A 55,587-nucleotide genomic window follows, 5' to 3' on the forward strand; every position below is an offset into this window, starting at 1 on the left:
CGCGCGGGCCGGGCGCGGTGGACGAGGACGACGACCGCGTGCACGGCCGCGGCTTCGGGCTGCCGCTCTGCCGCGAGGTCGCGGCGCGGCGCGGCGGCGAGGTGTGGCTGGCGGACGCCGGTGGCGAGTCCTCCGGGGCGGTGCTCTGCGCGCGGCTGCCGGGCGCGGTGCTGCCGCCGGAGGACGAGCTGCGCGACGAGTCGCGGCTCGAGGAGGAGGACCGATGACCCCGGATCAGCAGGAGCGCACCGTGCTCGTCGTCGACGACGACTTCCGGGTGGCGCAGCTGCACGCCGATCTGGTCGACACCCGGCAGGGCCTGCGGGCGCTGCCGCCGGTGCACACCGCCCGGGCGGCGCGGGCGGCGGTGCTCGAGCACGCGCCGGACCTGCTGTTGCTCGACGTGCACCTGCCGGACCAGAGCGGGATCGCGCTGCTGCGCGAGCTGGAGACGGACGCGTTCGTGGTGAGCGCGGCCTCCGACGGGGCGACGGTGCGGAGGGCCCTGCACGCGGGGGCCCTCGGCTACCTGATCAAGCCGTTCGACGCGCGGCTGCTCGGCGAGCGCCTCGACGCCTACGTGCGCTTCCGCAACGTGCTGCGCGAGGACCGGGTCGCCGGCCAGGAGTCGGTGGAGCGGGCGCTGCGCATCCTGCACTCGGGCGATGCGGCGGCGGCCCAGCCGTCCCGCTCCGCGACGGAGCAGCTGGTGCTGGCGCGCCTGTCCGAGTCGGGCGCGGAGCTCTCGGCGCTCGACGTCGCGGAGCGCGCCGGCATCTCCCGCGCGACCGCTCAGCGCTACCTCTCGGGCCTCGCCGGCCGCGGCCTGGTGGAGATGACCCTCAGCTACGGGACGACGGGCCGCCCCGAGCACCGGTACCGAGCGAAGTAGCCGCACGACGAAGGCCGGGACGCACGATCCGGGGGATTCCTCCCCGGATCGTGCGTCCCAGCCTCGGTTGTGCAGGTCAGTGCCCGGCTTCGACGTCCGCTCCGGCCTCGGCGGCCACGCGCTTGCGCTCCGCGGCCTCGGCGGCCATGCGGCGGCCCTTCGGGCTGACCAGCGAGGCGATGACCGTGACGGCCAGGACTCCGATGATCACGGTGAGCGAGAGGCCGGTGCCGATCTCGAAGACCTCGACGTGCTCGCCGCCGTTGATGAACGGCAGGTTGTTCTCGTGCAGCGCGTGCAGGATCAGCTTCACGCCGATGAAGGCGAGGATCGCGGCGAGGCCGTAGCTGAGGTAGACGAGGCGGTCGAGCAGGCCGTCGATCAGGAAGTAGAGCTGGCGCAGGCCCAGCAGCGAGAACGCCGTGGCGGTGAAGACCAGGAAGACGTCGCTGGTGAGGCCGAAGATCGCGGGGACGCTGTCGAGGGCGAACAGGATGTCCGTGCCGCCGATCGCCGCCATCACCAGGATCATCGGCGTGAGGACCTTCTTGCCGTCGATGTGGGTGTAGAACTTGTCGCCGTCGTACTGGTCGCTCGTCTTGAAGACGCGCTTGGCGAGGCGGACCATCACGTTGTCGCCGGCGTGCTCGTCGCCGGGCTTCACCAGGTTGAACGCCGTCAGCAGCAGGATCAGGCCGAAGAGGTAGAAGATCCAGGCGAAGGAGTTGATCAGCGCGGCGCCGAGGAAGATGAAGCCGGTGCGGGCGATCAGCGCGAAGACGATGCCGAAGAGCAGCACCTTCTGCTGGTCGGCGCGGGGCACCTTGAAGCTCGCCATGATGATGAGGAAGACGAAGAGGTTGTCGACCGACAGCGCCTTCTCCGTGATGTAGCCGGCGAAGTACTCGGAGCCCGGGGTCGGTCCGCCGAAGACGAGGACGCCGACGCCGAAGAGCACGGCGATGCCGACGTAGAGGGCCGACCAGAGTGCCGACTCCTTGAGGGTCGGCTCGTGCGCCTTGCGCACGTGGAAGAAGAAGTCGAAGAGCAGGAGCAGGACGATGAAGACGATCGTCAGGGTCCAGATCAGGGGCGACACGGTCATGTGGGGGCTGGCCTCGCTCGAGATGGGGGATGGGGACGGACGTGGGGGCTCCGCACGGCGGTAGAACGCTAGCGATCGGGCGGGCGGGCGGGACCGTTGTCCGACGGATCGTGAGTATCTTCTCAGTTCCTCCGCTCGTCTTCGCGCTCAGCGGCCGGAGGGCCACACTGGTCCCATGCCCGGCACCGCGGTCGACAGGACCTTCCAGGACGCCTACGGCGTGACGATCCACTGGCGCTGGTGGTCGCACCCGCGCCCGAGGGCGATCGTGCAGATCGCGCACGGCGTCGGCGAGCACTCCGGCCGCTACGTCGAGCTCGCCGAGGCGCTGGTCGCCGCGGGCTACGCCGTCGCCGCCGACGACCACCGCGGGCACGGGCGGACCGGCCTCGAGCAGCACGGCGGCGACGTCGCCGAGCTCGGCCGGCTCGGGCCGGGCGGTCTGCGCGCGGCGGAGGAGGCGATCAACCGGCTCACCCGCGAGCTCGCCGGGGAGAACTGCGGCGTCCCGATCGTCCTGCTCGGCCACTCCTGGGGCTCGCTGATGGCGCAGCGGATCGTCGACCACCGCTCCGCCGACTACGCGGCCCTGATCCTCAGCGGCACGGCCTACCGGCTGCCCGGCTACATGAATGCCGGCGATCTGTCCCGCCGGCACCGGGTGCCCGGCGGGCTCGGGCTCGAGTGGCTCTCGCGCGACCCGGCGGTCTGGCAGCTCTTCCACGACGACCCGCTGACCTTCACCACTCCGCTCGCGAAGCGGATCGGGCTGCGCGAGACGCTCCGGCTGATCGGCCGGCCCGCGCGGCGGCCCGAGCATCCCCTGCCGCTGCTGCTCGTGGTCGGCGCCGACGACACGCTCGGCGGCGAGCGCTCGGTGCGGGCGCTGGCGCAGGCCTACCGGCGCCGCGCGGGCTACAGAGACGTCAGCGTGCGGGTGTACCCGGAGGCGCGGCACGAGCTGTTCCAGGAGCTCAACCGCGTCGAGGTCACGGCCGACCTGGTCGGCTGGCTCGACGAGCGGTTCCCGGCGGCAGGGGAGGACGTCGCTCCTCCGGCCTAGGCTGACGTCATGCATGGCGAGTACAAGGTCCCCGGTGGAAAGCTCGTGGTCGTCGACCTCGACGTCGTCGACGGGAGGTTCGCCGGCTTCCGGCTGGCGGGCGACTTCTTCCTCGAGCCCGACACGGCGCTCGACGACATCGACCGCGCGGTCGTGGGGCTCCCCGCCGAGAGCGACGCGAAGACGATCGCCGCCGCGATCCGGCAGGCGCTGCCGTCCGACGCGGTGCTGCTCGGCTTCACGCCCGAGGCCGTCGCGGTCGCGATCCGGCGCTCGCTGCAGAAGGCGACCAGCTGGCGCGACTACGACTGGCGCATCGTGCACGCGAAGGCGGTCTCGCCGTCGATGCACCTCGCGCTCGACGAGGTGCTCACCGCCGCCGTCGGCGAGGGGCGCCGCGAGCCGACCCTGCGGATCTGGGAGTGGGACCAGCCCGCCGTGGTGATCGGCAGCTTCCAGTCGCTGCGCAACGAGGTCGACCTCGAGAACGCGGAGAAGTTCGGCGTCGAGGTCGTCCGCCGCATCTCCGGCGGCGGCGCGATGTTCATGGAGGCGGGCAGCGTCGTCACCTACTCGCTCTACGTGCCCGGCGACCTGGTGCAGGGCCTCACCTTCGCCGACTCCTACGCCTTCCTCGACGAGTGGGCCGTCAGCGCGCTGCAGTCGCTCGGCATCGACGCGGTCTACCAGCCGCTCAACGACATCACCTCGCCCTCCGGCAAGATCGGCGGCGCGGCGCAGAAGCGGCTCGGCTCCGGCGCCGTCCTGCACCACGTGACGATGAGCTACGACATCGACGCCGAGAAGATGGTGCAGGTGCTGCGGATCGGACGCGAGAAGCTCTCCGACAAGGGCATCGCCTCCGCGGTCAAGCGCGTCGATCCGCTGCGCAGCCAGACCGGGCTCAGCCGCGCCGAGATCATCGAGCGGATGAAGGCGACGTTCGTCCAGCTGCACGGCGGGACCGCGGGCGACCTGACGGCCGAGGAGTACGCGGAGGCCGAGGAGCTCGTGACGTCGAAGTACTCGACGCCGGAGTGGCTGCGCCGGGTGCCGTGAGGCGGGGCGCCCTCCGGGGCGCGGGCTCCGCTCCGCTCAGCTCGCGAGGAGCTCCTGGTAGTCCGGGTGCTCGGCGATGAAGTCGGCGACGAAGGGGCAGAGCGGGACGACGTGCGCCCCGCGCTCGTGGGCGTCGTCCAGGGCCGCCTCGACCAGGCGGTCGCCGAGGCCCTCGTGCCGGTGCTCGGGCGCGATCTCGGTGTGCAGGAAGACCACGTCCGCCCCGCGGACCGCGTAGTCGGCGAGGCCGACGTTCTCGCCGTCGACCCACAGCGTGTACTGGGACCGGTCCTCGTCGTGGCGCACCTCGGAGATCATCGCGTCACTCTACGCCGGGGCCCGCGGCGGCCCGGGCACCCGCCCGCCGAGGCGTGTCGGAGGGGCCGGCGCCGTGTCGGAGGGGCCGCCGCCCCCGTGACACCATTGCGGAGTGCCCAGGACGATCCAGATCGCGGACGGCGTCCCGGAGACCCGGAGCGCGGTGATCCACGCCGAGAACCTCGAGGTCCTGCCGCTGCTCGCGGACGGGTCCTTCACCGTGGTGTACCTCGATCCGCCGTTCAACACCGGCCGCGCGCAGGTGCGGACGTCGACCACCTCCGTCCGCTCGGCGACCGGGACCATCTCCGGCTTCAAGGGCCGCAGCTACGAGCGCATCCGCGGCGACCTCCTCCGCTACGACGACCGCTTCGACGACTACTGGTCCTTCCTCGAGCCGCGCCTCGCCGAGGCCTGGCGCCTGCTCGCCGACGACGGCACCCTCTACCTGCACCTCGACTACCGCGAGGCGCACTACGCCAAGGTGCTGCTCGACGCCCTGTTCGGCCGCGAGTGCTTCCTCAACGAGATCATCTGGGCCTACGACTACGGCGCCAAGGCCACCAAGCGCTGGCCGACCAAGCACGACACGATCCTCGTCTACGTCAAGGACCCCCGCGGCTACCACTTCGACTCCGCCGCCGTGGACCGCGAGCCGTACATGGCGCCCGGCCTCGTCACCCCCGAGAAGGCCGAGCGCGGCAAGCGCCCCACCGACGTCTGGTGGCACACCATCGTCTCGCCCACCGGCCGGGAGAAGACCGGCTACCCCACCCAGAAGCCCGAGGGCGTGCTCCGTCGCATCGTCCAGGCCTCCAGCCGCGAGGGAGACGCCGTCCTCGACTTCTTCGCCGGCTCCGGCACCACCGGCGCCGTCGCCCACGCCCTCGGCCGCCGCTTCGTCCTCGTCGACGAGCACGCCGACGCCATCGCCGTCATGCGCCGCCGCTTCGCCGCCCACGACCCGGAGCCGCTGTACCTCTGAGGCCCGCCTCGCCACGTGGCACGGGCCCGAGCTCCCCCTCCCATAACTCAAAAGTTGCGGTAGTGGCGCGCGACTACCGCAACTTTCGAGGAGTGGGCGGCGGATCCGGCGCGGGAGGCTCCTCCACAGGGGAGTCGCGGGGGAGCGGGGCTGTGGAGAACCGGTGAGGGTGCGGAGGGCCGTGCACCATCGGGGGATGAGCGAAGCAGTCGGTCCCCTCGGAGCCTTCACCCGCGGTGCCGCGATCAAGGCCGGCTGGACGGAGGACCGGGTCCGGAGCCGCGCTCTCGCCCGCCCCTTCCACGGGGTGCGGACGCTCGTCGAGCCGAGGACACACCTCCAGCGGGCGCAGGCCTACGTGCCGAGGCTGCGTGCCGGGCAGTTCTACTCGCATCTCACCGCGGCTGTCGTCTTCGGGATCCCCCTGCCTGCTCGCGCCGCCGAGGACGATCCGGTGCACGTGTCCGTCTTCGACCCGGCTCGTCCGCCCCGGTGCCGCGGGGTGATCGGGCACGTGATCTCGGCGACCAGGGTGAGCGTGGTCGAGCGACTCGGGCTCCCCGTCACCGATGCCGCCTCGACCTGGCTGCTCCTCGGAGCGGAGCTGCCGCACAAGGAGCTGGTCACGGCGACCGACCACCTCCTGTTCGTCCCGCGGGCAGCCTCGGTCGATCGTCCTTTCGCGACGAAGGAGCAGCTCGCGCTCGCGCTCGACGCCTACCACGGGCGAGGGTCACGGGCACTTCGAGCGGCGCTGGCCGTCGCGTCGGACGCCGCCGCCTCGCGACCTGAGACCGATCTGCGTCTCGCCGTCGTCGAAGCAGGTCTCCCCGCGCCGCGGGCGAACGCCCCGATCAGGGCGGGCGGTCGCCTCATCGCGATCGGCGACCTCGTCTTCGAGGAGTGGAAGGTGCTGGCCGAGTACGACGGAGCTCATCACCGCACCGGAGACGCCCAGTTCGCCCGCGACCGGCAGCGCCTGCTCGACCTCCAGCTCGCGGGCTGGATCACCGTCCCCGTCCGCGCCGAGGGCCTGGCCCGCGGACGCGCGCGCACGATCGCCGAGATCCGCGCCGCCCTCCGCGCCCACGGCTGGGTCGGCTGACGCCGCGCCCACCCTCGAGAAGTTGCGGTAGTCACGCGTCGCCACTACCGCAACTACTGAGGAGTCGGGGAGGGCTCAGCCCTCCGTGCCGCACGCCCCGCACCGATTCGGCCGGTCGCGCTCCCGACTCGGTCACTCTCCAAAAGTTGCGGTAGTCGCACGCCACTACCGCAACTTTTGAGGAGTGGGAGAGGGGCCGCCTTCGCGCTCCCGGCTGGGGGTCGGCCGGACGCCGCTGCCGACGCGGCGACTCCTCGAAAGTTGCGGTACTCGCGTGCGACTACCGCAACTTTTGAGGAATGGGCGGGGAGGACGGGCGGGGAGGACGGGCGGGGAGGACGGGCGGGGAGGACGGGCGGGGGAGGACGGGCGGGGGAGGGCAGGCGGGGGCTCGCGGGGAGGGGAGGTGCGCCGGGCGCCGTCAGGAGCTGGCGCGGACGATCAGCTCGGTGGGCATCAGGGTGCGGTGCTCGACGTCGGCGCCCTCGATGCGGGCGGTCAGCAGCTCGGCCATGCGGGCGCCGAGCTCGACGGGGACCTGGCGGACGGTGCTGAGGGCGGGCACGGCGGAGCGGGCGAAGATGTCGTCGTCGAAGCCGACGACGGCGACGTCCTCGGGGACGCGCCGGCCGGCCTCGCGGAGCGCGGCGTAGGCGCCGACGGCCATCTGGTCGTTGGCGGCGAAGAGCCCGTCGATGGCAGGGTCGCGCTCGAGGAGGCGGCGCATCGCCTCCGTGCCGCTCTCGGGCGAGAAGTCGCCCCACTCGACGAGCGAGTCGTCGAGCCCCGCGTCGGTGAGGGCGCTGCGCCAGCCGATCAGGCGGTCGACGCCGGGGGGCATGTCGGCCGGGCCGGCGATGGTCGCGATGCGGCGGCGGCCGCCCGCGATCAGGTGCGCGGTCGCGACGGCGGCCCCGTCGGCGTTGTCGACGTCGACGAAGTAGGAGTCGCGCTCGTCCGGCGAGAGCGGCCGGCCGCCGAAGACGATCGGCAGCGAGTTCGACAGCGCGGCGTAGGAGTGGTCGCCGGAGTGGTGCGAGACGACCAGGGCGCCGTCGACGTTGCCGCCGAGGAGGTAGCGGCGGGTCTTCTCGCCGCTGGTCTCCGACGCGATCAGCATCGAGAGCGTGTAGTCGGTGTCGGCGAGGCGCATCGCGGCGCCCTGCACGATCGCGGCGAAGAACGGGTCGGCGAAGACGCGCGCGGTCGACTCCGGCACGATCAGCGCGATCGACTGCGTGCGGCGGGAGGCGAGCATCCGCGCGGCCCGGTTGGGCACGTAGTCGAGCTCGGCGATGGCCTTCTGCACGGCGGCGACGATCTCGGCGGCGACCTGCGGCGCGTTGTTGACGACCCGCGAGACCGTGGCGCGGGAGACGCCTGCCCGCGCGGCGACGGCCTCGAGCGTCGGCGAGCGCCCGCCTCCCCTGATCCCCTCGGACACGGTCTAGTCCAGCGCTTCGGCCGCGGCGCCGCCGATGAGGCGCGAGTAGACGAGTCCCGAGTCCTTGATCAGCCGCTCCTGGCTGGAGTAGTCGACGTGGACGATGCCGAAGCGCTTCTCGTAGCCCCAGGCCCACTCGTAGTTGTCGAGCAGCGACCAGACGAAGTAGCCGCGGACGTCGGCGCCCTGGTCGATCGCGTCGGCGACCTTCTCGACGTGGTCGAGCACGTACTGCGTGCGGTCGACGTCGTGCACGCGGCCGTCCTCGACGACGTCGTCGTACGCGGCGCCGTTCTCGGTGACGTAGAGCGCCGGCAGGTTCTCGTACTCCAGGCCCAGCCGGGTGAGCAGGTAGCGCAGCCCGTCGGGGTGCACCTCCCAGTCCATCGCGGTCCGGGGGAGGCCGCGCGAGGGGAAGGTGATCGACTCCGAGCCGACCCACGGCGAGCCGACCTCGCGCTCGGTCGCCTGGGCGAAGTCCTCCGCGCCGGCCGGCAGCGGGTGCCCGGAGACGTTGTCGTCGTGGTAGTGGTTCACGCCGAGGAAGTCGAGCGGCTGCGCGATCGTCGCCAGGTCGCCGTCCTGGATCAGCTCGTCCAGGCCCAGGCCAGCGACGTCCTCGAGCAGGTCCTCGGGGTATTCGCCGAGCAGCAGCGGGTCGAGGAAGATGCGGTTCTGCAGCGCGTCGAAGCGGCGGGCGGCGTCGAGGTCGACCTCGTCCTCCGGGTCGTCGGGGACGGCGTTGGAGAGGTTGAGCGTGATGCCGAGGTTCTGCGCGCCGAGCTCGCGCAGGGCCGAGACGGCGAGCCCGTGCGCGAGGTGGGTGTGGTGCACGGCGGCGAGAGCGGCCTGCTGCGAGATCACGCCGGGCGCGTGGATCCCGGCGCCGTAGGAGAGCAGGGTCGAGCAGAACGGCTCATTGAAGGTGGTCCAGTGCGCCACGCGGTCGCCGAGGCGCGCGTGCACGGCCTCCGCGTAGTCCCGGAAGCGCTCGGCGGTGTCGCGGTTCGTCCAGCCGCCCGTCTCCTCGAGGGCCTGCGGGAGGTCCCAGTGGTAGAGGGTCAGCCAGGGCAGGACGCCGGCGCCGAGCAGCTCGTCGACGAGGCGGGAGTAGAAGTCGAGTCCCTCGGTGTTGACGGCGCGGTCGCCGGGCTTCACCCGCGACCAGCTGACCGAGAAGCGGTAGGAGTCGAGGCCGAGGCGCTTCATCAGCTGCACGTCGGCGGGCATGCGGTGGTAGTGGTCCACGGCGACCTCGGGGGTGTCGCCGTTCGCGACGGCACCGGGGACGCGGGAGAAGGCGTCCCAGATGCTGTCCTCCTTGCCGCCCTCGTGGCCGGCGCCCTCGATCTGCGCGGCGGCGGTGGCGGAGCCCCAGAGGAATCCGGCGGGCCAGTCGCGCGCGGCGAGGCGCTCGGCCAGGGCGATCTGCTCCGGCAGGGTCGGCGAGGCGGGGGAGGGGGGAACGGTCACTGCGGACTCCTTCGGCGGCTGTCCCGTCATCCTACGACCATCCCGGTGGAGCGCTCTCTCACCGCGCTGGCGGGGTGGGCGGTGGGCAAGGCGGCATGGCGGGCGGAGGCACGGCTCCGGGAACGCCGACGGCCCGGCACGCCGAGGCGTCCGGGCCGTCGAGGGTCGCGGGGAGTCGACCGGGCGGAGCGCTCAGCCGCGCCGGTCGCCGTCCTCCGTGCGCCGGGGCGCCGTGGCGACGGAGTCGGTCCGCACGTCGGGCTCGATGCTCCCGGCGGCGAGATCGGCACCGGCGCGGGCGGCCATCTGCGGGTCGGTGCGGCGCAGCTCGGCCGCGGCGTCCTCGTTCGCGAGGTCGTGAGCCTCCTGCATGGCCGACTTCGCCCGCAGCGGCGGGGTCTTCAGGAACCAGGAGAGCACGAAGGCGAGCAGGACCACGCCGAGCGCGACCTGGAACACGGTCACCGTCGCGTCGTTGAAGCCGGTGAGGAACGGCGCCGAGAGCGCGTCGTTCGCCGTGTTCAGGAACGAGGTGTCGCCGTCGAGTGCGGAGCCGATCGCCGACGAGTCCTGCGACTGCAGCAGCTTCAGGATGCCGGCGTTGGCCGGGTCGGCCGCGATGGTCGGGTCCGAGGCGGCGGCCTGCAGGTTCGCAGCGATCGTCGGGTTCTTGAACGCCGCGGCGATCGTCTCCGGGATGCGGCTGAACAGCACCGAGAAGATGACCGCGGTGCCCAGCGTGCCGCCGATCTGGCGGAAGAACGTCGAGGCGCTGGTCGCGACGCCCATGTTCGCCGTGTCGACCGAGTTCTGCGAGGCGAGGGTCAGCGTCTGCATCATCTGGCCGAGGCCGAGGCCGAGCAGCAGCATGCCGCCCATCACGAAGATCACCGGCTTGTCGATCGAGACGAAGGACAGGTAGAAGAACGCCGCCGACATCAGGAAGGTGCCGAGGATGGGGAAGGCGCGGTAGCGGCCGGTGCGGGAGATGATCTGGCCCGAGACGATCGAGGCGATCATCAGGCCGAGGATCATCGGCAGCATCAGGAAGCCGGACTCGGTCGGCGTCGCGCCGTTGACGAGCTGCAGGTAGAGCGGGAGCGCCATCATCCCGCCGAACATGCCGAAGCCGACGAGCACGCCCAGGACGGTCGCCATCGAGAAGGTCGGCGAGCGGAAGAGCTTGAGCGGGATCAGCGCGTCGTCGCCCATCATCCGCTCCGCGGCGATGAAGCCGACGATGCCGAGCACGCCGACGACGTAGCAGACCCAGGCGATCGGCGAGCCCCAGCCCCACTCGCGGCCCTGCTCGGCGACGAGCAGGAGCGGCACGGCGGCGACGATGACGAGCGCGGCGCCCCACCAGTCGATCCGCACGGAGCGACGGGCGGCGGGCCTGGGCAGGTGCAGGAAGCGCACGACGATGAAGAGCGCGACGGCGCCGATCGGCAGGTTGATCAGGAAGACCCAGCGCCAGCCGGTGATGAAGAGGATCTCGGGGGTGCCGGCGAGGAGCCCGCCGATCAGCGGACCGACGACGCTCGAGATGCCGAAGACGGCGAGGAAGTAGCCCTGGTACTTGGCGCGCTCGCGCGGCGGGAGGATGTCGCCCATCACCGTGAGGGCGAGCGACATCAGTCCGCCGGCGCCGAGGCCCTGCACCGCGCGGAAGCCGGCGAGGCCGAGCATCGAGGTCGCGAAGCCGGCCAGGAGCGAGCCGATCAGGAACAGGACGATCGCGATCAGGTAGAGCGGGCGGCGGCCGAAGATGTCGGAGAGCTTGCCGTAGATCGGCGTCGCGATCGTCGAGACGATCAGGTACGCGGTGGTGACCCAGGCCTGCTGCGAGAGGCCGTCGAGGTCGTCGGCGATGGTGCGCATCGACGTGCCGACGATGGTCTGGTCGAGCGAGGACAGGAACATCCCCGCCATCAGGCCGAAGATCACGAAGAGGATCTGGCGGTGCGTCATGATCGCGCCCGACGGGGAGGCGGCGGTCGCGGGCGGGCGGGCGGAATCGGTCACGGGGGTCCCCTTGTCTGGCGGACGCCGCCAGGGCACGGCGGACCGCCGCAAACGTTGCGTGCTGCGCAAAGTTACACCGCGTGCGAGCTCACCGGCACTGCTTCCGGCGAGCCTGTGGAGGATCTCAGAGGGGACCGCCCGATCCGCGGTCCGATGTCGTCGATCAGGGTCCGGGAAGGCCGTCGATCAAGGATCCCAAGCGCCGGCGATCAGCTGTGCGCCGGTACCCCCGCCTCGGCCCAGCCGGCCTCGCGGAGCGCCGCCCGCGCCTCCGCTCGTGCCGAGTACGGCGTCCGCACGCCCTCGATGTCGCGGTAGTTCTGGTGCCCGGGTCCCGCCCAGAGGATCGAGTCGCCCTCGTGCGCCAGCGACACCGCGACGCGGATCGCCCGCTTGGGGTCGTCGACCTCGTGGATCTCGCCGTCGGGACGCGCCGCCCGAGCCGCCGCCAGCAGCGTGGCGCGGATCGACGCCGGATCCTCGAAGCGCGGGTGGTGGTCGGTGATCACCAGCACGTCGCTGCCCGAGACCGCCGCCTCGGCCATCGCGGGCCGCTTCAGGGCGTCGCGGTCGCCGTCGGCGCCGAAGACCATGATCACGCGGCCCGTGGTGACCTCGCGGACCGCCTCGAGCGTGCGGGCGAAGGCGTCGGCGCTGTGACCGAAGTCGACGTAGACGGTGGGGCCGCGCTCGCCCGAGACGCGCTCGGTGCGGCCGGGGAGCGAGACGTCGAGGCCGCCGTCGCGGTGCAGGGCGGCGCGGATCTCGCCGATCGGGCGGCCCGCCTCGATCAGCATCACGATCGCCAGGGCGGCGTTGGCCGCCATGTGCGAGCCGATGATCGGGACGGAGGTGGTGATCGCCCGGTTCTCCCGGTTCTCGACGCGGAAGTGGGTGCGGCCGAACTCCTGCTCGAGGATGCTCACCCGCCAGTCGGCGTCGACGTCGGGGAGCGAGGTGATCGTGGTGACGGGCACGCCCGCCTCCGCCACGACCCGCTGCCCGGCGGGCGAGTCGAGCGAGACGACCGCGCGGCGGGAGCGGTCGGGCTGGAACAGCTGCACCTTCTGGGCGAAGTAGGTGTCCATGTCGCCGTAGTCGTCGAGGTGGTCGTGGCTCAGGTTCGTGAACGCCGCGACGTCGAAGACGACGCCGTCGACGCGGTGCCGGGTGAGGGCCTGCGCGCTGACCTCGATCGCCGCGGCGCCGACGCCCTCCTCCTGCATCCGGGCGATGAGAGCGTGCAGCTCGGTGGCCTCGGGAGTGGTCAGCCCGCTCGTCACCGAGGTGTCGCCGATGTGGCGCTCGGCTGTGGAGCTGAGGCCGGGCACGACGCCGAGCTGGCGCAGCATCCCCTCGAGCATGTGCACCGTCGAGGTCTTGCCGTTGGTGCCGGTGACGCCGAGGAGCAGGGGGGCGCGCTCGGTGGTCGCGTAGACGACGGCGGCGACGGCGCCGAGGCGGGCCCGCGGGTCGTCGACGACCAGCACGGGCAGACCGGTGGCGCGTGAGGCGGACTCGCCGGCCGGATCGGTGAGGACGCCGACGGCGCCGCGCTCGGCGGCCTCGGCGACGAAGTCGGAGCCGTGGCGGTGGACGCCGGCGAGAGCGACGAAGAGGTCGCCCGGCTCGACGTCCGAGGCGGTGAGCGTGATCCCGGTCACCTCGACGGGCGGGACGTCGCCGTCGGGCAGCTCGATCGCGCGGGCGAGGGCGGGGAGGGGGACTGCTCGGACGTGCAGGGGGCGCAGCATGGGGTCCTCTCGTCATCGGGACCGGTGGGCGGCTCATCCGAGGGGGCGGATGCGCGCGGTCGCCGAGGCTGTCACTCAAGCTAGGGGGTCTGCTTATGTGAATCCTTTGAGGATATTCGACACCCCCATGGAGGAGCAGTGCTGAACGGATACACCCCTCAGTGCTTGACATCCCTCGAGGGGGGCGGGATCGGGCTCCCGCGTAGGCTCGGAGCATGACCTCGGACGAGAACCCGACCCCGGAGGGGCGCCCCCTCCGGCGCCGAGCACTGGTGATCGGCGGAGTCGCCGTGGCCGCCGGAGTCGCGGCCGTCGGCGTGAACGCGGCCCTCGGCGCCGGCCGCGCGAACGCTCCGACCGCGTCCGCGACTCCGAGTGCCACCCCGGGCGCGTCGGCCGGCGCCTCCGCCACGGCGAGCGCCGCTCCGGTCGAGACCCCGACCGAGACGCCCACGCCGACGCCGACTGCGACGCCCGGGATCGACCTCTCCGCCCACTCGAACGACGACCCGGCCAGCATCTGGGTGGTCGTCAACAAGCTCCGCACCCTGAACCCGGTCGACTACGTGCCGGCCGACCTCGTCTACCCCGACGTCCGCTACGTCAACCGCCAGCCGATGCGCCAGGCGACCGCGGACGCGCTGGTGCCGATGTTCGCGGCGGCCTCGAGCGAGGCCGGGCTGACGCTCGCGGTGCAGAGCGCCTACCGCTCCTACGACACCCAGGTCAGCGTCTACGCCGGCTGGGTGTCCTCGCGCGGCCAGGCCGGAGCGGACGCGACCAGCGCGCGCCCGGGGCACAGCGAGCACCAGACCGGCTGGGCCGTCGACGTCGTCGGCTCCTCGGGGACCTGCGCCCTCGAGATCTGCTGGGGCGACACCCCCGAGGGCCAGTGGGTCGGCGCGAACGCGCACCGCTTCGGCTTCCTCGTCCGCTACAAGCCCGACACCACGCCGATCACCGGCTACGAGTCCGAGCCGTACCACCTCCGCTACATCGGCGTGGAGCTCGCGCAGCACCTGCACGACGCCGGCATTCCGACGCTGGAGCGCCTGTTCGGGCTGCCGGACGCCCCCGACTACGCGCCGGGCACGGTCTCGTAGCGGCGTCCCCGGACGGTTGATCGGCGGCTCGAGATCACCCCCTCGCGCCTCCTGGCGCGCCCTGTCGGGCGTCCCACGCCACGCCTTCCGTTCGAACGAGCGCGTCCCTAACCTCTCCTTCAAAGCGAGGCAGGCTCGCTTTCGATCGAAGGAGATCTCATGACATTCCCGCTGCTCGCCTCCTCGAGGCGCTCGTCCGCACTGTCCTTCACGGCCCTCGTGGCCGTCTCCGCACTCCTCGCCCCGGCGGCCATCGCCGCCGAGGATCCGGGCCCGCCGACGCTCGCGCCGAAGACCGTCGCCGAGGCCCTCGAGAACGTCGAGAGGGTCGATCCGACTCTCCTCCACGACGCTGTTCTCGAGGGTGCCGGGGCAGCTGCCCTGGGCTCCGGCTCGGTCGTCGTGCCGTCCGATCCGTCCGCCGGTGTCCGGATCGGCGACGGTGCTCGGACCGTGATCGTCGATCTCCCTGGCGCGGAGAGCGCCGGTCCGGCTGCCGCCCTCGCGGGCGGCGGAGTCGTGTACCCCGCGGTTCACAGCGCGACCTCCGTCGTGGTCGGCGATCGAGGCGTGCAGATGCTGACGACGATCGCGGATGCTCAGGCTCCGGCCGACTACTCCTACGACGTGACCCTCGCCGAGGGGCAGCGGCTCGAGCTGCTCGGCGAAGGAGCGGCGGTCGTCGACGCCGACGGCGGCCTCGCGCTGCTCATCGGAGCAGCGTGGGCGATCGACGCGGACGGGGATCGGGTCCCGACGCACTACTCCGTGTCCGGTTCGACCCTCACTCAGACCGTCGATCACACGGCGCCCGGAGTGTCCTACCCGGTCGTTGCCGATCCGGCGTGGCTGGCGCCCTTCGTGTTCAAGTGCCTCATCGGATTCGGAATCAACGGGCCGCAGATCGTGTCGATCATGGCGTCGGGCGGGCCGGGATCGATCGGTGGAGGGCTGGCCGTGTCGATCATGGTCTGCCTCCGGGGAAAGTAGGGCCGGAGCGTGTTCCGCCGACGCTCACCTGAGCGCTTATCGCGTGAGCTCCGCTCGATCGATGACGCCATTGAAGCGCATCCCTTCAGGTCCGAGACGATCACGCGCGCCTTCGCCGTCATCGAGGACGGCGACGGGGACAAGGAGCTGATCAGCGCGCGACTGCGTGAGCAGGGCCTGCCGGAACTTCAGACGATCGGAGCTTCCACGCTGCGGTACTCGCTCAGCTGGTGGTGGCTGCACAACCGGCGGCGCGCGGCCGTGCGGAAGATCGAGCGGCATCGGGGTTGAACCCGCTCGTCGTCCGTCGGCGAGCCTGCCCTGTGCTCGAACGGACTGGGGAGCTGTCGGCGCATCCGCTGGAGGGTGACAAGCCTGTTGAGACGCGGGCGGGAGGGGTTCCCGCCCGCGGGGCCGAGAGGCGGAAGGGAAGCGCGGTGCTCCGGAGACCGACGCGGGAGAAGCTGCAGCGCGAGCTGGAGGCGATCGACGCCGCGATCGCCGGACATCCGTTCTCCTCCGACGTGCTCGTTCGCCTCCGGACGGTCTTCGCCGAGAGCGACGGCAGTGGGAAGGACGGGCAGCGGATCAACGCGCGCCTGGCGGAGGAGGGTCTGCCGACCATCCCGGGAATCTGGATCTTCTACGCCCGGAACTTCTCGAGCTGGGGGTGGCTGCACAATCGGCGGCGTGCGGCCGTTCGCAGGATCGAGCGGCTCGAGGGCTGAAGGCGTGTCCGTTCGGACATCCGGATGTGTCCGGAAACCGGTGCGCAAGGGCTTGCGGAGACGGCCGCGATCAGAAGCGGACGTGACAGACGGGCGTTGTTACCGTACCGTTACTCGGAGTGCTTTCGGAGGTCACCCTTAGGGGACTCCGACTCCCGCGTGGTGACATGGCCGCTTCCCCCTGAAATTCCGCACGCCCCCGCCCCCGTGCGCACCGACCCGTGAGTTCCCCTGTGCCCCATAGTTCCACCCGTTCCACCGTGCCCGCTGCCGCCGAGGTCGCCCCCGCCGACGCTCAGCTCGCACCGCCGCTGACCCGCCGTGAGGCGCGCGAGCGCGAGGGCCGCGTCCGCGCGACTCCGGTCGCCGCTCCTGCCGCTGCCGCCGCTCCCGCGGTCGAGGCACCGGCCCCGGCCGTCCTCGCTCCCGCCGCGCTCGCGCCGGCCGCCGAGGGCATCCGCCCCTCCGCCGGAGCCCCGCTGCACCCCGCGAGCGGCGACGTCTTCCCCTCCCGCCGCGACCGCCGCGCCGCCGAGGGGCACCGCCAGCGCGTCGAGCCCGCTCGTCGCGGCTCCTCCTTCTTCCGCCCCTCGCGCCGGCACCTCGTGCTGGCGATGTCGGGCGGGCTCGTCCTCGTGGCCGCCGCCTCCGGCGTGAGCCTCACCGTCGGCGCCTCCGCCGACGCCGAGTCGGCGACCGCCTCCACCGCCTCCACCGCCGCCCCGACCGCGACGGCCGCTCCCGTCACCGTGCTGCCGGCCACCACGGCCGACGCCCGCGTGGTGCTCAGCAGCGTCTCGACCACCACCGGCACCGTCGCCGGCGGCACGAGCGTCACCATCGCCGGCTCGAACCTCGACTCCGTCGCCACGGTCCGCTTCGGCGACGCCGAGGGCAGCGTCACGGTCGACAACCCCGACCAGATCACTGTCACCGCGCCGCCCGCGGACGGCGAGACCGAGGGTGTCGTCCCCGTCGCCTTCTTCGACGCCGGTGGCGCGCCGATCACCTTCGACGCCGTCACGGACTCCGTCGCCGCCGCGACCGTGGACGGCACACCGGTCGAGACGGTGCAGCCCGCCGTGGACACCACGACTCCGACCGAGGAGCCGCTGACCGCGACCACGGTCACTCCGGCCGCCACTCCGAAGGCCGCCGACGCGACCGCCACTCCGACCGCGACGCCGGCCGCCGCCGCGACCGAGGCGCAGCCCGCCGAGCTCGTCGCCCCCACCGCGACCGCCTCGCCCAGCCCGACCGCCACCGGCGTGCTCGCGACCACCAAGGTCGTCGCCTCCGCGATCACGTTCGCCTACACGCCCGACCCGGCGATCGAGGCCGCGAAGGCCGCCGCCGCGCTCGAGGCCAGCCGCCTCGCCTCGCAGCTCGACTACCTGCAGACCTACTGGTCCGACTACAACTCCGCGCAGTACGGCGTCATCGGCGGCAACGACTGCGTCAACTTCACCTCCCAGTCGCTGATCGCCCGCGGCTGGGAGATGGACGCCGAGTGGAGCTACTCGCGCACCGGCGGCTACAGCTCGGCCTGGGCGTCCTCGACCGCCTTCAACTCCTATCTGGCCGCGCACCCGGAGCGGGCGACGCCCCTGACGAACGCGCAGCGCGCGGACGTGAAGCCCGGCGACGTCGTGCAGTTCGACTGGGACGGCTCGGGCGACTGGGACCACACCGGCGTCGTCACGAGCGTGAAGGGGAGCACGATCCTCTACTCCTCGCACACCGCCGACAACCTCGACCAGAGCATCGACTCGGCCTCCGCCGGACGCATCATGTTCTGGAGCGTCTGAGCCGGAACCGGAGCCGCGAGTTCAGGACTCCGCAGGGAGCCCGGACACAGCGAAAGAGGCCGCCGTCGCATCAGCGACAGGCGGCCTCTTCGTCGTTCGACGCGGGCGTCAGTTCTTGAAGACGTCCTTGACGTCCTCGCCGACCTTCTTGGTGTGCGCCTTGGTCTGGTCGGCCTGGCCCTCGGCCTCGAGCTTCTCGTTGTCGGTCAGCTTGCCGGCCGCTTCCTTGGCCTTGCCGAGCAGGTTCTCGGCCGCGTTGCGGATCTTGTCGTCAGCACCCATGAGGGGCTCCTTCCGTTCGATTCGGTTCGTCCTCCGGCGACGGCCGTCGGAGGAAGTGGTGGGCGAGCGCGGGCGCTCGCGGGTCAGGCGACCCGGTCCTCCTTGGAGAACCCGGCCCGGGCGCTCGAGGCGACCTCGAGCACGACGGGCAGTCGCGCGCCGAGCAGGCGATCGAGCTCCAGGACCTCCTGGTGCACCGCGTCCACGACCGTGCGGGGCGAGACCCCGCCGCGGGGCAGGACCCGGACCTTGAGCGCCGTCGACGAGCCGTGGCGGTAGGCCGAGACAGTGACGTCGATCAGGTCGGTGCGGCCGGCCAGCGCGTTCTCGAGCACGTCCTCGGCGAAGCCGGTGGCGATCTCGACCTCTCCGGCGACCCCGCTGGACGAGCCGGCGTCGGTGAGGACGGTGCTCGTGCGGCCGTGGCCGTGCGCGGAGATCAGGACGATCGCGAGCACGATGCCCAGCAGGCAGATCCCGACGATCGCGTAGAGCGGCCACAGCACGGCCGCGTCGCTCCAGGCGGTGCCGTCCTCCGGCGAGATGCGGGAGACGAGGGCCGCGCCCTGGCCGTCCGCGAAGTCGGCGACCGCGTCGCGGACCGGCTGGGAGACGGCGATCAGGACCAGGCCTGCCGTGACGGCGGCGAGGACGAGGCCGACCAGGAAGAGGATCAGGCGGTTCACGAACCGGTTGCTCGTGGTCATCAGATCCTCCCGGATTCGGAGATGCGGACGGTGGCGCGGGTGGCGGGCGTCGCCGCGATGCGGCTCAGCTCGTCGTCGACCGCGGACTGCACGGAGTCGCGGTCGACGGTGATCCCCGAGGAGGGGGTCACCTCGATCACGGCGGTGCGGCGGCCGATCGAGGCGCGGGTGTCCTCGCGACGCGACCGGGCGGCCGAGCGGGCCGAGCGGGCGAGCGAGGAGGCGATCACGCCGTCGTCGATCACCACGGCGAGGCGGTCGTCCGCAACGGTGTGGCGGGCGCGGGCACCGGGGGCGAGGGCGAGGACCAGCAGGATCAGCGCCAGCACCGCGGTGCCGACGGCGATGCCGATGATCGCGCCGGAGGCGAGATCGGTCACGCCGACGATCGCGCCGAGGAGCGCGGACGGTGCCAGCAGCAGCGGAGCGGCGCCGAAGATCGCGAGCACCGCCTCCGTTCCGACGTACGCGGCGATCAGGATGATCAGCACGAGCACGACGATCTGGGCGGCCGAGCGCGAGCTGTGCGTCTCGCGGCGCAGGTAGCGGCGGTAGCGCGCGTCCGGCGCCGCGTCGCGCGGTGTGGCTGCGGGGCTCATGCGACTCTCCTCGTGGCTCGGGTCGGGGTGCGGGTGCCGGTCACGCGGATGTCCACGCGGCTGACGGTGCGGCCGGTGAGCGCGCCCATCCGGGAGGCGATGGCCGCCCGGTCGCGGTGGAGGCGATCGAGCAGGCTCCCCTCGGCGGTGGAAGCGCCCTCGGTCAGGACCGGGGCGGAGACGGCGAGCGCGAGGCCGCCGCTGTCGTCCGACAGCCGGACGCGGATCGCGGAGACCTCGACGCCCAGCTCCTCGTGGACGACCGCCACGGCCATCCGCTCGAGGGAGCGGACGGAGATGGTGACGGTGCCCGGCTCCGACGGAGCGGTCCGCTCGCCGGGACGCTGGTCGAGTGCGGTCACGGCGACTCCTAGCGGGAGGTGGTGCGGCCGCGGAACACGTCCACGAGGCTGCGCACGTCGAGCGAGCCGTCCAGCATCCGCGCGATCAGGACGCCGAGCGCCATGAAGACGGCGGTGAGGACGAAGCCCCAGAAGCCGAAGAGCAGGGCGGCGAAGGCGAGGACCGCGCCGACGACGAGGCCCAGCGTGGTGCTGCGGCCGGCCGGGGCGGGGGCGGGGGTGCGGGGGTCGCTCATCGGACGCGGCTCTCGGTCTCGGTGTCGCCCTTGTCCTCGCCGGGGATGTGCACGTCGACGATGGCGACGTTGATCTCGGCGACGGACATGCCGACGAGCTCGGTGATGGCCTCGGAGACCGCGGCGCGGACCTGGTCGGCGACCGACTGCATCGGCACCGGGTACTCGACGACGAGGGTGACGTCGGCGGCGACCTGGGTCTCGCCGACCTCGACGCTGACGCCCTGGGCGTGGTCGTTGCCGCCGACGGCCGAGCGGATCGCGCCGAAGGCACGGGCGGCGTTGTTGCCGAGGGCGAAGACGCCGGGCACCTGGCGCGCGGCGATGCCGGCGACCTTGGCGATCACGGCGTCGTCGATGACGGTGCGGCCCTGAGCCGTGCCCGCGGCGGCGCTGTTGCCGAGGCTGGTGACGGTGTCGACCGACGCCTTGTCGACGCGGGGGGCGGTGGGAGTGGCGGGGGTGGCGGGGGTGCGCGTGCTGTCGCTCATGGTGACTCCTGTGCGTGTCGTCGGCCGCTGGTGGTGCGCGGCCGGGGTCGGGGAGTCCGGCGGATTTCCCGTCGGGCTGTGCTTTCATGAGTGAGACGGAGCCCGACGGGGATTCGTCACGGTGCGATCCGGAGTTTTTCCTGACAGTCACCTGATGGTCGATGCCGGCTCGAGCCGGTGCCCGCTGGAGGAGTCCCATGCCCGGTCTGGAGACGGCGAGCGACGCGCTCCTCGCCGAGCGCTCCGCCGAGGGCGACGTCCGCGCGTTCGAGGTGCTGGTCAAGCGGCACCAGTCGATCCTCCGCGCCTACGCCTGGCGGCTGACCGGCTCGCAGGCGGACGCCTCCGACGCGGTGCAGAACGCGCTGATCACCGTCTGGGCCCAGCTCCCGCAGCTCCAGGAGCCGGCGAGCGTGCGGAGCTGGATGATGCGGATCGTCAGCCGCTCCAGCGTCGACCTGCTCCGCCAGCGCAAGCCGGTCGACGACGTCGACGCCGTCGAGCACCCGCCGGCGCGCGAGCCCGGGCCGTTCGAGTCGGTCGAGCAGAGCGACGCGATGCGCGCTCTCGCCCAGGCGCTGGCCGAGCTGCCCGAGACCCAGCGGCAGTGCTGGCTGCTCCGCGAGGTCGGCGGCGAGTCGTACAGTGAGATCGCCGAGCACCTCGGCATCACCGCCACCGCCGTCCGCGGCAAGCTCGCCCGAGCACGGGAGTCGCTGGTCGTGGCGATGGAGGACTGGCGATGAGGGCCCGCGGAGAAGGAGTCGGCGCGATGAAGGAGTCGGCGCGATGACCCCGGACGAGACGCCCGGCGGGACGCCCGGCCTGCCCGGCACCGGCGAGGACGCCGTGTTGCCGCTGCCCGTGCCGCTGGTCGCGGACGACGCCGACGCCGAGCCGGACGACGGCTCCGCCGACGCGATCGGCATCGACGAGCTCGGCGACTACCTGGACCGGGGCCGCCTGCCCTACGACCCCGCCATCGAGGAGTCGCCGGAGCACCGGCGCACGCTGCGCGCCCTCGAGCGCGTCCGCGCGCTCTCCGGTGCGCTGATCGACGACGACGCGGCGCACCTGCCCGCGCCCACCGAGAGCTGGTTCGGCTCGATCCTCACCCAGGTGCGGCGCGAGGCGCGGGCCGGACGCGACATCCCGCTCGCGAGCACCGACCCCGACGTCGAGCTGACGATCACCGAGGGCGCCGTCCGCGGCATCGTCCGCGAGGCGGGCGACAGCGTCTCCGGAGTCCTCGTCGGCCGCTGCCGGCTGCAGGGCGACGTCGCCGATCCGGGTGCCGACATCGCGGTCGAGGTGACGATCTCGGTGTTCTGGGGCGTGCCGATCGCCGACGCGGCCCAGCAGGTGCGCGAGCGCATCCACTCGCGGCTGCTCACCCAGACCGAGCTGCGCGTCTCGACGATCGACGTGCGCGTCGAGGACGTCTACGTGCCGGGAGGGGAGGAGTCGTGAGCGGGTCCGAGCCGATCCCCGTCGCCCCGGCCGTGCTGGTCCCCGCGGTCGCCCCCGCTGGATCCGCGCCGAGCGCGGCCGCCGTGCTCACCGCCGAGATCCGCGCCCTCGCGGGAGTGGCGATGCTCGTCCCGGCGCGCGGCCAGGTGCGCGACGTCCTCGCCCACGCGGCCGGCGCGCTGACGCCCGCCACCGTCGATCCCGCGGACGGCCCGCTCGGCGCGGTCTCCGGCGGCACCTTCGCCGAGCCGGTGCTCGTGCGCGTCCTCGGCGACGAGGTGTCGGTGTCCGCGGAGGTCTGCGTCGCCGCCGAGTCGTCGGCGCCCGACATCGCCCGCGCGGTCGGCTCCGCGGTGCGCGAGTGGTGCCGGCGCGAGCACCCCGGGCGTCGCGCGCGCATCGCGGTCCGGATCGCCTCCGTCGACTGACGCGGAAGCGCGCCGTCCTCGAGGGCGCCGCTAGGCGCCGTGCTCGGCGAGGAAGGCCTCCGTCTCGGCGGCCGTCGGCGTCGAGACCGCCGCGCCGGCCCGGGTGACCGAGATCGCCGCGGCGGCGGTCGCCCAGCGGACGAGCTCGACCAGCGCGACCGGGTCGTCGAGCCTCTCGCCGCCGCTCGCGAGCCGTGCCGCGAAGACGCCGCAGAAGGTGTCGCCCGCGCCGGTCGTGTCGACGACGGAGACGCGGAAGGCGGGTGCGCGCACCGACTCGCGGTCGCGGACGGCGACCACGACGCCGTCCGCACCGAGGGTGACCAGCACCACCGGGACGAGCGCGGTGAGGGCGACGGCGAGGGCCGTGTCGTCCGCCGCCGCGATGCCGCGCTCGGCGCCGAGCTCGCGCGCCTCGTGCTCGTTGACGATCAGCACGTCCAGCTCGGCGAGCAGCTCCTCGGGCAGCGGGCCGATCGGCGCCGCGTTGAGGATCGTGGTGGTCCCCGCCGCGCGGCCGGCGCGCGCCGCCACCAGCACGGTCGGGACCGGGATCTCGAGCTGCAGCAGGAGCGCCGAGGCGCCGGCGATCAGCGCCTCCTCCTGCGCGGTCAGGTCGGTGAAGGCGGCGTTCGCCCCGGAGTCGACGACGATCGCGTTCTCGCCGGAGTCGTCGACCGTGATCTGCGCGGTGCCCGTGCGCTCGTCGCCGCGGCGCGCGTGCAGCTCGAGCGGCTCCTCCGCCAGCAGCCCCGCGAGCTCGTCGCCCGCGGCGTCGCGGCCGAGGCTCGTGACGAAGCTGCTGCCCGCGACCGTGCGGGCGGCGGCGACCGCCTGGTTGAGCCCCTTGCCGCCGGGGAAGGTGCGGGAGTCGAGGGCGAGGACGGTCTCGCCGGGGGCGGGGATGCGGGCGACCCTGTGGACGTGATCGAGATTGGCGCTTCCGAGGACGACGAGGCTCATGCTCCGACGGTAGGGCACGCGCAAGGGGCTGCTCGCATCCTCCGGCCGCACCTACGGTGGAGGAATGGAAACTCGAATCTTCGGCCGCACCGGTGCGCCCGTCTCCGTCGTCGGCCTCGGAACCTGGCAGCTCGGTGCCGATTGGGGTGACGTCGCGGAGAGCGACGCCCTCGCGATCCTCGACGCCGCGGCGGAGTCCGGCGTCACCCTCTTCGACACCGCCGACGTCTACGGCGACGGCCGCAGCGAGCGGACCATCGGCGCCTGGCGCGCCGCGCACCCCGACGCGGGCGTCTTCGTCGCGACGAAGATGGGCCGCCGCGTCGAGCAGATCCCCGCGAACTACGTGCTGGACAACTTCCGCGCCTGGACCGACCGCTCGCGCTCGAACCTCGGCGTTGACACGCTCGATCTCGTGCAGCTGCACTGCCCGCCGACCTCCGTCTACTCCGACGACGCCGTCTTCGACGCGCTGGACACCCTGGTCGACGAGGGCGCCATCGCGCACTACGGCGTCTCGGTCGAGCGCACGGAGGAGGCGCTCACCGCCATCGCGCGGCCGAACGTCGCGAGCGTCCAGATCATCCTGAACGCGTTCCGCCTCAAGCCGCTCGACGCGGTGCTGCCGGCGGCCCGCGAGGCCGGCGTCGGGATCCTGGCGCGCGTCCCGCTCGCGTCCGGCCTCCTCAGCGGCCGCTACACGACGGAGACGACCTTCGCACCCGACGACCACCGCAACTACAACCGCGACGGCTCCGCCTTCGACGTCGGCGAGACCTTCTCGGGCGTCGACTTCGCGACCGGCGTCGAGGCCGCGCAGGAGTTCTCCCGCCTGGCCGCCGACCACGGCCTGGCCCCCGCCGCCGCCGCGCTGGCCTGGATCATCCAGCAGGACGGCGTCACCGCCGTCATCCCCGGCGCCCGCTCCGTCGAGCAGGCGAAGGCGAACGCCACCGCCGCGGACGCCGCCCCCCTCGGCCCCGCCTTCATGGAGGCCGTCAACGCCCTCTACGACACCCACTTCCGCCCCACGGTCCACCCCCGCTGGTAGCCGACACCCGCTGAGTCGCCCGAGAAGGCTCGTTCTCCACCCCGAGAACTCGCCTTCTCGGGCGAGTCAGTGGTGTAGCGCCGCGCGCACCTGGGCGACGACGGAGGCGAGGTCGGCGAGGTCGTCGCCGGTGAGCTCGATCACGGTCCAGCCGGCCGCGCGGAGGCGGCGGGCGCGGGCGACGTCCCTCCGCCACTGCCCGGGCTCGGAGCGGTGGTAGTCGCCGTGGTACTCGATGACCACACGGGCCCGAGCGATGCAGAGATCGACCCGGCCGAGGAAGGCGCCCGCCTCGTCACGGATCTCGACGTTCGCCTCGAGACCCGAGATCCCCGCGAGCACCAGAGCCACACGGACCTGCGACTCGGGACGGGACTCCGCCCGGCCGTCGAGCAGCCCGAGGGCTCGACGCAGGCGTGCGATCCCGCGTCGACCCGGATACCGGTCGAGCGCGGCACACAAAGACTCCTCGGTGAGGAGACGTCGGTGGAGGAGGTCGTCGCCGACCGCGACGAGGTCCGCGAGCTCGAGGACGGCGCCGAGGTCGCACCAGGTACGGGCCGGAGTCGTCAGCGCGCCTCGCCTGCCGACGACGAGGTCGACGTCACGATCTACGGAGAGGCTGCGTCCTGCAAGACCGCGCGCATGCGGCGCCCGAGCCGGTGCGACGACGGCGACGTCCAGGACGAGCCGCTGCTCCCAGCGCCGGTCGAGCGGCGCACCCCAGAGGAGAGCCGCGGTCGGCCCGCAGACGAAGACGTGGTCGCCGAGCCGGTGCAGCATCGCCGCACAGCGATCCGCGAGCGTGACGGCCGGAGCCGTCGATCTGACTCCGTAGGCCGGCGACGCGTACTCCGCTGACCGCATCCGCGCACGCGACAGCCCCGCGGCGCTCCCCGCCGCCACGCTGAAGACGCCCTCCGGCTCGTCGCCACTCACCGCGCCATGCTGGCGCCTCTGGCCCTCCCGTGCGCGGAGTTGTCCACAGGCCCCACTGACTCGCCCGAGAAGGCTCGTTCCCGAGGTGGAGAACGAGCCTTCTCGGGCGACTCGGCGGGGGCGGCGCGGGCTAGGAGCCCAGGGCGGCGTCGACGATGGTGCGGGCCTCGGCCTGCACCTCGTGCAGGTGGTCGAGGCCGCGGAAGGACTCGGCGTAGATCTTGTAGACGTCCTCGGTGCCGGAGGGGCGCGCGGCGAACCACGCGTTCTCGGTGACGACCTTGACGCCGCCGACCGCCGCGTCGTTGCCGGGGGCCTTCGAGAGCTTCGCGACGATCTCCTCGCCGGCCAGGGTGGTCGCCGAGATGGCGTCGCCGTCCAGCTTGCCCAGCGCCGCCTTCTGAGCCTTCGTGGCCACCGCGTCGACGCGCTCGTAGACCGGGTCGCCGAAGCGCTCGGTCAGCTCGCGGTACAGCGCCGAGGGGCTCTTGCCCGTGACGGCGACGATCTCGGAGGCGAGCAGCGCCAGCAGGATGCCGTCCTTGTCGGTGGTCCAGACGGTCCCGTCGAAGCGGAGGAACGACGCTCCCGCCGACTCCTCGCCGCCGAAGCCGACCGAGCCGTCGACCAGCCCGGGCACGAACCACTTGAAGCCGACCGGCACCTCCCAGAGGCGGCGGCCGAGCGACTCCGCGACCCGGTCGATGATCGAGGAGGAGACCAGCGTCTTGCCGATCGCCGCGTCCTCGCGCCAGCCGGAGCGGTGGCGGTACAGGTAGTCGATCGCGACCGCGAGGTAGTGGTTCGGGTTCATCAGGCCGCCGTCGGGCGTGACGATGCCGTGGCGGTCGGCGTCGGCGTCGTTGCCGGTGAGGATGTCGTAGTCGCCGGCCCGGGCGACGACCGAGGCCATCGCGCTGGGGGAGGACGGGTCCATCCGGATCTTCTCGTCCCAGTCCAGGGTCATGAAGCCCCAGGCCGGGTCGACCTCGCCGTTGACGACCGTCAGGTCGAGTTCGTACATCTCGGCGATCAGCTGCCAGTAGTGCACCGAGGCGCCGCCCAGCGGGTCGGCTCCGATCTTCACCCCGGCCTTCTTGATCGCGTCGATGTCGATGATGTTCTTCAGGTCCGCGACGTAGTGCGTGCGGTAGTCGTAGGTCTCGACGGCGCTCGGCTCGGCCGACTTCACGTCGCGGTTGCCGTCGGCGATCAGCTCGTTGGCGCGGTTCGCGATCCAGGAGGTGGCGTCGGAGTCGGCGGGGCCGCCGTGCGGCGGGTTGTACTTGAAGCCGCCGTCGCGGGGCGGGTTGTGCGAGGGGGTGACCACGATGCCGTCGGCCCGGTCGGTGTGCGACGGGTCGTTGTTGTAGCGGAGGATCGCGTGGCTGAGCGCCGGGGTCGGCACGTAGTCGTCGAACTCGTCGACGAGCACGCGCACCTCGTTGGCGACCAGCACCTCGAGCGCGGTCGTCAGCGCCGGGCGCGAGAGGCCGTGGGTGTCGGCGCCGATGAAGAGCGGCCCGGTGATGCCCTCGTTCGTCCGGTACTCGACGATGGCCTGGGTCACCGCCGCGATGTGGTCCTCGTTGAAGGCGGTGTCGAACGACGAGCCGCGATGCCCGGAGGTGCCGAAGACCACCTTCTGCAAGGGGTCGGACACGTCCGGCTTCTTCTCGTAGTACGCCCTCACGAGGGCCTCGACGTCGATGAGATCGGAGGCCTCTGCCGGCTTCCCTGCGCGATCGGTCATGGGGTCCATAGTGGCAGTCGCGCCGGGGCCGCGGTACCGGCTGGACAGGCGCTGGCTAGGCTGTCCGCCATGCCCGACCGCGCCTCCGACGGTGTCCCCGACACCGCCCCCGCCCCCCGCACCTACAGCTATCTCGGGCCCTCCGGCACGTTCACGGAGGCGGCGCTCGCGCAGGTCCCCGAGGCGCGCGGGCACGTCTGGCGGAGCGTCGGGAACGTCGGCGAGGCGCTCGACGACCTGGTGTCGGGGCGCAGCGACGGCGCGGTGATCGCGATCGAGAACTCGGTCGAGGGCGGGGTGACGGCCGCGCAGGACGCGCTGGCCCGGATCCCGGGCGTGCGGATCGTCGGCGAGTACCTCGTGCCGGTGTCCTTCATCCTGGTCGGCCGCCCGGGCGCGCGGCTCGAGGACGTGCGGATCGTCGCCGCGCACCCGGTCGCCTACGGGCAGTGCCGCGAGTGGCTCGACCGGACGATCCCGAGCCACGAGCACCTGCCCGCGTCGAGCAACGTGCAGGCCACGATCGACCTGCTCGCGGGCTCGCCCGCCCAGGCCGCGATCGCACCGCCGGGCATCGTCCGCCACCACGACGTCGAGGTGCTCGCGGAGCGGATCGGCGACAACCCGAACGCGGTCACCCGCTTCGTGCACGTCTCGCGCTCGCGGGTGCTGCCCGAGCCGACGGGCGCCGACAAGACCAGCCTGATCGTCGAGCTGCCCTCCGACGCCCCCGGCGCGCTGCTCGACATGCTCGAGCAGTTCGCGACCCGCGGAGTGAACCTGAGCATGATCCAGTCGCGGCCCATCGGCGACGCCCTCGGCCGCTACCGCTTCGTCATCGACCTCGACGGCCACGCGCACGACGAGCGGGTCGCCGACGCCCTGCTGGGCCTCCGCCGCTTCAGTCCGCGGGTGATCTTCCTGGGCTCGTATCCCCGCGCGGATCGCCGTCCGGTCTCGTACGTGCGACGCTACGACGACGAGGTGTTCATCGAGGCGCGTGACTGGCTGCGCGGGATCCTCGGCAGCGAACCGGAGGTCGACGATGACTGAACGAGGCGGAGCCGAGCGCGAGCGCGTCGATCCGCGGTACGACGCCGCCTTCCAGCGGGGCTTCACCGGGGGAGTGGACCGGGTGCGCGGCGACGAGCGCGCCTTCGCCCGGCCGGTGACGGCACCGGAGGGGATCGCGCGTCGGCGGCCGCCCGCGCTCGCCGACATCGCGACCACGGCCGACAGCCGGCGCTCGCGGCGGGCGGCCGAGAGCGGCACTCCGATCAGCGCACCCGCCCGGCTGCCCTCGGATGTGGCACTGTCCCGGGAGCCGTTCGCCGATCCCGCGCCCGAGGAGACGTCCGTCCGCCGCGTCGAGGTCGCCGTGGAGCCGTCGGCGCCGCTCTGGCGGAATCCCTGGCTGCTCGCCCTGCTGCTCGCGGGGCTGGCCGGCAGCGTGCTCGGCGTCGCGCTGCTCTACAGCGGCTACTCCTCGCCGCCCGCGTCGTACTACGGCGACTCCGACACCCCGTCACCGGAGTGGATCCAGCGCCAGATCACCTACTACGCCTCGATCCCGCTGCTGGGCAGCCTGCCGTTCGCGCTGCTGCTCGCGATGGGCGTCGCGGCCCTGCGCTGGCGGTCCCGGCCGGTCGAGCAGGCGCCCTCCGACGACGTCGAGACCGAGTCCGAGGCGACGACCCTCTGACGCCGCACCTCCGGCGGAGAGGGGATCTCCTTGGAAGAGACGGCCGCAGCCGTGCTGGTCGAGTAGCCCCGCAGGGGCGTATCGAGACCCACTGTCGCCAGCACTTCCGGTGGAAGTGGATCTCGATACGCGCGCGGCGCGCGCTACTCGATCAGCATGGGGGAGGCCGTTGCGCTGGCTCACCGAGCAGCGTGTCCTCTACACCCCCGACGCGCCGAACAGCAGCCCGAGCAGGTAGGTGACGAGCGCCGCGCCGTAGCCGATGCCGAGCTGGCGCAGGGCGCGCGCGAGGGGCGGCGCGCCGGAGAGCAGGCCGACGATCGCGCCGGTCGCGAGCAGCGCCAGGCCGACGAGGACGGACGCGAGGACCACCGCGGCCAGCCCGGACATCCCGAGCAGGTAGGGCAGCACCGGGATGATCGCGCCGGAGGCGAAGAAGCAGAAGCTCGACAGAGCCGCGCCCATGCCCGTGCCGATCGACTCGTACTCGTCGACCGACGGGTCGGCCTTCACACCGCCGATGGTGATCGGCGAGGTCGGCGCCGCGCCGCCGCGCAGTCCCGCGAAGACCCGGGCCGCGCGGGCGTCCGCGTCCTCCTGCGAGAGCCCGCGGGCGCGGTAGACGAGCGACAGCTCGTTGGCGTCGACGTCGAGGTCGGGGACGACGTGGTTGGTGTCGAGGTCGGGGGAGGAGGCGGAGAGCAGCTCGCGCTGCGAGCGCACCGAGACGAACTCGCCGGCGCCCATCGAGAGCGCGCCCGCGAGCAGCCCGGCGATGCCGGTGAACAGGACGACCCCGGTGCCGACTCCGCTCGCACCGACGCCGAGGACGAGGGCCAGGTTCGAGACCAGGCCGTCGTTGGCGCCGAACACCGCGGCGCGGAAGGTGCCCGAGAGCCGGTTGCGACCGCGCTCGGCGAGCCCGCGGACGACCTCGCTGTGGATCCGCTCGTCGGCGGCCATCGCCTCCGTCGCGTCGTCGTCGTCGGCGTAGGGCGAGCGGGCCTCGGCGCGCTGGATCAGCGCGAGGACGAAGACCGAGCCGAACTGCCGGGTCAGGAAGCCGAGCAGCCGCGTGCGCAGATCGGGTCGGGGCTGCGGCTCGGCCGCCGGCCCGAGCAGCTCGCGCCAGTGCTCCTCGTGCCGGCCCTCGGCGGCGGCCAGGGCGAGCAGGATTTCGCGCTCCTCGCCGGAGCGGCGCTCGGCGAGATCGCGGTAGCTCGCGGCCTCGGCCAGCTCGTCGGCGAGGTAGCGCCGCCAGCGGCGGATCTGCACCGGCGTGGGGGAGGAAGGGGTGTCTCGGGCGATGGTCGCCATGGGATCTCCTGGGCTTCGGCACCCCGGCCGACCCGCGCGAGAGGACCGGCCAGGACACGTGTCGACTGGCCGAAGGTCTCGTTCGCCCGATTCCGCGAGGATCCGGGTGGCGCGCCGGGTCCGGGACTCTCCGGACCAGCATGTCGACGCGCCTCGTCGTCCGCTCGGCGGACGGTGGGAACTACTCCCCTTCGCAGGGACCACCGTAGCCGAGAAGGCAGCGCGGCGCCCCTCCGATCGCAGGGCGGCGCCCGCGGGTACAGTCGAGCCGCGGCGGAGCCTCCCGGCCCCGCCCCCGCGCCGCACCGGCGCCCTCGAAGGGGAGGCCGCCCATGACAGCCGACAGCGCACCGACCCGCCGACTCGTCGCCGAGCTGGAGGAGCGCGCCCGCGAGGTGCTGCCCTGGTTCGTCGCCGACTACTACGGCGCCGTCGCGGGCGGCCGCTCGGAGCGCGACGCCGACCTCGCGGCCTGGGACGCGATCCGCTTCCGGCCGGCGGCGCTGCGCGGCGAGCTCGACGGCGACACCACGACCTCGGTCCTCGGCACCGAGGTGCGGGGCCCCGTGCTGATCGCGCCGATGGCGCAGCAGAACGCGGCGGATCCGCGCGGCGAGATCGCGATGGCGGAGGCGGCCGCGCGCGCCGGCACCCTGCTCGGCGTCTCGACGAACACGGCGCTGCCCTTCGAGCGGATCGCCGCGGCGGGTGCGCCGTGGTGGTTCCAGGTCTACCTGCTCGCGGACCGCGACGTGACCCACGCGTTGATCGAGCGGGCCGCTGAGCACGGCGCCCGCGCGCTGATGCTCACGGTCGAGATGCCGGTGCTGCGCGGCGAGCGCCCCGGCATCGAGCCGCTGACCTGGCCGGAGATCCCCGGCAAGGCGAGGCTCGGCAATCTGACCGAGCAGGAGCGCGCACTGGTCCTCGGCCGTCCCGTGCCGAACCCGGGACTCGACGACATCGGCCGGCTCCGCTCGGTCAGCGGTCTGCCGGTCCTGGTGAAGGGCGTGCTGCGCGGCCAGGACGCCCGTCGCGCGGTCGACGCGGGCGCCTCCGGGGTCGTCGTCTCGACGCACGGCGGCCGGCGGATGGACGGCTCGATCACCGCTGTCGGGGCGCTCGCCGAGGTGGTCGACGCGGTCGGCGCCGACGCCGAGGTCTACATCGACAGCGGGGTGCGCACGGGCCGGCACGTGCTCGCGGCGCTCGCGCTCGGGGCCCGCGCGGTCTTCATCGGGCGGCCGCTGATGTGGGCGCTCGCCGTGGGCGGCGCCGACGAGGTCGCCGGGCTGCTCGGACTCCTCGACCGCGAGTTCCGGGTCATGCTGCAGCAGTCGGGGGCGGCGTCGATCCGCGATCTCGGCGGGCTCGTCGCCCGGTCCTGACGGGGGTCCCCGGTCAGGCCGCGATGCTGCTGCGGGCCCGGCGGCGCTGCTGCCGCTCGTGCTCGGCCTCGAGCAGCGCGCGGGTGCGCTCAGTGGCGAGCAGCTCGACGAGGGTGTCGGTCTCCTCCTCGATCCGCTCGCGGAGGTCGAGCGGCTCGGTGGTCAGCAGTCGCTTGGCGGCGGCTGCCACCAGCGGCGGGCGGGCGGCGAGCGCCCGGACGCGCTCGTCGACGCGGGCCGCGAGCTCGGCGCGGGGGACGACCTCGGTGACGAGCTGCCACTCGAGCGCCTCGGCGGCCCGGACGGAGCGGCCGGAGAGCACGAAGTCCAGGGCGCGGCGGCGCCCGATCGTCGCGGGCAGGGTCGCCGTGACGCCGCAGTCCGGCACGAGCCCGACGTCGCCGTAGGCGCTGACGAAGGTGGCGGCGGGCGTCGCGACGACGATGTCGGCGGCGAGCGCGAAGGCGATCCCGGCTCCCGCGGTGATGCCGTCGATCGCGCAGACGACGACGGCGCTGCTCTCGCCGAGCAGGCGGAAGGCCTCGCCCGCGGTCGTCGCCAGATCGCGGAGGTACCGGTCGGGGCGGTCGGCGCCCAGGATCGCCGAGACGTCGCCGCCGGTGCAGAACGCGCGACCCGCGGACTCGACGACGAGGACGGTGCAGCCCGCGTCGGCGTTCAGCGTGATCAGGGCGCGCACCAGCTGCAGGGCCGTGTCGAGGTCGAGCGCGTTGAGAGCGTCCGGCCGGTCGAGGATCAGGCGGGCGACGGGGCCGGAGCGCTCGACGCGCACGGTCGGGGGTCGGGGAGTCATGGCGGGGCCTCTCGGGGTGAGGTCGGGGAGCTGTGGTCGGAGCGCTGCGGCCCGCTCGCGGGGGAACGGAGGGGGCCGGCGCCGTCCGTCTGAGGAGGTGGCGCAGAAGTGGTTCGCAGCCCCGGCCCCGCCGGTTCGGTCCGCCCGGCCGATCCTCAGGCGCGCCTCCCGGCCCCTCTAAACTGCTCTGGTGATTGATCCCGTACTTCTCCGCGAGAACCCGGACGTCCTGAAGCGCTCGCAGGAGGCGCGCGGCGACTCCGTCGAGCTCGTCGACGACGCCCTCGAGGCCGACCGAGCACGCCGGGCCGCGATCACCGAGGCCGAGCGCCTCCGCGCCGAGCAGAACGCCTTCGGCAAGACCGTCGCGAAGGCGCCGAAGGACGAGAAGGCGGCCCTGGTCGCCGAGGCGCAGCGCCTCGCCGCCGCCGCGAAGCAGGCGCAGCAGGAGGCCGCCGAGGCCGACGAGCGCTTCGGCTCGCTCGTGAAGCGGCTGGCCAACCCGATCATCGACGGCGTTCCCGCCGGTGGCGAGGACAAGTTCGAGCTCGTGCGCACCGTGGGCGAGCGCCCGGTCTTCGACTTCGCGCCCCGCGACCACCTCGAGATCGGCGAGCTGCTCGACGGCATCGACATGCAGCGCGGCGCGAAGGTCAGCGGCGCGCGCTTCTACTTCCTCAAGGGCCTCGTCGCCCGGCTCGAGATCGCGCTGATGAACCTCGGCCTGGAGCGCGCCCTCGAGGCCGGCTTCACTCCGCTGATCACGCCGACGCTGGTGCGCCCCGAGATCATGGACGGCACCGGCTTCCTCGGTGAGCACGACGACGAGGTGTACCGCCTCCGCGACGACGACCTCTACCTCACCGGCACCAGCGAGGTGGCGCTCGCCGGCTATCACGCCGACGAGATCCTGGATCTCGCGGGCGGCCCGAAGCGCTACGCCGGCTGGAGCACCTGCTACCGCCGCGAGGCCGGCTCGGGCGGGCGCGACACCCGCGGCATCATCCGCGTGCACCAGTTCAACAAGCTCGAGATGTTCGTCTACACGCTGCCCGAGGACGCGGAGGCGGAGCACGCGCGCCTGCTCGCCCACCAGGAGGGCGTGCTGCAGAGCCTCGGCCTGCACTACCGCGTGATCGACGTCGCCGCGGGCGACCTCGGCCAGAGCGCCGCGCGCAAGTTCGACGTCGAGGCCTGGGTGCCCACCCAGGACGCCTACCGCGAGCTGACGTCGACCTCGAACTGCACCACCTTCCAGGCCCGCCGCCTCGACACCCGCTACCGCACCGAGTCGGGGAAGACGGCGCCCGTCGCGACACTGAACGGCACGCTGGCGACCACCCGCTGGATCGTCGCCCTGCTCGAGACGCACCAGCAGGCCGACGGCTCGGTGCTCGTCCCCGAGGCGCTGCGCCCGCACCTGGGCGGCCTCGAGGTCCTCGAGCCGGTCCGCACCGCATGAGCGCCGGTCGCCGCCTCATCGCCCTCGACATCGACGGCACCGTCATGCACGAGGACGGCACCATCACCGACGCGGTCGTCGAGGCGATCACGCGGGTGGTCGCCCAGGGCGACGAGGTCATGCTCGCGACCGGCCGCTCGCCGTCGACCACGCTGCCCGTGGTCGCGCGCCTGGGCATCGCTCCGGAGTTCGTCATCTGCTGCAACGGCGCCGTCACCCTGCGCCGCGACCCCGAGGCGGAGGGCGGCTACCGCCCCGACGTCGTCGAGACCTTCGACCCCACCGAGGTCCTCGAGACCATCCGCCGGCACCTGCCCGACGCGCACTACGCCGTCGAGGACGCCGACGGCGCCTTCTCCTACACCGAGGCCTTCCCCGGCGGAGCGGTCATGGGCGCCGAGACGGTGCACGTGCCCTTCGAGGAGCTGCTGGGCGTGCAGTCCACCCGCGTGGTCGTCATCTCGCCCGGCACCGGCATCGAGGAGTTCACCGAGCTCGTCGAGCGGATGGGCCTGCACCAGGTCAGCTACGCCATCGGCTGGACCGCCTGGCTCGACATCGCCCCGCACGGCGTCAACAAGTCGACCGCGCTCGAGCTGGTCCGGAACCGCCTCGGCATCGAGCGGAGCGACGTGGTCGCGCTCGGCGACGGCCGCAACGACATCGAGATGCTCACCTGGGCCGCCGAGCACGGCGCCGGCCTGGCGATGGGGCAGGCGCCCGCCGAGGTCCTCGCAGTCGCCTCCGCGATCCTCCCCGGCGTGCACGAGGACGGCGTCGCCGTCGCCCTCGCCGACCTGCGCTGACCCGACGCGGCGCCGGCCGCTCCCGCGTCGCGCGGGCCGTCGGTTACCATCGACTGTCTCTCCCCGCGGGGCGAGGCAGGGAGGGCTGTCCGAGCGGCCGATGGAGCCAGTCTTGAAAACTGGTGGGCAGAGATGTCTCTAGGGTTCGAATCCCTAGCCCTCCGCCATCGTGGTCGAGCGGCGACGCCGCCCCCCTGGTGACGAGGCCGAGAACGCGATCCCGCCGTCACGCCGGCTGAGTAGCCCGCGGGGCTGTGCATGCTGGCTGAGTAGCCCGCGGGGATGTGCATGCTGGCTGAGTAGCCCGCGGGGATGTGCATGCCGGCTGAGTAGCCCGCAGGGATGCGCATGCCGGTCGACTGGTAGGCAGGGATGTGCATGCTGGTCGAGTAGCCCCGCAGGGGCGTATCGAGACCCACCAACGTCAGGAGGGCGGGACTGAAGACTCGCCCTTGATGCTGGTGGATCTCGATACGCCCGCTGCGCGGGCTACTCGATCAGCATGAATGGCCCGCTGCGTGGGCTGCTCGATCAGCAGGGAGGTCGCTGCGCGTCCCTGGCGCGCAGCGACCTCGTCGTCGGACCCGACTCTAAAGTGACGTTCTGTCGATGATTGAGACGGGTCGCCTCCGCCGAGACGCATCTTCTGAGCTTCGGGCCGCCCGCCTCTCGATGGAGAAGGAGCCGTCATGAGCGACGAGAACGTTCCCGGACCCCGTGTCGAGCGCCTGCGACCGGGGGTGTACGCGACACGGGACGCCAACGGCACGACCGTGATGGCGTGGCCACGAGCCCTGGCGCTCGGCGACGACGCGGCGGTCAACGAGCGACTCCGGCAGCTCGTCGAGGGCGGGCCGGGCGGTGCCGACGACCCCGTCACGGAGCGACTGCGCGAGGACGGCTGGCTCGTCCAGGAGTTCGGGGACGACGACGGTCCGGGCTTCGTGGTGAATCCGCTGAGGGCCGCGGTCGAGCCCGCTCCTGAGCCGTCCGCCGACCTCGACCTCTCGAGGTTCGCCGTGGTCCGCCGCGACGGCCCCGACCTGCTCGTAGAGTCCCCGCTCGCCAGTGCCGAGATCGTGCTGCACCGGCGGTCCTTGCTCTCCGACGCGCTCTCGGACTCCGGCGGTCTCGCCGCCGCCCTGCGCCGCGAGCTCCAGCGGCACGGGTTCCTCGCGCTGCCGGGCGGACCGGAGGAGACCGAGTTCCGCTACCGGCAGTGGGCACCCCACGAGCTGCTCTTCCACGACCGCAGCAGGCAGGGCTGTCGCGGCCCGGCCGCCGACTTCGGCGGCACCTGGTGGGGTGGGAGGGCGGGCTTCCCTCCGGTAGGCGCCAGCCCGGTCCCGTTCGGCGGGCGCCGGGTCGCCCTCCCCGCGGTCGACCTCGCCGCCCTTCGCGCGAGCGACCCGCCCTACGCCGAGGTCGTCGAGCGCCGGATGTCCCTGCGCGACCACGACGACGCCGCGCCGATCGACGTCGCCGAGCTCGGCGAGCTCCTGTACCGGACGGCCCGGGTCCGCGGGCTGCGCGTCGACCACGGGACGGAGGTGGTCAGCTCGCCGCGTCCGTCCGGCGGCTCGCTCGCGGAGCTCGAGCTGTACCTGGCCGTCTCGCGCTGCGCCGGGATCGAGCCGGCCTTCTACCACTACGACGCGCATCGCCACGAGCTGGAGGAGGTGTGCGGCATCGGCGCTCCCGCCGTGCGCCGGATGGTCCAGGTCGCGAGCGGGGTCGCGGCGACCGGGGTCGCCCCGCAGGTCCTCATCGTCGTCTCCGCCCGTGTCGGCCGGGTGATGTGGAAGTACCAGAGGATGGCGTTCGAGCTCGTGCTGAAGGACACCGGGGTGCTCTACCAGGCGCTCGCCGGGGCGTGCAGCGCGAGGGGGCTGGCGGGCTGCCCGCTCGGAACCGACGACCCCGTCGCCTTCGCCGAGGCGACCGGTCGCGACCCCCTCCTCGAGTGCAGCGTGGGCCAGTTCATCGTCGGCTCGATTCCGCGACCGGTGCCGGCGGTGACGCGATGACCCTCACCGTGGACACCAGCGCCTGCGTGATCGACCACGAGGGGCGCACCTACGGCATGACCGCCGGCGGCGACATCGAGCTCACCGGCGAGGTCGCGGGCTGGATGCGCGTCATCGCGGCGTGGATCCTGGCCGGCGACGACGTCGAGGAGCGGGCGCGATCGCTCGATCCGGCCCGGGCCGACCAGCTCCGGCGCGTGCGGAGCGCGATGCTCACCCTCGGCCTCCTCCGGGAGGCTCCCATCGCCGGTCGCGTCCGCCTCCTCGGCGAGACGGTCCTCCTGCAGCGCGCGGTGGCGCGGAGCGGCCGTGCGCTCCCCGAGTGCTCGCTCGCGGTCGGCCCGGTCGGGGGGCGGTGGCTGATCGACGAGGTCCGCGAGCACCCGGAGCGGACGTACGGGGCGGTGCTGCTGCGTGACGGCGCGGCGCTCGTCGTCGGCCCGGCGCCCGGGGCGGAGCTGCTCCCGGTGCTGGTCGCCGTGGCGGAACGCGGGGTGGAGGTGGGCAGGCCCGAGGAGGACGTGCTCCGGCTGGCCGTCGCCCAGCTGGTCCGCCGCGCTGCCTCCGGTCGCACGGATCCGTGGCGGGCCACGACGGTCACTGCGAACGGAACCGTGCTCACCCGGATCAGCCCGCACCCGTGGCAGGCCGAGCAGCCGGAGGCGACCGGCCCGTTCGAGGAGCGCGCGATGACCCTCGTCGATCCCGACTTCGGTGTCGTCCGGCTGATCGAGGAGGCGGACCTGCCGCAGGTGCCGCGGCACCACTCCCGAGCGCTGGTCGCCTGCGACGCCGTTACCGACCGGCGCGACGTCGAGGTCGTCGGCGAGGGCGCGGACTTCGCGGAGGCACGGGCGGACGCCGTGCGCCGGGCACTCGCGATCCGCGCGGAGTCGGTCCTCGATCCGCGCCGGGTGTCCGACGCCGCAGGGCGCGCCGTCGCCGCGCCGACCGCGACCCTCGAGCAGCTGCGCGCGGCGGTCCGCGTCATCGTCGCCGCACCCGCGGAGTGCACCGTGCCGGGCCGGTGCCTGGCCGACAGCGCGACCGTCCGGGTCCCGGTCACCCTCGCCTTCCGCTGCTCGGACGCCCCTCCGGCGACTGGCGGCCTCGGGGTCGCCGCCACCGAGGAGGAGGCGCTGAGGCTCGCCGTCGAAGCGGCTCCCACCTCCGATCCGCGGGCGGTCGTGGTCGACCTGGACCACGATCCCGTCGTCGCGCGACTCGGGCTCGTCGTCCGGAAGGTGGTGATCCTGCCGTGAGCACGGGTGAGATCGACGCTGCGGACGCCGCGGACGGACTGCTCCAGCGTGCGCTGGCCGGTATCGGCGCGGCGATCGGGGTCGCCGTCCGGGCGTCCGACACCTGGCGTGTCCCGAGCCGTCCCGCGGCGGACGTCCCGTGGCTGCCCGTGCACGTCGAGGTGAACCGCATCGTGATCGGGCCCCTCGTCCGTCCCGGAGTCCCGGGCTGTCCGCGGTGCCTGGTGCTCCGGCGGGAACGCCTCCGCGGCGCGGAGCCGTGGCGTGTGCGGCTGACGGCGGAGTACGCGGAGCAGCTCGAGGGCCGCCGCCCCGAGGCCCTCGACGAGCTGGCGGCCGACGTCGCGGCGATCGCGCTCGAGCGACTCCTGGCGCAGGAGCACGAGGCTGCGAGTGCCCAGCGCCGCGTCGCGGTGGTCCGCCTCGACACCCTGGCGGTGGAGCACCACGCCTTCCTCCCCGAGCCCCTCTGCGAGCTCTGCGGCGACCTCCCGGAGGACACCGCCGCGGCTGCCCAGCACGTCCTCGCGCCGCAGCCCAAGACCGCTCCGTTCGGCGCGCGGATCCGCGACGTCGTCGGCGAGGCCGACGTCCTCCGCTCCCTCTACATCGACCCCTTCTGCGGCACGATCGCCGCCACACGGCGCGGGGACGAGGGCGGGCTGGTCATGGCGGCCGCGCCGATGCCGATGCGCCTCGACGGTCTCGTCGAGCCGGGCTACGGACGCGGCCGCGACTACCGGTCCGCCGAGGTCACCGCGGTGCTGGAGGCGCTCGAGCGCTACGGGGGAGTCGCGCCGGGCGGACGCCGGTCGACGGTGCGCGGAAGCTACCGGGAGCTCGCCGCCGAGGCCGCGCACCCCGACGTCTTCGGCCGCCATCCGGACGAGTCCTACGACGATCCGGCGTTCCGATACCGGCAGTTCGACGAGGACGTGCCGATCCAGTGGGTCTGGGCGCACTCCTTCGCCGAGGGCCGCGCGCGCCTGGTCCCCGAGGCCCTCGCCTACTACTTCTCGCAGCGACTGCGCGGGGACGACCCCGTCTCGTACTACGAGGTCTCGAACGGCTGCGCGCTCGGCTCCTCCTGGGAGGAGGCCGCCCTGCACGGTCTGCTGGAGACGGTCGAGCGCGACGCGTTCCTCTGCACCTGGTACACCCGTAGCACGCCCGCCGGCATCGACCTGAGCAGCTGCCGCGACCCGCTCGTCGCGGAGCAGGCGGCGGCGATCACCGCGGCGACCGGCTACGACGTCGCCGCCTTCGACGTCACGACGGACTGGGGCATCCCGGCGGTGTGGCTGCTGGCGACGCGGCAGGGCGGCTCCGGGCCGGCCGCGCTGTGCACCGCCGGGGCGGGCCTGGACCCCGAGCGCGCCCTGCTCGGCGCGATGAACGAGCTCGGCCCGATCCTGGCGGACCTCCTCCGGCGCTACCCGGGCGAGGAGGCGCACGCCGCGGAGATGGTGCGCGACCCCTCCGCCGTGCGCGCGATGCTCGATCACTCGGCCCTGTATGCGCACCCGGACGCCCGCCACCGCCTCGACTTCCTCCGCGGCGGTCCGACGATCCGCGCCGACGACATCGGTGGCGCGGACCGCGTGCGCCCGGACGCCACGGACCTGGCGGTCGATCTCCGCGCCGCGGTGGACCGGATCGGCGAGGTGCTCGTCGTCGACCAGACCACGCCGGAGCACCGCGCGGGCGGATTCGCCTGCGTGAAGGTGCTCGTGCCGGGTGCCGTGCCGATGGCGTTCGGCCACCGCAACCGCAGGATCGACGGGCTTCCCCGGCTCCTCGAGTTGCCGCGGCGGCTCGGCACGCTCGACCGCGATCTGCGCCCGGACGAGCTGAACCCCGATCCGCACCCGTTCCCGTGACGTCCGCATCAGGGAGCGAAGGCGCGTCGACCGACCCGGGTCTCCGCCGGGGCTCGGAGGTCGCCCATCCGCGCCGACCCGAGACCGCAGACCCGCAGCGGCGGGAGCGCATCCTCGACGCGATGCGCGATCTCGTCCTCCGCTGGGGCTACCGCAAGGTCTGCATGCAGGACGTGGCCGACGCCGCGCACGTCGGCAAGGGCACGCTCTACCTGCACTGGAGCAGCAAGGACGAGCTCCTCGACGCCGTCCTCGTCCGCGAGGCGGGCCGGATCGACGCCGAGCTCGGGGCGGCCCTCCTGCGCCGGCCGGAGCTGGTCGCGTTCGGCCTCACCGCGGCGATGCTCTTCCACGGGACCATGGCGGTGCCGCTGCTCGGCGCCTACAACCGCGGAGACAGCACGGTCCTCGGCTCGCGCGGCGCCCGGCCCGGAGCGCCCGACCGGCTCGGGCTCTCGCTCGTCTCCCGGCTCTCCGACCCGGGCTACCTCGGCGTTCTCAGCCGGCACCACCTCGTGCTCGGCGACGCGCGCTCGGAGTCCGGGCGACTGGCCGTCGGAGCGGTCGTCGGCGGCTTCGTCCTGCGGCCGGCGGGGGCCGGCGACGCGGATCGCAACGGCGACTGCGCCCGGCTCCTCGGCACGGTCCTGCAGCGGTCCTTCGGGCAGCCGACCCACGACCGGCACGCCGAGTACGCCGCGGCGGTCGCCGAGACGGTCTCGCCGGAGGGCCGGTGGACCGCTCCTCCGGCGTCGCCGCGGACAGCAGAAGGCTCCCGTCCTGCGTGAAGCGGGACGGGAGCCCGGTGCGGCACGCGGAGGGACGCGTGCTCGCGAGCCGCGTCGAGCGGGCGACCGGCGCGCACTCGGCGCTCAGGCGGCGGGGCCGCCGCAGCAGATGTAGCAGACGCAGTTGGAGTCGGCGAGCTCCTTCATGCCGTGACCGGCGGTGAGGGACTCGACCACCCCGCCCTGATCCGCCACCTCGAACACGGTCATCGGCAGGTCCCGGACGTCCGTCAGGTGCTTCTCGTTCATGGTCTCTTCTCCTTCACTCGGTGCGCGTCGCGCCCGGGACGATCCCCGAGGCGTCTCCCCGACTCTGCGCCGGTCACCGTCGGGCCCACCCCTCCGATGAACGGGTGACCGGGATCCGCGCTCGGTCACCCGACCGCGCGGCGCATCCGTGGTGGCGCTGCCATCCGCCAGATGGCGGGTGAAAGCGCGTCGCTGTCCGGATGACTCCGGGCCGCTGCGTCGGCAGAGTGGCCGGTGGCGTCGATCCCCTCGCGAGGAGTCGCCCCACCCGCACTGCCTGTCGAAGGAGACACGATGCACGTCCACGGACCCACCACGAGATCCCGCCGCCTGACGTCAGCACTTGCCGCGGCCGCGGTGGTGCTGCTGCCGCTGACCGGCTGTCAGAGCGCGACCCCGTCGCCCCCGGCCGGCGAGCGCCCGGCCGAGTGCGACGGCGTCGGGCTCACCCGCGTCGGCTACTCGCCGTACTCCAACTCGGGCGGCTACTTCCCGCTGGTCGAGAAGGGACTGCAGAGCGTCCTCGGCGACTGCGACATCGACGTCGTCACCTCCGACCCCGACGGCGAGTCCGGCGAGCAGGTCTCCGGCATCGAGAACCTCGTCGCGGCCGGCGCCAAGGCGGTGATCGTGTGCCCGACGGACCCGAAGGCGATCTCGCCGGTGGCGCGCCGCCTGGCGGGGCAGGACGTCCTCGTCATCGGCCTCGCGACCGACATCCCCGAGGCGGATGTCGTCTTCAACCTCGACGACCGCGCCTTCGGCGAGCTCGAGGGCGAGAGCGCCGGCGGCTGGCTCGCGGCGAACCGCGCGGACGAGAAGCCCACCGTCGCGATCCTGCACCAGGACTCGGGCGGTGCACCGCTGATCGCCCGGCACGAGGGCGTGATCGCGGGGCTCGACGCGGCGCTCGGGGAGGGGGAGTGGACGCTCGTCAGCGAGGTCGAGGCGTATCAGGAGGACACCGGCAACGCGCAGACCTCGACCGTCCTGCAGGCGCACCCCGATCTCGACCTGATCGTCGGCCTGAACGACTCGAGCGCGCTCGGGGCGCTCTCCGCGGTCAAGGCCTCGGGACGCACCCCCGGCGAGGACGTGGCGATCGTCACGGGCGGCGAGGACGCGCGGATCCTCCAGGGAGTCCTGTCCGGGGAGGTCGTCTCGACGGTGGGACTCTTCCCGGTCCAGCAGGGCGAGATCATCGCCCGGGCGGTCCTCGAGCTCTCCTCGGGCGGCGACGTGGAGCGCGAGCAGATCGTGCCCGTCGAGCTCGTGACGGCGGAGAACGCCCAGGGGATCCTGGACTCCCTCGGATGACGGCACCGCACGGCAGCGCCCCCGTCCTCACCGTCTGCGGAGTGAGCAAGTCCTTCGGCGGGGTCGCGGCCCTCACCGGCGTCGATCTCACGGTGCACGCGGGCCGGATCCTCGGACTGGCCGGCGCCAACGGGGCGGGCAAGTCCACCCTGATCAACATCCTGACCGGCCAGCTGCCACCCGATTCCGGCGAGCTGCGGGTGGACGGGGAGCCCGTCTCGTTCTCCAGCCCTCGGGAGGCGCAGCAGAAGGGCATCGGCGTGGTGCGCCAGGAGCTGGATCTCGTTCCGGATCTCACGATCGCCGAGAACCTCTTCCTCGGCGATGAGCGGGTGTTCCAGCGGGCGCTGCGGCTCGACCGGCGGCGGATGCGCGAGGCCGCTCGCGCGCTGCTGCGCCGGATGGGGCTCGAGAACGACGTCGACACCCCAGTGCGCGACGTGTCGATCGGCGACCGCCAGCTGATCGCGGCCGCCCGCGCGCTGCGCAGCGCCGGATCCGTCCTGCTCCTGGACGAGCCGACGTCCTCGCTCACGCCGTTCGAGGCGGCTCGCCTCTTCCGCGTGATGCGCTCGCTCAGCGACGAGGGCGTCGGCGTCGTCTTCATCTCGCACCGGCTCGACGAGGTCGTCCAGCTCTGCGACAGCATCGTCGTGCTGCGGGACGGGCGCGTCGCCGGCGAGTTCGGCGCCACCGCGGCCGTGCTGCCGCAGGTGGTCGACGCCATGGTGCCTGGGTCCGCCGCTGTCACCCGGGTCGAGCGGGCGGCCGTCTTCGGCGAGCCCGCCTTCGTCGGCAGTGCTCTGGTGGTCAAGGGACGCCCGCCCGTCGACCTCGCGATCCGGCGGGGCGAGGTGCTGGGCGTCTTCGGGCTCGTCGGCGCGGGCAAGTCGTCGATCGGCCGCTCGATCGCCGGGCTGGAGGCCCTGCAGTCCGGCTCGATGCAGCTGGCCGGCCGGCCCTACCGTCCCCGCTCCGCCGCCGCCGGCTTCGCCCGCGGTGTCGCGTACCTCTCCGAGGACCGCCGCAGCGAGGGAATCCTGCCGCACCTCAGCGTGCGGCGGAACATGATCGTCCGGGCGCCGCGGAACGTCGCTCGAGGCGGCGTCTTCGACCGGCGCGCGGTGACCGCCCTCGTCGCCGAGATGACGTCCCGGCTGCGGATCAAGGCCGCGAGCGACGCCCTCGACATCCGCTCGCTCTCCGGGGGCAATCAGCAGAAGGTCCTCGTCGGGCGCCTGCTCGCCGAGGACCTGTCCCTGCTCGTCCTCGACGAGCCCACCCACGGCATCGACGTCCGGGCCAAGGCCGATCTCATCGACACGGTCTGGGATCTCACCGCGCAGGGCGTCGCCGTCCTGCTCATCAGCTCGGAGATCGCCGAGCTGCGCGCCGCCTGCGACCGGATCGTCGTCGTCCGCAACGGCGCCGTCGTCCGGGAGCTCCCGGCGACCACAGCCACCGAAGGAGAACTCATGTCCGCAGCGACCGGAGGCGTGTCATGACCCGCCTCGACACGCCCGTTCCCGGAGTGGCCCGCGCTCCGCGCCGCGGGTTCGACCAGGAGCGCCTCGCCACGATCGTCCTCCCGGTGGCGCTGGCCGTGATGATCGTCGTCTTCGCCGTCAGCTCGACGACGTTCTTCACCGTGGACAACCTCTTCGTCGTGCTGCGGCAGTCGGCGGTGCTCGGCGTCGCGGCGATCGGCGCGACGATCATCCTGATCGCCGGCCGGCTCGACATCAGCCAGGGCGCGCTGATCGCGGCGTCCGGGATCACCTGCGTCTCGCTCCTGCAGGCCGGGCTGCCGCCGCTCGTCGCCGTCCTCGGGGCGATCGCGCTCGGGGCCCTGCTCGGCCTCGTCAACGGCGTCCTGACCGAGAGCCTCCGGATCCCGGGGTTCATCTCGACGCTCGCGGTGGCGCTGGTGGTGCGCGGTGCCGCTCAGGTCTGGACCAGCGGGCAGTCGATCGCGGCGCCGGTCGTCGAGGGCTTCGACCTCCTGCTCTGGGTCGGCACCGGGTCGATCGGCCCGCTCCCGGTCGCAGTGGTGCTCGTGACCGTCCTCTACGTCGTCGCGTGGCTCGTGATGCGCACGACGACCTGGGGACTGCGGTCCTACGCGATCGGCTCGTCCGGGCGGGCCTCGAGGGTCGCGGGGCTGCGGGTGAACCTGCACGCGATGCAGGTCTTCGTGGTCGCCGGGGCGCTCTCGGCGGTGGCCGGCGTGCTCCTCGCGGGGCGGCTCGGCTCCGGATCCGCGAACAACGGCCAGGGCGCCGAGTTCGACATCTTCGCCGCGGTCGTACTCGGCGGGACCTCGCTCTTCGGCGGCCGCGGCAGCATTCCGCGCACGGCGCTCGGCATCGTCTTCCTCTCGACGCTGAGCAACGGCCTCGTGATCCTGAATGTATCGTCCTACTGGCAGGGCATCGCGACGGGGACCGTGCTGGTGCTCGCCCTGGCGATCGACCGGTTGCGAGCACGCGATGACGAGTGAGGCTGTGACGCATGGAGGGTCTTCTCCGGCGGCTGTCCGAGGGCGGCGAGAGCGGTGCGGACGCGCTGCGCGTCGTCAGCTTCTTCGACAAGCTCCAGCAGTTCCGGGCCGGAATCGACGAGCTGGTGCGCTCGACGGCGATGCTGATCGGGACCGAGGCGGGGTTCGCTGGTCCGGGCGGCGGCTGCGGCTTCGACAGCCTCGGACGCGCGAGGCCGCACGATCCGCCGACCGGGGCGATCAGCACGGCGATCGGCGGGGACACGGCGGACGCCGGCCTGGTCTGGGTGGTGCCCGCGAGCAGCGACCCGGACATGGCGCAGCTGATCCTCGAGCGCATGTCCCTGACAGCGGCCACGATCCTCATCCGGCAGGCCGACGCGGCCCGGCTGGGCGACGGCGAGCCGCTGCGGATGCTCATCGAGGCGCTGCCCTCGATCACGGAGCACCGGGAGGAGGCGCTCCGGCGGCTGGGCTTCCGGCCGGACTGGCGCGTGCGCGTCGTCCTCGCCCGGGGCGCGAGCGGACCGCTCTCGGATCCGCGCGGCTGGCGGGAGTGGTGCGGGCCGGAGCACCGCTGCACCGCTCCCGTGCGCTTCGGGACGGCGCACGCGGTGCTGCTGCACGGTCCCGGGACGCGGCCGGGCACGCTCCCCGAGGGCGCCGAGACCGTCGCCGTCGGCGCGACGGCCTCGGCGCTCTCGCCGCGGGACTCCTACCTCTCCGCGCTGCGCACGCTGCGGCTGTGCTCGCCGGTGCTCGGTCCGCGCGCGCTCGCGCACGACGCGCTCGGCTCGTTGCGCTGCCTCGCCCGGGTCTCCCCGGCGGAGGCCGCCGGCTCGGAGCTCGTGCAGCGGATGCAGCTCCTGGTGCGGACGCCCGTCGGTCTGGGCGAGATCCTCGCCCTGGACGCGTACTGCCGCCACGCGAACGTCCGCGCGGCGGCGACGGAGCTCCTGCTGCACCACAGCTCGCTGGGGCACCGGCTGAAGAACGTGGGCGCGAAGCTGGGGATCGACGTGTTCGACGCCGTGCAGCGCAACGACGCGTGGCTCGCGCTGCAGCTGCTGCGCATCGCCGAGGCGGAGCCGGACGAGGCGTGAGCGCCCTGGGCGCGGCAGGCGGTGGCCGCCGTGGACGCTGAGCTCGCCGCCGCCACCGAGCTGATGCTCCGGCCCGATCTGAACGACGTCGAGGGCACCCGGCGACTGATGGGCTCGTCGACGATGCAGCCGTCGTCCGCCGAGGTGGAGTTCGGCGGGTCCGTCGCGATCGAGTCGCGCTCGGTGCGCCTCGACGGACACGACATCGGCCTCCGGCTCTATCGCCCGTCGGCGTCCGTCGGGTCCGCGCTGCTCTTCCTGCACGGCGGCGCCTTCGTCGCGGGGGACACCCTCTCCGAGAATGCCCGCTGCCTGCGCTACGCGGGGGACGCGGGCTGCCTCGTCGTCTCGGTCGACTACCGTCTCGCGCCGGAGCGCGCGTATCCGCACGGCCTCCGCGACTGCCGGGCGGTGCTCCGGTGGATGATCGAGCGAGCGGCCGAGCTCGGGATCGATCCCGCCCGGATCGCGGTCGCCGGCGTCAGCGCCGGCGGCGCACTGGCGGCGGGAGTGAGCATGCTCGCCCTCGACGAGGGGGAGCGGGTGCCGCGGGCGCAGCTGCTGCTGTTCCCCGTGCTGGACGACCGCCTGCACAGCACGTCGATGCGGGAGTTCGACGCCACGCCGGTCTGGGACAACCGCAACGCCGCGGTCATGTAGCGGCTCTACCTCGCCGGTGCGCCGGCCGACGAGTACGCGGCACCGGCGCGACGGGAGTCGCTGATCGGACTGCCCGAGACCTATCTCCTGGCCGCCGAGCTCGATCCCCTGCGCGACGAGGCGCTCCGATTCGGAGCGCGGCTCCTCGAGGACCGGGTCCCCGTCGATCTGCGGCTCTGGGCCGGCACGTACCACGTCTTCGATCAGCTGGTGCCGGACGCCGCCGTGTCGCAGGCCAGCCTCGAGGATCAGGTGCGGTTCCTCCGGCGGACGCTGCGGCCCTGAGCCCGGGCGTCGGCGCGTCGGTCAGCCGGTGTCTTCGCCCGGGCGCGCGGCGTCCACTGCTCGCGCGGCCAGGCGGGCGAACGCCGCGCGGAGCTCGACCGGCTCCACGCCGCTGATCGGTGCGTCGAAGCGGGCGATCGACGCGGCGACGCCGGGCCAGGACCAGGAGCCGACGCGGATCCGGCAGCGGCCGTCCGGCTCGACGGTCAGCGTCCCGTCGCCGAGGTACGGGGCGATCTGCACGGCGTCGGCGTCCAGGATCGCCGAGCCCCGGCACGGCCAGGTGTCCGCTCCGGTCGAGCCCTTGAAGCGAGCGGAGAGGAACGCCGCGGGGTCACCGCCGGGCACCGTCCGCGGAGTGAAGACGGCGCCGTTGTGACTGCGGAGCCGGATCCGGTCGACCCGGTAGGTGCGCCAGTCGTCGCGCTCGGGAGTCCAGCCGATCAGGTACCAGCGGCCGCCGGCGAGGACGAGGTGGTGCGGCTCGGTCGTGCGGGCGGCGGGTTCGGCGTCGGCCGGTCCTGCGGGGGAGTCGTAGTCGAAGCGGAGGGTCAGCGCGTCGCGGATCGCGTCGCCGATCCGCAGCAGCACGCCGGCGTCGGCGCGCGCCTCGGCCGGGCGGGTCGCGGTGCCGGCGCTCGCCGCGAGCCCGTCGATCCGGTGCGCGAGGCGGCTCGGCAGCAGTCGGCGGATCGTCAGGAGCGCCCGCTCGGCCGCCTCGTCCAGGTCCGTGCCGAGGGTGCCGGCGGTCCGCAGCGCCAGGGCGATCACGACGGCCTGCTCGTCGTCGAAGAGCAGCGGCGGCAGCTCCGTGCCGGCGGCCAGGCGGTAGCCGCCGTCGGGGCCGCGCGTGGTCTCGATCACGTAGTCGAGCTCGCGCAGCCGCTCGACGTCGCGCCGGACGGTGCGCTCGCTCACCTCCAGCCGGTCCGCCAGCACTGGAGCGGACCAGTCGCGGCGCGACTGCAGCAGCGACAGGAGGGCGAGCAGCCGCTTCGAGGTGGAGGGCGAGGAGGAGGTGGGCACGGAACGATCATCGCGTGCGAAGCGGACGTTCCCTGGCCGGTACCGACGAGATCGTGTCTTCAAGCCCCGGAGGAACGGGGAGAACCGCGGCCCACCCACCGCGCAGCGAAGGAGTACACCATGACCGCAGCAGTCGTCGCCCACCTCAACTTCACCGGCGAGGCCCGCGCCGCCCTCGAGTACTACGCCGCCGTCTTCGGCGGCCGGGCCGTCGTCCGCACCTACGGCGACTTCGGGATGCCGGCCGGCCTGCCCGACACCGATCGCGTCGTCCACGGCCAGGTCGTCGGCGCGGGCGGCTTCACCGTGATGGCGTACGACGTCCCCTCGAGCGAGGCGGACCTGCAGGCGGGAGCCACGCGCCGCGAGAACGGCACGACGATCACCGACCGTCCCTTCTTCCTGGCCCTGCAGGCCGCGACGCTCGGGGAGGCGACCGGCCACTGGGACGCGCTCATCGACGGAGCGAGCGTCGTCGAGCCGCTCACGGCGTCGGCCTGGTCGGCCGGCTTCGGCATGCTCACCGACCGCTTCGGGGTGGTCTGGGCGATCAGCGTCGTCGAGCAGCAGGGCTGAGCGCGGGGCGGGTGGCCGTGTGGCGCGGCCGCCCCTGCCCTCCGGCGCGGATTCCGGGCGACGGATGGCTTTCCGGAGCGCTCTGGGTACTATGTCCCGACGCGGTGGGAGTCCCCTCCTCCGCGCCCGCGGGTCCCAGGCCCGCCCTCAGCTCCACACCCCAGCCCCACCACCCCCAGCCCACAGACGAACGGGAGACGGATGCGCACGACGCGCCCTTCGACGGACCACTCCGCCGCGGACGAGTCGGCGCGCACGCCGCGACCCCACGTCCGGCACGGACGGCAGAAGCGCCACAGCCTGCCGCGGACCCTCGTCAAGGCCGCTGCGACCGTCTCGGGAGTGGGCATCGTCGCCTCGATCTCGATCGTCGCGATCGCCGCGACGCTGCTCGTGCAGTCCGCCCAGCCGTCCGTCAGCCTGCACCCGATCGCGGCGGGCTCCGAGGTCGCGGCCGGCTCGGTCCCCGAGATCGGCGCCCTCGAGGGCGGCTTCAACGTCCTCGTCGTCGGCAGCGATTCGCGCCAGGGTCAGGGCGACGCCTACGGCGACCCGGACGAGGAGACCAGCGTCCTGAACGACGTCAACATGCTGATGCACGTCTCGGCCGACCACAGCAACGCGACCGTCGTCAGCTTCCCCCGCGACATGTACGTCGACATCCCGTCCTGCGTCAACGCGGTGACGGGGGAGACCATCCCCGCCCGCTACGACACCAAGATCAACGAGGCGATGGGCAAGGACGTCAGCCTCGGCTGCGTCGCCGGCGTCGCGGAGGAACTGCTCGGCGTCCGGGTCGACTACGGCGCGGTCGTGCAGTTCAACGGCGTCATCGAGATGTCGAACGCGATCGGCGGAGTCGACGTCTGCGTCGCGACCGAGATCGCCGACCCGTACACCAACACCTATCTCGAGCCGGGCGTGCACTCGCTCGAGGGCATGGCCGCGCTGCAGTTCCTCCGCAGCCGGCACGGCATCGGCGACGGCAGCGACCTGACCCGGATCAGCAACCAGCAGGTCTTCCTCTCCTCGCTGGTCCGCCAGGTCAAGAGCGCCGACACGCTGCTCAACCCGGTCGCGCTCTACGGACTCGCCAAGGCCGCCCTGGGCAACATGACGCTCTCGGACGAGCTGAACAACGTGAACACCCTCGTGCAGATGGGCCTCGCGCTGAAGGACGTCGACATCGCGAACGTGGTGTTCGCGCAGTACCCGACCGGCTCGGTGTCCGGCGGCGTCGTCCCCGACCGCACCGCGGGCGACGTGCTCGCCACCGCCCTGCAGACGGACCAGCCGATCGCCCTCACCGGCGGCACCGGTGCCGGCGCGACGACCACGGGTGAGCCCGCGTCCCCGGCGGCGACCGAGGCCCCCGCCGCCGGCCCCGCCACGACCGACCCGCTCGCGACCGCGGAGGCCACTCCCGGCGCGACCGCCGCGCCCGGCACGCCCGCGGCCGGCGCACCGGTCGAGCTGCCGGAGGCCATCACCGGCCAACCCGCCGATCAGCAGACCTGCTCGGTCGGGTTCTTCGGCTGACGCCGGAGGCGGATCCGATGACCGACCCCGTCGTCGCGCGCCGGACAGCGGCCCGTCACGGGCGGCTGCGGCCGCACAGCGGCCTCCGGTTCGCCGGGCGGATCCTCGCGGCCTGCGTCGGCGTCGGCGTGCTCAGCACGATCTCGATCGTGGTGATCGCCCTCTCGATGATCGCGGGCAGCGCGCGTCCCTCCGTCGACCTCGGCATCGGCTCGACCGACGCCGGCTCCGCCGTCCCGGAGATCGGCGCGATCGAGGGCGGCGTCAACATCCTGCTCGCGGGCAGCGACAGCGCCGAGGGCTCCGCGGCGGGCGCGTACGGCGACCGCTCCGAGAACCTCAACGACGTCACGATGCTGATGCACATCTCCGAGGACCACTCCACGGTCGAGGTGATCAGCTTCCCCCGCGACATGTACGTGCCGATCCCGTCCTGCACCGACCCGGCGACCGGCACCGTCTCGGACGCGCTGCGCTCCGCCAAGATCAACACGTCGCTCAGCTACGGCGGGCTCGCCTGCACCGTGCAGACCGTGGAGCAGCTCACCGGCCTCGAAATCCCCTACGCAGCGCTGATCCAGTTCGACGGCGTGATCGAGATGTCGAACGCGGTGGGCGGAGTCGACGTCTGCGTCGCCACCCCGATCGAGGACGAGTACACCGGTCTGAACCTCACCGCCGGCACGCACACGCTGGTGGGCGCGGAGGCGCTCGCCTTCCTGCGCACCCGGCACGGCGTCGGCGACGGCAGCGACCTCACCCGCATCTCCAGCCAGCAGGTGTACCTGTCGTCGCTGGTGCGCAAGGTGAAGGACGCCTCGACGCTCTCGAACCCCGTCGCCCTCTACGGCCTCGGCAAGGCGGCCGTCTCGAACATGCAGCTCTCCACGTCGCTCGAGAACGTCAACACCCTCGTGTCGATCGGCCTCGCGGTGAAGGACGTGGACCTCGCCAGCGTCGTCTTCGTCCAGTACCCGACCTACATCGACGGCGACGGCGTCTACCCGAGCGAGGAGGCGTCGGCGACGCTGAACGCCGCCCTCCTGGCCGACCAGCCGATCGCCCTCACCGGCACCACCGGCGGCGGCTCGGAGTCGGCTGACGGGTCGACGCCCGCCGCGACCGGCTCGGCGGCTCCCTCGGATCCGGCCACCTCGGACCCCGCTGCGACCGCGGACCCGGCGACGCCGGCTCCGGGCGAGACCGCCGTCGCCCTCCCGAGCGACGTCACCGGTCAGACCGCCGACCAGCAGACCTGCACCGTCGGCCGCACCCTCGACGAGCAGTAGCGCCGCAGCGCCGGGTGTCACGCCCGGCTCCCGGGTGCGGTTATAGTGGTCGTCGTGCGTTCGCCTGGCGGGCGCTCAGGAGACGTCGCATAGTCCGGTCGAGTGCACCACCCTGCTAAGGTGGAGAACCCTTCATTGGGTTCCGTGGGTTCAAATCCCACCGTCTCCGCACTCCTCGAGAGCCCGCTTCCCCGCGGGCCGATAGCCCTCTGCTCCTCCGGTGCCTGCATCGTCGAGGGTCGTGCAGCCCTCGTCTCAGCGCATCTTTCTCGCTCGACCGGCTAGCCTGGCGGGATGTCCAGTGCGATCCTCGAGGCCCTGTCCGCAGCTCCCGCCCGGCGGGACGTCGCGTCGATCCGCGGGGCCCTCGCGGAGGTCTCGATCGGCGACTCGGTGCGGGTGCTCGTCCGCTCGCCGCGCTACGGGCTCTACGGCATCGAGGGCGTCGTCCGGCAGGCGGTCGGCGGGGAGCTCGTCGTCGCCGACGTCTTCCTCAACACGGGGACCGAGATCCAGAGCATCGCGCTCGCGCCCGAGCCGGACGCGGGAGCCGACGGGGACCGGTCCGTCGACGGGCTCGCCCACGGAGACCCGGTGCGGGTGACCTTCTCGACGCCGACGATCGGCTCCTTCACCGTGACCGGGCCGCTCACCGCCGGCGGCCGCGACCCCTACCTGCTCGTCGGCAGCTGGATCGTCGCCGAGGACGCGAGCGCCGCCCGCCACGTCGACCGGATCGAGCGGCTCAGCGACGTCGCCCTGCACGTCAAGCACGTCCCCGGGCACCGCTCGGCTGCCGTCGAGGAGTAGCGGGCACGCAGCGCGACAGCGCCGGGCGTCAGGTCTGGCAGCGCGGACACCAGTAGGTGACCCGCAGCTGCAGCTCGTCGTCGCCGAGCTCGCCGCGGCGGATCGCGGTGCCGCAGCGCCGGCACGGCTTGCGGTCGCGGCCGTAGACCCAGAGCTGCTGGCCGGGGCGGAGGTTGCCGGTCGTCGTGCGCTCGATGCGCTCGCGGTTCACGGTGATCAGCTTCTTCGCGAGCGCGATCGTGCGCACCAGGTCGCCGCTCTCGCCGACCGGGCGCGTGGGCAGCACGCCGCGGAGGAAGCAGAGCTCGGCCCGGTAGACGTTGCCGAGCCCGGCCATGATCCGCTGGTCGAGCAGCGCCAGGCCGATCGGCCGCTCCGGGTCGGCGGTGAGGCGGCGCAGCGCCTCGTCGGCGTCCCAGTCCGCACCGAGCAGGTCGGGGCCGAGGTAGCCGACGACGTCCTCCTCCGCCGCGCGCGGCACGATCTCGAGCAGGCCGAGTTCGAAGCCGACGGCCTGCCACTCGTCCGTCTCGAGCACGATGCGCGCCTGAAAGGCGGGGCGGTGCCACTTCGGCCGGTCGCCGGTCAGCGAGTAGAGGTGCCAGCTGCCCTCCATCTTGAGGTGCGAGTGGATCACCGCGTCGCCGATGCGCATCAGCAGATGCTTGCCGCGCGGGACGACCGAGTCGATGGTCTCGCCGGTCAGGTCGACCGTCGCGAACTTCGGCACCCGGACGTCGCAGCGGGTCAGCACCTGGCCGTCGAGGGCGTCGGCGAGGTTGTGGGCGGAGCGGTAGACGGTGTCACCCTCGGGCACGGGCGCTCCTCTCGAGGCGGCCGGCGCTCACGCGCGCAGCCTCAGGCCGCGCGGGTTCGCGACGAACCCGGCGGCGGTCAGGGCGTCGCCGAAGGGCGTGCCCAGGGCGAAGACGCCGTCGATCTTCTCGACGGTGAGCTTCTCGACCCCGCGGGAGCGGACCAGCTGCGCGAGCGCTCCGGCCGCGTCCGCGAGGACGGTCTCGTCGGAGGAGAAGGTGAGCGCCGTCTTCCCGCCGCGCTCGAGGTAGACGGCGAGCTCGCCGTCGACGACGGCGACCAGAGCGCCCGCCTTGCGACCGGGCCGGTGGCCCTCGCCCTGCGGCCACGCCAGTGCCGCGCCGAACGGGTTCGCCGGGTCGGTCGCGGCCAGTGCGAAGACGGGCCGGGCGCGCTGCTGGGCCTCGTCCTGCGGCGCGAAGGTGCGCAGCCGGTCGACGCTGCCCGCCGTGCCGAACTGCGCGGCGCCGAGCTTCTCGATGAAGTAGCCGCGGCGGGCGCGGCCCTGCTGCTCGAAGCCGCTGAGCACCTTGTAGGCGAGCGCGAAGCCGCCGAGCACCCCCTCCGCCTGGACGGAGCCGCGGGTGACGATGCCGTAGCGCTCGAGCAGCGTCTCGCCGAGCGCGTGCCCGCGGATCGTCGCGTCCGACTCCGCCAGCGGCACGATCGACCAGCGGCCGCCCGCGGTGGGCGGGCCGACGCGGGTCGCCATCGTGGGCCGGGCGGTCATCCGGCCGCGCGGCGCCCTGGCGCGGGCGGGGGCGCGCGGCTGCCGGTGCGCGCCGCCGGTGGAGCCGACGAGGGTGCGCAGCGGAGCGAGCGTGTCGTTCGTGAGCAGGCCCGCCCAGACCAGCTCCCACAGCGCCTCGACCAGCGTCTTGTCGTCGGTGGAGCCGACCGCGTCGGAGAGCTGCCGGAAGAAGTAGCCGCCGCCGGAGCCGAGCACGCCGACGATCTCCTGCTGCAGCTCTCCGAGCGGCACCGCCTCCGCCGCGGGGACGGGCAGCGTGAGACCGGCGGTGTCGGCGAGGTGCAGGCTCACCCAGCCGTCGTTGCCGGGGAGGGTGCCGGCGCCGGCCCAGAGGACCTCGCCGGTCGCGGTCAGCTCGTCGAGCATGGCGGGCGAGTAGTCGCGCACCCGGGCGGGGAGGATCAGCGACTCCCAGGCCGAGGCGGGGATGGGCGCACCCGCGAGCTGGTCGATGACGGAGGCGACGCCGTCGATGCCGCGCAGCGAGCCGCCGAGGTGCTGCCAGGCCGGCAGGAAGCGGCCGTAGGCGGCGGCGTCGACCGGCTCGACCTCCTTGCGGAGTGCGGCGAGCGAGCGGCTGCGCAGGCGCCGCAGCACCTCGCTGTCGCACCACTCGGAGCCGGTGCCGTTCGGGCGGAACTCGCCCTCGGAGACGCGCCGCTCGCCGGAGAGCCGGCGGAGGGTGTCGTTGACGACCGCGACACCGAGCCCGAGCCGCTCGGCGACCGCGACGGCGGTGAACGGGCCGTGGGTGCGGGCGTAGCGGGCGACGAGGTCGCCGAGCGGGTCGCGCACCGGGTCGATGAAGGCGACGGGGACGCCGATGGGCAGCGGCACGCCGAGGGCGTCGCGCAGGCGCGAGGCGTCCTCCATCGCGGCATAGCGCTGCTCGCCCGCGAGGCCGACCGGCAGGACGCGCTTGGCGCGGACCAGCTCGGCGACGATCGCCTCGAGCGTCTCGCGCGCGATCGGCGCGGCCTTCGCGACGTCGGCCGACGTCACCGACTCGTCGACGAGCCGCTCACCGAGCTCGTCGACCGTCAGCGGACCGAGCAGGCGGAGCAGATCCGCCGCTCCCTCGAGGCCGCGCAGGCGCCGCTCCGGCTCGACCCGCTGCAGCTCGCGCTCGATCTGCGCCAGGACGAGCGGGTCGAGCAGCTCGCGCAGCTCGGCGCGGCCCAGCAGCTCGCCGAGGAGCGTCGCGTCGACCGAGAGCGCGGCGGCGCGGCGCTCGGCGAGCGGGCTGTCGCCCTCGTACATGAAGGCGGCGACGTAGCCGAACAGCATCGAGCGGGCGAACGGGCTCGCCGTCGGCGTCTCGACCTCGAGGATCTGCAGCTCGCGGCCGTCGAGCCGCGCGGCCAGGCGCAGCAGCGCGGGCAGGTCGTAAACGTCCTGGAGGCACTCGCGGACCGTCTCGAGGATGATCGGGAAGGTCGGGTAGGTGCGGGCCACGTCGAGCAGCTGGGCGGCGCGCTGGCGCTGCTGCCAGAGAGGCGAGCGCTTGCCCGGGTTGTAGCGGGGCAGCAGCAGCGCCCGCGCCGCGCACTCGCGGAACCGGGCGGCGAAGAGCGCGGAGCCGCCGACCTCGCTGGTCACCAGCTGCTCGAGCTCGTCGCGGTCGAAGAGGAAGAGCTCGGCACCGGGCGGCTCGGACTCGGTGTCGGGGATCCGGACGACGATGCCGTCGTCGCCCGCCATCGCGGCGCCGTCGACCCCGTGCCGCTCGCGGACCCGCGCGCCGATGGCGAGGGCCCAGGGGGAGTGCACCTGCATCCCGTAGGGCGAGTGCAGCACCAGCCGCCAGTCGCCCAGCTCGTCGCGGAAGCGCTCGAGCACGAGCGTGCGGTCGTCCGGGATGCGGCCGGTGGCCAGCCGCTGCTCGTCGAGGAAGGAGAGCAGGTTGTTGGTCGCGTACTCGTCCAGGCCCGCGGCGGTGCAGCGCTCGCGGGCGGTCTCGACCGCGGCGCCGCCGATCTCGCGGGTGAAGGCGCCGATCGCCTCGCCGAGCTCGGCCGGCCGGCCCTGCGAGTCGCCCTTCCAGAACGGCAGGCGTCCCGGCTCGCCGAAGGCGGGCGTCACGATGA

General features: G+C 73.3%; 53 protein-coding genes, 2 tRNA genes and 1 pseudogene (2 of these 56 running past the window's edge). 35 read left to right on the plus strand and 21 right to left on the minus strand.

Translation table 11 applies throughout. The features are described from left to right. Together MT355_RS17365 and MT355_RS17370 are read left to right on the plus strand one after the other, a co-directional pair. Positions 1-227, plus strand: the final stretch of a protein-coding gene (locus MT355_RS17365; protein WP_243600507.1) for an ATP-binding protein. It extends 1,477 nt beyond the left edge of the window; the window shows 227 of its 1,704 coding nt (coding positions 1,478-1,704); its start codon lies off the left edge, out of view; it ends in the stop codon at positions 225-227. After that, positions 224-892: a response regulator gene (locus MT355_RS17370; protein ID WP_243600508.1), complete on the plus strand. Its 669-nt coding sequence runs from the start codon at positions 224-226 to the stop codon at positions 890-892. The genes MT355_RS17365 and MT355_RS17370 overlap by 4 nt, the downstream gene beginning before the upstream one ends. A gap of 76 nt (positions 893-968) precedes the next feature. Here the strand turns inward: MT355_RS17370 and MT355_RS17375 are convergent, their stop codons facing one another. Then, complete coding sequence (locus MT355_RS17375) at positions 969-1,997, minus strand: TerC family protein (RefSeq protein ID WP_123444974.1); 1,029 nt, start codon at positions 1,995-1,997, stop codon at positions 969-971. A gap of 175 nt (positions 1,998-2,172) precedes the next feature. Between MT355_RS17375 and MT355_RS17380 the strand changes: the two genes are divergently transcribed. Next, on the plus strand, positions 2,173-3,060 hold the full coding sequence (locus MT355_RS17380) for an alpha/beta fold hydrolase (RefSeq protein ID WP_243600509.1): 888 nt from the start codon (positions 2,173-2,175) through the stop codon (positions 3,058-3,060). 9 nt (positions 3,061-3,069) lie between these two features. Next, positions 3,070-4,119 (plus strand): biotin/lipoate A/B protein ligase family protein, encoded by a 1,050-nt coding sequence (locus MT355_RS17385; protein WP_243600510.1) that lies wholly within the window; start codon positions 3,070-3,072, stop codon positions 4,117-4,119. A gap of 36 nt (positions 4,120-4,155) precedes the next feature. On the opposite strand, the gene MT355_RS17390 is transcribed toward MT355_RS17385, so the two are convergent. Next, on the minus strand, positions 4,156-4,437 hold the full coding sequence (locus MT355_RS17390; protein ID WP_123701984.1) for a GNAT family N-acetyltransferase: 282 nt from the start codon (positions 4,435-4,437) through the stop codon (positions 4,156-4,158). 112 nt (positions 4,438-4,549) lie between these two features. Here MT355_RS17390 and MT355_RS17395 point away from each other — a divergent pair, with 112 nt between their 5' ends. Both MT355_RS17395 and MT355_RS17400 read left to right on the plus strand, forming a co-directional pair. Next, positions 4,550-5,422, plus strand: a complete 873-nt coding sequence (locus MT355_RS17395) for a site-specific DNA-methyltransferase (RefSeq protein ID WP_123444978.1) — start codon at positions 4,550-4,552, stop codon at positions 5,420-5,422. 196 nt (positions 5,423-5,618) lie between these two features. After that, positions 5,619-6,527, plus strand: coding sequence for a hypothetical protein (locus MT355_RS17400; protein WP_243600511.1), 909 nt, complete (start codon positions 5,619-5,621; stop codon positions 6,525-6,527). A gap of 421 nt (positions 6,528-6,948) precedes the next feature. On the opposite strand, the gene MT355_RS17405 is transcribed toward MT355_RS17400, so the two are convergent. The 4 genes from MT355_RS17405 to MT355_RS17420 all read right to left on the minus strand — a co-directional run bounded on the left by MT355_RS17405 (position 6,949) and on the right by MT355_RS17420 (position 13,223). Beyond that, positions 6,949-7,971, minus strand: a complete 1,023-nt coding sequence (locus MT355_RS17405) for a LacI family DNA-binding transcriptional regulator (protein ID WP_123701991.1) — start codon at positions 7,969-7,971, stop codon at positions 6,949-6,951. Between the two features lie 3 nt (positions 7,972-7,974). Beyond that, on the minus strand, positions 7,975-9,474 hold the full coding sequence (locus tag MT355_RS17410) for a GH1 family beta-glucosidase (protein WP_374204665.1): 1,500 nt from the start codon (positions 9,472-9,474) through the stop codon (positions 7,975-7,977). Positions 9,475-9,636: 162 nt separating this feature from the next. Then, positions 9,637-11,415, minus strand: a complete 1,779-nt coding sequence (locus tag MT355_RS17415; RefSeq protein ID WP_243600609.1) for an MDR family MFS transporter — start codon at positions 11,413-11,415, stop codon at positions 9,637-9,639. A 263-nt stretch (positions 11,416-11,678) separates the two neighbouring features. Then, a complete protein-coding gene (locus MT355_RS17420; protein WP_243600512.1) occupies positions 11,679-13,223 on the minus strand; it encodes a Mur ligase family protein in 1,545 nt (514 codons plus the stop codon). A 215-nt stretch (positions 13,224-13,438) separates the two neighbouring features. On the opposite strand from MT355_RS17420, the gene MT355_RS17425 reads away from it, so the two are divergent. The 5 genes from MT355_RS17425 to MT355_RS17445 all read left to right on the plus strand — a co-directional run bounded on the left by MT355_RS17425 (position 13,439) and on the right by MT355_RS17445 (position 17,852). After that, complete coding sequence (locus MT355_RS17425; protein ID WP_243600513.1) at positions 13,439-14,326, plus strand: M15 family metallopeptidase; 888 nt, start codon at positions 13,439-13,441, stop codon at positions 14,324-14,326. 159 nt (positions 14,327-14,485) lie between these two features. Beyond that, the gene (locus MT355_RS17430; RefSeq protein WP_243600514.1) at positions 14,486-15,316 is read left to right on the plus strand and encodes a hypothetical protein; all 831 of its coding nucleotides are present in this window, start codon (positions 14,486-14,488) and stop codon (positions 15,314-15,316) included. Between the two features lie 9 nt (positions 15,317-15,325). After that, positions 15,326-15,607, plus strand: coding sequence for a hypothetical protein (locus MT355_RS17435; RefSeq protein WP_243600515.1), 282 nt, complete (start codon positions 15,326-15,328; stop codon positions 15,605-15,607). A 32-nt stretch (positions 15,608-15,639) separates the two neighbouring features. After that, positions 15,640-16,044, plus strand: a complete 405-nt coding sequence (locus MT355_RS17440) for a hypothetical protein (protein ID WP_243600516.1) — start codon at positions 15,640-15,642, stop codon at positions 16,042-16,044. Positions 16,045-16,304: 260 nt separating this feature from the next. Then, entirely contained in the window at positions 16,305-17,852 is a 1,548-nt protein-coding gene (locus MT355_RS17445; protein ID WP_243600517.1) for an amidase domain-containing protein, read from the plus strand. 108 nt (positions 17,853-17,960) lie between these two features. On the opposite strand, the gene MT355_RS17450 is transcribed toward MT355_RS17445, so the two are convergent. The 6 genes from MT355_RS17450 to MT355_RS17475 form a co-directional block, all read right to left on the minus strand. Continuing rightward, positions 17,961-18,134, minus strand: coding sequence for a CsbD family protein (locus MT355_RS17450; protein WP_123444986.1), 174 nt, complete (start codon positions 18,132-18,134; stop codon positions 17,961-17,963). Between the two features lie 83 nt (positions 18,135-18,217). Beyond that, positions 18,218-18,841 carry an alkaline shock response membrane anchor protein AmaP gene (locus MT355_RS17455; RefSeq protein WP_243600518.1) on the minus strand — a complete coding sequence of 208 codons (624 nt, stop codon included), beginning with the start codon at positions 18,839-18,841 and terminating at the stop codon, positions 18,218-18,220. Then, on the minus strand, positions 18,841-19,440 hold the full coding sequence (locus MT355_RS17460) for a hypothetical protein (RefSeq protein WP_123734983.1): 600 nt from the start codon (positions 19,438-19,440) through the stop codon (positions 18,841-18,843). The genes MT355_RS17455 and MT355_RS17460 overlap by 1 nt, the downstream gene beginning before the upstream one ends. Further along, the gene (locus tag MT355_RS17465; protein ID WP_123734984.1) at positions 19,437-19,802 is read right to left on the minus strand and encodes a hypothetical protein; all 366 of its coding nucleotides are present in this window, start codon (positions 19,800-19,802) and stop codon (positions 19,437-19,439) included. The genes MT355_RS17460 and MT355_RS17465 overlap by 4 nt, the downstream gene beginning before the upstream one ends. Positions 19,803-19,810: 8 nt before the next feature. Continuing rightward, entirely contained in the window at positions 19,811-20,038 is a 228-nt protein-coding gene (locus MT355_RS17470) for a DUF2273 domain-containing protein (RefSeq protein ID WP_123444990.1), read from the minus strand. Beyond that, the gene (locus MT355_RS17475; RefSeq protein WP_243600519.1) at positions 20,035-20,529 is read right to left on the minus strand and encodes an Asp23/Gls24 family envelope stress response protein; all 495 of its coding nucleotides are present in this window, start codon (positions 20,527-20,529) and stop codon (positions 20,035-20,037) included. Before MT355_RS17475 ends, MT355_RS17470 begins: the two co-directional genes overlap by 4 nt. A gap of 197 nt (positions 20,530-20,726) precedes the next feature. Between MT355_RS17475 and MT355_RS17480 the strand changes: the two genes are divergently transcribed. The 3 genes from MT355_RS17480 to MT355_RS17490 are packed head-to-tail and all read left to right on the plus strand — an operon-like array spanning position 20,727 to position 22,427. Then, positions 20,727-21,275, plus strand: a complete 549-nt coding sequence (locus MT355_RS17480) for an RNA polymerase sigma factor (RefSeq protein WP_123444992.1) — start codon at positions 20,727-20,729, stop codon at positions 21,273-21,275. Positions 21,276-21,318: 43 nt separating this feature from the next. Beyond that, a complete protein-coding gene (locus MT355_RS17485) occupies positions 21,319-21,999 on the plus strand; it encodes an Asp23/Gls24 family envelope stress response protein (protein WP_123734987.1) in 681 nt (226 codons plus the stop codon). Beyond that, positions 21,996-22,427, plus strand: a complete 432-nt coding sequence (locus MT355_RS17490) for a hypothetical protein (RefSeq protein WP_243600520.1) — start codon at positions 21,996-21,998, stop codon at positions 22,425-22,427. Before MT355_RS17485 ends, MT355_RS17490 begins: the two co-directional genes overlap by 4 nt. Before the next feature lie 30 nt (positions 22,428-22,457). On the opposite strand, the gene MT355_RS17495 is transcribed toward MT355_RS17490, so the two are convergent. Further along, entirely contained in the window at positions 22,458-23,390 is a 933-nt protein-coding gene (locus tag MT355_RS17495; protein ID WP_243600521.1) for a ribokinase, read from the minus strand. A gap of 64 nt (positions 23,391-23,454) precedes the next feature. Here MT355_RS17495 and MT355_RS17500 point away from each other — a divergent pair, with 64 nt between their 5' ends. Then, a complete protein-coding gene (locus MT355_RS17500) occupies positions 23,455-24,441 on the plus strand; it encodes an aldo/keto reductase (RefSeq protein WP_243600522.1) in 987 nt (328 codons plus the stop codon). Positions 24,442-24,507: 66 nt separating this feature from the next. Here the strand turns inward: MT355_RS17500 and MT355_RS17505 are convergent, their stop codons facing one another. Beyond that, positions 24,508-25,380 carry a DUF559 domain-containing protein gene (locus MT355_RS17505; protein ID WP_243600523.1) on the minus strand — a complete coding sequence of 291 codons (873 nt, stop codon included), beginning with the start codon at positions 25,378-25,380 and terminating at the stop codon, positions 24,508-24,510. A gap of 130 nt (positions 25,381-25,510) precedes the next feature. Next, on the minus strand, positions 25,511-27,133 hold the full coding sequence (pgm, locus tag MT355_RS17510; protein WP_123734992.1) for a phosphoglucomutase (alpha-D-glucose-1,6-bisphosphate-dependent): 1,623 nt from the start codon (positions 27,131-27,133) through the stop codon (positions 25,511-25,513). A gap of 69 nt (positions 27,134-27,202) precedes the next feature. On the opposite strand from pgm, the gene pheA reads away from it, so the two are divergent. Both pheA and MT355_RS17520 read left to right on the plus strand, forming a co-directional pair. Next, positions 27,203-28,186 (plus strand): prephenate dehydratase, encoded by a 984-nt coding sequence (gene pheA / locus MT355_RS17515; protein WP_123734993.1) that lies wholly within the window; start codon positions 27,203-27,205, stop codon positions 28,184-28,186. Further along, entirely contained in the window at positions 28,179-28,835 is a 657-nt protein-coding gene (locus MT355_RS17520) for a hypothetical protein (protein ID WP_243600524.1), read from the plus strand. The genes pheA and MT355_RS17520 overlap by 8 nt, the downstream gene beginning before the upstream one ends. Before the next feature lie 198 nt (positions 28,836-29,033). On the opposite strand, the gene MT355_RS17525 is transcribed toward MT355_RS17520, so the two are convergent. Next, the gene (locus tag MT355_RS17525) at positions 29,034-30,152 is read right to left on the minus strand and encodes a VIT1/CCC1 transporter family protein (RefSeq protein WP_243600525.1); all 1,119 of its coding nucleotides are present in this window, start codon (positions 30,150-30,152) and stop codon (positions 29,034-29,036) included. Between the two features lie 332 nt (positions 30,153-30,484). Between MT355_RS17525 and MT355_RS17530 the strand changes: the two genes are divergently transcribed. Beyond that, entirely contained in the window at positions 30,485-31,540 is a 1,056-nt protein-coding gene (locus MT355_RS17530) for an alpha-hydroxy-acid oxidizing protein (RefSeq protein WP_243600526.1), read from the plus strand. A gap of 13 nt (positions 31,541-31,553) precedes the next feature. On the opposite strand, the gene MT355_RS17535 is transcribed toward MT355_RS17530, so the two are convergent. Then, positions 31,554-32,354, minus strand: coding sequence for an enoyl-CoA hydratase/isomerase family protein (locus tag MT355_RS17535; RefSeq protein WP_243600527.1), 801 nt, complete (start codon positions 32,352-32,354; stop codon positions 31,554-31,556). 190 nt (positions 32,355-32,544) lie between these two features. On the opposite strand from MT355_RS17535, the gene serS reads away from it, so the two are divergent. The 7 genes from serS (at position 32,545) to MT355_RS17570 (ending at position 40,579) form a co-directional block, all read left to right on the plus strand. Continuing rightward, a complete protein-coding gene (gene serS, locus MT355_RS17540) occupies positions 32,545-33,816 on the plus strand; it encodes a serine--tRNA ligase (protein ID WP_123702032.1) in 1,272 nt (423 codons plus the stop codon). Next, positions 33,813-34,622, plus strand: a complete 810-nt coding sequence (locus tag MT355_RS17545; protein ID WP_243600528.1) for an HAD family hydrolase — start codon at positions 33,813-33,815, stop codon at positions 34,620-34,622. Before serS ends, MT355_RS17545 begins: the two co-directional genes overlap by 4 nt. A gap of 79 nt (positions 34,623-34,701) precedes the next feature. Next, a tRNA-Ser gene (locus tag MT355_RS17550) sits at positions 34,702-34,789 on the plus strand. Between the two features lie 522 nt (positions 34,790-35,311). Next, the gene (locus MT355_RS17555) at positions 35,312-36,649 is read left to right on the plus strand and encodes a SagB family peptide dehydrogenase (protein WP_243600529.1); all 1,338 of its coding nucleotides are present in this window, start codon (positions 35,312-35,314) and stop codon (positions 36,647-36,649) included. Continuing rightward, on the plus strand, positions 36,646-37,911 hold the full coding sequence (locus MT355_RS17560) for a hypothetical protein (protein WP_243600530.1): 1,266 nt from the start codon (positions 36,646-36,648) through the stop codon (positions 37,909-37,911). The genes MT355_RS17555 and MT355_RS17560 overlap by 4 nt, the downstream gene beginning before the upstream one ends. Beyond that, positions 37,908-39,791: a TOMM precursor leader peptide-binding protein gene (locus MT355_RS17565; protein ID WP_243600531.1), complete on the plus strand. Its 1,884-nt coding sequence runs from the start codon at positions 37,908-37,910 to the stop codon at positions 39,789-39,791. Before MT355_RS17560 ends, MT355_RS17565 begins: the two co-directional genes overlap by 4 nt. Positions 39,792-39,913: 122 nt before the next feature. Continuing rightward, the gene (locus tag MT355_RS17570) at positions 39,914-40,579 is read left to right on the plus strand and encodes a TetR/AcrR family transcriptional regulator (protein ID WP_243600532.1); all 666 of its coding nucleotides are present in this window, start codon (positions 39,914-39,916) and stop codon (positions 40,577-40,579) included. A gap of 84 nt (positions 40,580-40,663) precedes the next feature. On the opposite strand, the gene MT355_RS17575 is transcribed toward MT355_RS17570, so the two are convergent. Continuing rightward, positions 40,664-40,828 (minus strand): thiomuracin/GE37468 family thiazolyl RiPP peptide, encoded by a 165-nt coding sequence (locus MT355_RS17575; RefSeq protein ID WP_123445007.1) that lies wholly within the window; start codon positions 40,826-40,828, stop codon positions 40,664-40,666. A 294-nt stretch (positions 40,829-41,122) separates the two neighbouring features. Between MT355_RS17575 and MT355_RS17580 the strand changes: the two genes are divergently transcribed. The 5 genes and pseudogenes from MT355_RS17580 to MT355_RS17600 all read left to right on the plus strand — a co-directional run bounded on the left by MT355_RS17580 (position 41,123) and on the right by MT355_RS17600 (position 46,693). Beyond that, positions 41,123-42,145 carry a sugar ABC transporter substrate-binding protein gene (locus MT355_RS17580; protein WP_243600533.1) on the plus strand — a complete coding sequence of 341 codons (1,023 nt, stop codon included), beginning with the start codon at positions 41,123-41,125 and terminating at the stop codon, positions 42,143-42,145. Then, the gene (locus tag MT355_RS17585; protein WP_243600534.1) at positions 42,142-43,650 is read left to right on the plus strand and encodes a sugar ABC transporter ATP-binding protein; all 1,509 of its coding nucleotides are present in this window, start codon (positions 42,142-42,144) and stop codon (positions 43,648-43,650) included. The genes MT355_RS17580 and MT355_RS17585 overlap by 4 nt, the downstream gene beginning before the upstream one ends. Beyond that, positions 43,647-44,645, plus strand: coding sequence for an ABC transporter permease (locus tag MT355_RS17590; RefSeq protein ID WP_123733488.1), 999 nt, complete (start codon positions 43,647-43,649; stop codon positions 44,643-44,645). Before MT355_RS17585 ends, MT355_RS17590 begins: the two co-directional genes overlap by 4 nt. An 11-nt stretch (positions 44,646-44,656) precedes the next feature. Beyond that, positions 44,657-45,748 carry a helix-turn-helix domain-containing protein gene (locus tag MT355_RS17595; protein WP_243600535.1) on the plus strand — a complete coding sequence of 364 codons (1,092 nt, stop codon included), beginning with the start codon at positions 44,657-44,659 and terminating at the stop codon, positions 45,746-45,748. Between the two features lie 123 nt (positions 45,749-45,871). Then, positions 45,872-46,693, plus strand: a pseudogene (locus MT355_RS17600) (alpha/beta hydrolase). A 21-nt stretch (positions 46,694-46,714) separates the two neighbouring features. Here the strand turns inward: MT355_RS17600 and MT355_RS17605 are convergent. Continuing rightward, complete coding sequence (locus tag MT355_RS17605) at positions 46,715-47,719, minus strand: YafY family protein (RefSeq protein WP_243600536.1); 1,005 nt, start codon at positions 47,717-47,719, stop codon at positions 46,715-46,717. A 120-nt stretch (positions 47,720-47,839) separates the two neighbouring features. Here MT355_RS17605 and MT355_RS17610 point away from each other — a divergent pair, with 120 nt between their 5' ends. The 5 genes from MT355_RS17610 (at position 47,840) to MT355_RS17630 (ending at position 51,933) form a co-directional block, all read left to right on the plus strand. Further along, positions 47,840-48,295 carry a VOC family protein gene (locus tag MT355_RS17610; RefSeq protein ID WP_243600537.1) on the plus strand — a complete coding sequence of 152 codons (456 nt, stop codon included), beginning with the start codon at positions 47,840-47,842 and terminating at the stop codon, positions 48,293-48,295. 201 nt (positions 48,296-48,496) lie between these two features. Continuing rightward, on the plus strand, positions 48,497-49,834 hold the full coding sequence (locus tag MT355_RS17615) for an LCP family protein (RefSeq protein WP_243600538.1): 1,338 nt from the start codon (positions 48,497-48,499) through the stop codon (positions 49,832-49,834). Between the two features lie 17 nt (positions 49,835-49,851). After that, positions 49,852-51,123 carry an LCP family protein gene (locus tag MT355_RS17620; RefSeq protein ID WP_243600539.1) on the plus strand — a complete coding sequence of 424 codons (1,272 nt, stop codon included), beginning with the start codon at positions 49,852-49,854 and terminating at the stop codon, positions 51,121-51,123. Positions 51,124-51,201: 78 nt separating this feature from the next. After that, positions 51,202-51,292, plus strand: a tRNA-Ser gene (locus tag MT355_RS17625). Positions 51,293-51,417: 125 nt separating this feature from the next. Next, complete coding sequence (locus tag MT355_RS17630; protein ID WP_243600540.1) at positions 51,418-51,933, plus strand: hypothetical protein; 516 nt, start codon at positions 51,418-51,420, stop codon at positions 51,931-51,933. 28 nt (positions 51,934-51,961) lie between these two features. Here the strand turns inward: MT355_RS17630 and MT355_RS17635 are convergent, their stop codons facing one another. Both MT355_RS17635 and MT355_RS17640 read right to left on the minus strand, forming a co-directional pair. Continuing rightward, the gene (locus MT355_RS17635; RefSeq protein ID WP_123445013.1) at positions 51,962-52,750 is read right to left on the minus strand and encodes a DNA-formamidopyrimidine glycosylase family protein; all 789 of its coding nucleotides are present in this window, start codon (positions 52,748-52,750) and stop codon (positions 51,962-51,964) included. 27 nt (positions 52,751-52,777) lie between these two features. Beyond that, positions 52,778-55,587, minus strand: partial view of an ATP-dependent helicase gene (locus MT355_RS17640; protein ID WP_243600541.1) — the 3' portion only. The gene runs 1,873 nt beyond the window's last position; only the last 2,810 of its 4,683 coding nucleotides appear in the window; its start codon lies off the right edge, out of view — the gene reads right to left on this strand; it ends in the stop codon at positions 52,778-52,780.

It is taken from the genome of Rathayibacter sp. VKM Ac-2929, from assembly GCF_022815495.1.
GTDB lineage: Bacteria > Actinomycetota > Actinomycetes > Actinomycetales > Microbacteriaceae > Rathayibacter > Rathayibacter festucae.

Bases quoted from the DNA above. Each gene is read 5' to 3' on its own strand.
- MT355_RS17370 (WP_243600508.1), top strand. From the start codon at position 224: ATGACCCCGGATCAGCAGGAGCGCACCGTGCTCGTCGTCGACGACGAC.
- MT355_RS17375 (WP_123444974.1), bottom strand. From the start codon at position 1,997: ATGACCGTGTCGCCCCTGATCTGGACCCTGACGATCGTCTTCATCGTC.
- MT355_RS17380 (WP_243600509.1), top strand. From the start codon at position 2,173: ATGCCCGGCACCGCGGTCGACAGGACCTTCCAGGACGCCTACGGCGTG.
- MT355_RS17385 (WP_243600510.1), top strand. From the start codon at position 3,070: ATGCATGGCGAGTACAAGGTCCCCGGTGGAAAGCTCGTGGTCGTCGAC.
- MT355_RS17390 (WP_123701984.1), bottom strand. From the start codon at position 4,437: ATGATCTCCGAGGTGCGCCACGACGAGGACCGGTCCCAGTACACGCTG.
- MT355_RS17400 (WP_243600511.1), top strand. From the start codon at position 5,619: ATGAGCGAAGCAGTCGGTCCCCTCGGAGCCTTCACCCGCGGTGCCGCG.
- MT355_RS17410 (WP_374204665.1), bottom strand. From the start codon at position 9,474: ATGACGGGACAGCCGCCGAAGGAGTCCGCAGTGACCGTTCCCCCCTCC.
- MT355_RS17415 (WP_243600609.1), bottom strand. From the start codon at position 11,415: ATGACGCACCGCCAGATCCTCTTCGTGATCTTCGGCCTGATGGCGGGG.
- MT355_RS17420 (WP_243600512.1), bottom strand. From the start codon at position 13,223: ATGCTGCGCCCCCTGCACGTCCGAGCAGTCCCCCTCCCCGCCCTCGCC.
- MT355_RS17425 (WP_243600513.1), top strand. From the start codon at position 13,439: ATGACCTCGGACGAGAACCCGACCCCGGAGGGGCGCCCCCTCCGGCGC.
- MT355_RS17430 (WP_243600514.1), top strand. From the start codon at position 14,486: ATGACATTCCCGCTGCTCGCCTCCTCGAGGCGCTCGTCCGCACTGTCC.
- MT355_RS17450 (WP_123444986.1), bottom strand. From the start codon at position 18,134: ATGGGTGCTGACGACAAGATCCGCAACGCGGCCGAGAACCTGCTCGGC.
- MT355_RS17455 (WP_243600518.1), bottom strand. From the start codon at position 18,841: ATGACCACGAGCAACCGGTTCGTGAACCGCCTGATCCTCTTCCTGGTC.
- MT355_RS17460 (WP_123734983.1), bottom strand. From the start codon at position 19,440: ATGAGCCCCGCAGCCACACCGCGCGACGCGGCGCCGGACGCGCGCTAC.
- MT355_RS17470 (WP_123444990.1), bottom strand. From the start codon at position 20,038: ATGAGCGACCCCCGCACCCCCGCCCCCGCCCCGGCCGGCCGCAGCACC.
- MT355_RS17475 (WP_243600519.1), bottom strand. From the start codon at position 20,529: ATGAGCGACAGCACGCGCACCCCCGCCACCCCCGCCACTCCCACCGCC.
- MT355_RS17480 (WP_123444992.1), top strand. From the start codon at position 20,727: ATGCCCGGTCTGGAGACGGCGAGCGACGCGCTCCTCGCCGAGCGCTCC.
- MT355_RS17485 (WP_123734987.1), top strand. From the start codon at position 21,319: ATGACCCCGGACGAGACGCCCGGCGGGACGCCCGGCCTGCCCGGCACC.
- MT355_RS17495 (WP_243600521.1), bottom strand. From the start codon at position 23,390: ATGAGCCTCGTCGTCCTCGGAAGCGCCAATCTCGATCACGTCCACAGG.
- MT355_RS17500 (WP_243600522.1), top strand. From the start codon at position 23,455: ATGGAAACTCGAATCTTCGGCCGCACCGGTGCGCCCGTCTCCGTCGTC.
- pgm (WP_123734992.1), bottom strand. From the start codon at position 27,133: ATGACCGATCGCGCAGGGAAGCCGGCAGAGGCCTCCGATCTCATCGAC.
- pheA (WP_123734993.1), top strand. From the start codon at position 27,203: ATGCCCGACCGCGCCTCCGACGGTGTCCCCGACACCGCCCCCGCCCCC.
- MT355_RS17520 (WP_243600524.1), top strand. From the start codon at position 28,179: ATGACTGAACGAGGCGGAGCCGAGCGCGAGCGCGTCGATCCGCGGTAC.
- MT355_RS17525 (WP_243600525.1), bottom strand. From the start codon at position 30,152: ATGGCGACCATCGCCCGAGACACCCCTTCCTCCCCCACGCCGGTGCAG.
- MT355_RS17530 (WP_243600526.1), top strand. From the start codon at position 30,485: ATGACAGCCGACAGCGCACCGACCCGCCGACTCGTCGCCGAGCTGGAG.
- MT355_RS17535 (WP_243600527.1), bottom strand. From the start codon at position 32,354: ATGACTCCCCGACCCCCGACCGTGCGCGTCGAGCGCTCCGGCCCCGTC.
- MT355_RS17545 (WP_243600528.1), top strand. From the start codon at position 33,813: ATGAGCGCCGGTCGCCGCCTCATCGCCCTCGACATCGACGGCACCGTC.
- MT355_RS17555 (WP_243600529.1), top strand. From the start codon at position 35,312: ATGAGCGACGAGAACGTTCCCGGACCCCGTGTCGAGCGCCTGCGACCG.
- MT355_RS17560 (WP_243600530.1), top strand. From the start codon at position 36,646: ATGACCCTCACCGTGGACACCAGCGCCTGCGTGATCGACCACGAGGGG.
- MT355_RS17570 (WP_243600532.1), top strand. From the start codon at position 39,914: ATGCGCGATCTCGTCCTCCGCTGGGGCTACCGCAAGGTCTGCATGCAG.
- MT355_RS17575 (WP_123445007.1), bottom strand. From the start codon at position 40,828: ATGAACGAGAAGCACCTGACGGACGTCCGGGACCTGCCGATGACCGTG.
- MT355_RS17580 (WP_243600533.1), top strand. From the start codon at position 41,123: ATGCACGTCCACGGACCCACCACGAGATCCCGCCGCCTGACGTCAGCA.
- MT355_RS17585 (WP_243600534.1), top strand. From the start codon at position 42,142: ATGACGGCACCGCACGGCAGCGCCCCCGTCCTCACCGTCTGCGGAGTG.
- MT355_RS17590 (WP_123733488.1), top strand. From the start codon at position 43,647: ATGACCCGCCTCGACACGCCCGTTCCCGGAGTGGCCCGCGCTCCGCGC.
- MT355_RS17595 (WP_243600535.1), top strand. From the start codon at position 44,657: ATGGAGGGTCTTCTCCGGCGGCTGTCCGAGGGCGGCGAGAGCGGTGCG.
- MT355_RS17610 (WP_243600537.1), top strand. From the start codon at position 47,840: ATGACCGCAGCAGTCGTCGCCCACCTCAACTTCACCGGCGAGGCCCGC.
- MT355_RS17615 (WP_243600538.1), top strand. From the start codon at position 48,497: ATGCGCACGACGCGCCCTTCGACGGACCACTCCGCCGCGGACGAGTCG.
- MT355_RS17620 (WP_243600539.1), top strand. From the start codon at position 49,852: ATGACCGACCCCGTCGTCGCGCGCCGGACAGCGGCCCGTCACGGGCGG.
- MT355_RS17630 (WP_243600540.1), top strand. From the start codon at position 51,418: ATGTCCAGTGCGATCCTCGAGGCCCTGTCCGCAGCTCCCGCCCGGCGG.